This window comes from Saccharolobus shibatae B12, assembly GCF_019175345.1.
In the GTDB taxonomy this organism is placed as follows: Archaea; Thermoproteota; Thermoprotei_A; order Sulfolobales; family Sulfolobaceae; genus Saccharolobus; species Saccharolobus shibatae.
In genome coordinates this window covers 1691624-1749294 of sequence record NZ_CP077717.1, presented here as the reverse complement: position 1 = coordinate 1749294, position 57671 = coordinate 1691624, and the positions used below count along the sequence as shown (strand labels likewise).

53 protein-coding genes and 6 pseudogenes (1 of these 59 cut by a window edge) are annotated in these 57671 nt (G+C 35.2%); 28 read left to right on the top strand and 31 right to left on the bottom strand.

The window, feature by feature from the left end; all coding sequences use genetic code 11:
- Nucleotides 1–860: the 3' portion of an NAD(P)/FAD-dependent oxidoreductase gene (locus J5U23_RS09235; RefSeq protein WP_218265991.1), read on the top strand. It extends 163 nt beyond the left edge of the window; 860 of the gene's 1023 nt are visible here — the last part of the coding sequence; its start codon lies beyond the left edge, outside the window; it ends in the stop codon at nucleotides 858–860.
- A 543-nt stretch (nucleotides 861–1403) separates the two neighbouring features.
- On the opposite strand, the pseudogene J5U23_RS09230 reads toward J5U23_RS09235, so the two are convergent.
- Nucleotides 1404–2102: pseudogene (locus J5U23_RS09230) on the bottom strand (IS1/IS1595 family N-terminal zinc-binding domain-containing protein).
- Nucleotides 2103–2346: 244 nt separating this feature from the next.
- Between J5U23_RS09230 and J5U23_RS09225 the strand changes: the two are divergent.
- Nucleotides 2347–2604 carry a hypothetical protein gene (locus J5U23_RS09225; protein ID WP_218257904.1) on the top strand — a complete coding sequence of 86 codons (258 nt, stop codon included), beginning with the start codon at nucleotides 2347–2349 and terminating at the stop codon, nucleotides 2602–2604.
- A complete protein-coding gene (locus J5U23_RS09220; RefSeq protein ID WP_218265990.1) occupies nucleotides 2571–3113 on the top strand; it encodes a DUF6036 family nucleotidyltransferase in 543 nt (180 codons plus the stop codon). Before J5U23_RS09225 ends, J5U23_RS09220 begins: the two co-directional genes overlap by 34 nt.
- A 570-nt stretch (nucleotides 3114–3683) precedes the next feature.
- On the opposite strand, the gene J5U23_RS09215 is transcribed toward J5U23_RS09220, so the two are convergent.
- Nucleotides 3684–4202 (bottom strand): PaREP1 family protein, encoded by a 519-nt coding sequence (locus J5U23_RS09215; RefSeq protein ID WP_218265989.1) that lies wholly within the window; start codon nucleotides 4200–4202, stop codon nucleotides 3684–3686.
- Between the two features lie 259 nt (nucleotides 4203–4461).
- On the opposite strand from J5U23_RS09215, the pseudogene J5U23_RS09210 reads away from it, so the two are divergent.
- Both J5U23_RS09210 and J5U23_RS09205 read left to right on the top strand, forming a co-directional pair.
- Nucleotides 4462–4754: pseudogene (locus tag J5U23_RS09210) on the top strand (recombinase family protein); the annotation flags it as partial.
- An 8-nt stretch (nucleotides 4755–4762) separates the two neighbouring features.
- Nucleotides 4763–4934, top strand: a pseudogene (locus J5U23_RS09205) (IS6 family transposase); the annotation flags it as partial.
- Between the two features lie 238 nt (nucleotides 4935–5172).
- Here the strand turns inward: J5U23_RS09205 and J5U23_RS09200 are convergent.
- Nucleotides 5173–5310, bottom strand: coding sequence for a hypothetical protein (locus tag J5U23_RS09200; protein WP_218257901.1), 138 nt, complete (start codon nucleotides 5308–5310; stop codon nucleotides 5173–5175).
- Nucleotides 5311–5395: 85 nt separating this feature from the next.
- Between J5U23_RS09200 and J5U23_RS09195 the strand changes: the two genes are divergently transcribed.
- Both J5U23_RS09195 and J5U23_RS16155 read left to right on the top strand, forming a co-directional pair.
- Nucleotides 5396–5734, top strand: coding sequence for a hypothetical protein (locus tag J5U23_RS09195; RefSeq protein WP_244988769.1), 339 nt, complete (start codon nucleotides 5396–5398; stop codon nucleotides 5732–5734).
- A gap of 227 nt (nucleotides 5735–5961) precedes the next feature.
- Nucleotides 5962–6122 (top strand): annotated as a pseudogene (locus J5U23_RS16155) (RNA-guided endonuclease TnpB family protein); the annotation flags it as partial.
- 117 nt (nucleotides 6123–6239) lie between these two features.
- On the opposite strand, the gene J5U23_RS09190 reads toward J5U23_RS16155, so the two are convergent.
- Together J5U23_RS09190 and J5U23_RS09185 are read right to left on the bottom strand one after the other, a co-directional pair.
- Complete coding sequence (locus J5U23_RS09190) at nucleotides 6240–7571, bottom strand: APC family permease (RefSeq protein WP_218265988.1); 1332 nt, start codon at nucleotides 7569–7571, stop codon at nucleotides 6240–6242.
- Nucleotides 7572–7677: 106 nt separating this feature from the next.
- Nucleotides 7678–8253, bottom strand: a complete 576-nt coding sequence (locus J5U23_RS09185) for an XdhC family protein (protein ID WP_218265987.1) — start codon at nucleotides 8251–8253, stop codon at nucleotides 7678–7680.
- Nucleotides 8254–8722: 469 nt separating this feature from the next.
- Here J5U23_RS09185 and J5U23_RS09180 point away from each other — a divergent pair, with 469 nt between their 5' ends.
- Complete coding sequence (locus J5U23_RS09180) at nucleotides 8723–9466, top strand: ParA family protein (RefSeq protein WP_218265986.1); 744 nt, start codon at nucleotides 8723–8725, stop codon at nucleotides 9464–9466.
- Nucleotides 9467–9692: 226 nt separating this feature from the next.
- On the opposite strand, the gene J5U23_RS09175 is transcribed toward J5U23_RS09180, so the two are convergent.
- The 6 genes from J5U23_RS09175 to J5U23_RS09150 all read right to left on the bottom strand — a co-directional run bounded on the left by J5U23_RS09175 (nucleotide 9693) and on the right by J5U23_RS09150 (nucleotide 15969).
- Complete coding sequence (locus J5U23_RS09175; RefSeq protein WP_218265985.1) at nucleotides 9693–11771, bottom strand: COG1361 family protein; 2079 nt, start codon at nucleotides 11769–11771, stop codon at nucleotides 9693–9695.
- A 10-nt stretch (nucleotides 11772–11781) separates the two neighbouring features.
- On the bottom strand, nucleotides 11782–12228 hold the full coding sequence (locus tag J5U23_RS09170; protein ID WP_218265984.1) for a hypothetical protein: 447 nt from the start codon (nucleotides 12226–12228) through the stop codon (nucleotides 11782–11784).
- Nucleotides 12229–12236: 8 nt separating this feature from the next.
- The gene (locus tag J5U23_RS09165) at nucleotides 12237–13481 is read right to left on the bottom strand and encodes a glycosyltransferase family 2 protein (RefSeq protein WP_218265983.1); all 1245 of its coding nucleotides are present in this window, start codon (nucleotides 13479–13481) and stop codon (nucleotides 12237–12239) included.
- A gap of 704 nt (nucleotides 13482–14185) precedes the next feature.
- Nucleotides 14186–14602: a hypothetical protein gene (locus tag J5U23_RS09160; protein WP_218265982.1), complete on the bottom strand. Its 417-nt coding sequence runs from the start codon at nucleotides 14600–14602 to the stop codon at nucleotides 14186–14188.
- Nucleotides 14583–15449, bottom strand: coding sequence for an SPFH domain-containing protein (locus J5U23_RS09155; protein ID WP_218265981.1), 867 nt, complete (start codon nucleotides 15447–15449; stop codon nucleotides 14583–14585). The genes J5U23_RS09160 and J5U23_RS09155 overlap by 20 nt, the downstream gene beginning before the upstream one ends.
- A 43-nt stretch (nucleotides 15450–15492) precedes the next feature.
- Nucleotides 15493–15969 (bottom strand): hypothetical protein, encoded by a 477-nt coding sequence (locus J5U23_RS09150; protein WP_218260574.1) that lies wholly within the window; start codon nucleotides 15967–15969, stop codon nucleotides 15493–15495.
- Between the two features lie 96 nt (nucleotides 15970–16065).
- Between J5U23_RS09150 and J5U23_RS09145 the strand changes: the two genes are divergently transcribed.
- From J5U23_RS09145 to J5U23_RS09135, 3 genes are read left to right on the top strand one after another with little or no spacing between them, the layout of a single operon-like run.
- Nucleotides 16066–17190: an MFS transporter gene (locus J5U23_RS09145; protein WP_218265980.1), complete on the top strand. Its 1125-nt coding sequence runs from the start codon at nucleotides 16066–16068 to the stop codon at nucleotides 17188–17190.
- A 23-nt stretch (nucleotides 17191–17213) separates the two neighbouring features.
- A complete protein-coding gene (locus J5U23_RS09140) occupies nucleotides 17214–17624 on the top strand; it encodes a hypothetical protein (RefSeq protein WP_218265979.1) in 411 nt (136 codons plus the stop codon).
- The gene (locus J5U23_RS09135) at nucleotides 17621–18160 is read left to right on the top strand and encodes a hypothetical protein (protein ID WP_218265978.1); all 540 of its coding nucleotides are present in this window, start codon (nucleotides 17621–17623) and stop codon (nucleotides 18158–18160) included. Before J5U23_RS09140 ends, J5U23_RS09135 begins: the two co-directional genes overlap by 4 nt.
- Here the strand turns inward: J5U23_RS09135 and J5U23_RS09130 are convergent.
- The 3 genes from J5U23_RS09130 to cpsA form a co-directional block, all read right to left on the bottom strand.
- A complete protein-coding gene (locus tag J5U23_RS09130; RefSeq protein WP_218265977.1) occupies nucleotides 18143–18871 on the bottom strand; it encodes a glycosyltransferase in 729 nt (242 codons plus the stop codon). The two genes, J5U23_RS09135 and J5U23_RS09130, sit on opposite strands and share 18 nt — an antisense overlap.
- A gap of 134 nt (nucleotides 18872–19005) precedes the next feature.
- Nucleotides 19006–19479, bottom strand: coding sequence for a hypothetical protein (locus J5U23_RS09125; RefSeq protein ID WP_218260256.1), 474 nt, complete (start codon nucleotides 19477–19479; stop codon nucleotides 19006–19008).
- Nucleotides 19480–19508: 29 nt separating this feature from the next.
- Nucleotides 19509–20690 (bottom strand): carboxypeptidase CpsA, encoded by a 1182-nt coding sequence (gene cpsA / locus J5U23_RS09120; RefSeq protein WP_218265976.1) that lies wholly within the window; start codon nucleotides 20688–20690, stop codon nucleotides 19509–19511.
- 83 nt (nucleotides 20691–20773) lie between these two features.
- Between cpsA and J5U23_RS09115 the strand changes: the two genes are divergently transcribed.
- Both J5U23_RS09115 and J5U23_RS09110 read left to right on the top strand, forming a co-directional pair.
- Nucleotides 20774–21778 (top strand): GH12 family glycosyl hydrolase domain-containing protein, encoded by a 1005-nt coding sequence (locus J5U23_RS09115; protein WP_218260255.1) that lies wholly within the window; start codon nucleotides 20774–20776, stop codon nucleotides 21776–21778.
- A 58-nt stretch (nucleotides 21779–21836) separates the two neighbouring features.
- Nucleotides 21837–23825: a GH116 family glycosyl hydrolase gene (locus tag J5U23_RS09110; RefSeq protein ID WP_218265975.1), complete on the top strand. Its 1989-nt coding sequence runs from the start codon at nucleotides 21837–21839 to the stop codon at nucleotides 23823–23825.
- Between the two features lie 551 nt (nucleotides 23826–24376).
- Here the strand turns inward: J5U23_RS09110 and J5U23_RS09105 are convergent.
- From J5U23_RS09105 to J5U23_RS09095, 3 genes are read right to left on the bottom strand one after another with little or no spacing between them, the layout of a single operon-like run.
- Entirely contained in the window at nucleotides 24377–24763 is a 387-nt protein-coding gene (locus tag J5U23_RS09105; protein ID WP_218265974.1) for a cupin domain-containing protein, read from the bottom strand.
- 30 nt (nucleotides 24764–24793) lie between these two features.
- A complete protein-coding gene (locus tag J5U23_RS09100) occupies nucleotides 24794–25177 on the bottom strand; it encodes a hypothetical protein (protein WP_218257880.1) in 384 nt (127 codons plus the stop codon).
- Nucleotides 25161–25718, bottom strand: a complete 558-nt coding sequence (locus tag J5U23_RS09095; RefSeq protein ID WP_218265973.1) for a hypothetical protein — start codon at nucleotides 25716–25718, stop codon at nucleotides 25161–25163. Before J5U23_RS09095 ends, J5U23_RS09100 begins: the two co-directional genes overlap by 17 nt.
- A 306-nt stretch (nucleotides 25719–26024) precedes the next feature.
- Here J5U23_RS09095 and J5U23_RS16095 point away from each other — a divergent pair.
- Nucleotides 26025–26159 (top strand): annotated as a pseudogene (locus J5U23_RS16095) (IS200/IS605 family accessory protein TnpB-related protein); the annotation flags it as partial.
- 576 nt (nucleotides 26160–26735) lie between these two features.
- Here the strand turns inward: J5U23_RS16095 and J5U23_RS09090 are convergent.
- Entirely contained in the window at nucleotides 26736–27422 is a 687-nt protein-coding gene (locus J5U23_RS09090; RefSeq protein WP_218265972.1) for an MBL fold metallo-hydrolase, read from the bottom strand.
- Nucleotides 27422–28606: a radical SAM/SPASM domain-containing protein gene (locus tag J5U23_RS09085; protein WP_218265971.1), complete on the bottom strand. Its 1185-nt coding sequence runs from the start codon at nucleotides 28604–28606 to the stop codon at nucleotides 27422–27424. The genes J5U23_RS09090 and J5U23_RS09085 overlap by 1 nt, the downstream gene beginning before the upstream one ends.
- A 502-nt stretch (nucleotides 28607–29108) precedes the next feature.
- Between J5U23_RS09085 and J5U23_RS09080 the strand changes: the two genes are divergently transcribed.
- Together J5U23_RS09080 and J5U23_RS09075 are read left to right on the top strand one after the other, a co-directional pair.
- Nucleotides 29109–30479, top strand: coding sequence for a dihydrolipoyl dehydrogenase (locus J5U23_RS09080; RefSeq protein WP_218265970.1), 1371 nt, complete (start codon nucleotides 29109–29111; stop codon nucleotides 30477–30479).
- A 119-nt stretch (nucleotides 30480–30598) separates the two neighbouring features.
- On the top strand, nucleotides 30599–31177 hold the full coding sequence (locus tag J5U23_RS09075; protein ID WP_218265969.1) for an alpha/beta hydrolase family protein: 579 nt from the start codon (nucleotides 30599–30601) through the stop codon (nucleotides 31175–31177).
- Nucleotides 31178–31182: 5 nt separating this feature from the next.
- Here J5U23_RS09075 and J5U23_RS09070 read toward each other — a convergent pair whose 3' ends face one another.
- Nucleotides 31183–32448 carry an ATP-binding protein gene (locus J5U23_RS09070; RefSeq protein WP_218267526.1) on the bottom strand — a complete coding sequence of 422 codons (1266 nt, stop codon included), beginning with the start codon at nucleotides 32446–32448 and terminating at the stop codon, nucleotides 31183–31185.
- A 469-nt stretch (nucleotides 32449–32917) separates the two neighbouring features.
- On the opposite strand from J5U23_RS09070, the pseudogene J5U23_RS15850 reads away from it, so the two are divergent.
- Nucleotides 32918–33957 (top strand): annotated as a pseudogene (locus J5U23_RS15850) (ISH3 family transposase).
- A 53-nt stretch (nucleotides 33958–34010) separates the two neighbouring features.
- Here J5U23_RS15850 and J5U23_RS09055 read toward each other — a convergent pair.
- Nucleotides 34011–34184 carry a hypothetical protein gene (locus J5U23_RS09055; protein ID WP_218265966.1) on the bottom strand — a complete coding sequence of 58 codons (174 nt, stop codon included), beginning with the start codon at nucleotides 34182–34184 and terminating at the stop codon, nucleotides 34011–34013.
- Nucleotides 34185–34977: 793 nt separating this feature from the next.
- Here J5U23_RS09055 and J5U23_RS09050 point away from each other — a divergent pair.
- The 4 genes from J5U23_RS09050 to J5U23_RS09035 all read left to right on the top strand — a co-directional run bounded on the left by J5U23_RS09050 (nucleotide 34978) and on the right by J5U23_RS09035 (nucleotide 38669).
- Entirely contained in the window at nucleotides 34978–35577 is a 600-nt protein-coding gene (locus J5U23_RS09050) for a Holliday junction resolvase-like protein (protein ID WP_218265965.1), read from the top strand.
- Between the two features lie 330 nt (nucleotides 35578–35907).
- The gene (locus tag J5U23_RS09045) at nucleotides 35908–36048 is read left to right on the top strand and encodes a hypothetical protein (RefSeq protein WP_218265964.1); all 141 of its coding nucleotides are present in this window, start codon (nucleotides 35908–35910) and stop codon (nucleotides 36046–36048) included.
- Between the two features lie 61 nt (nucleotides 36049–36109).
- The gene (locus J5U23_RS09040) at nucleotides 36110–37183 is read left to right on the top strand and encodes a hypothetical protein (RefSeq protein ID WP_218267525.1); all 1074 of its coding nucleotides are present in this window, start codon (nucleotides 36110–36112) and stop codon (nucleotides 37181–37183) included.
- 427 nt (nucleotides 37184–37610) lie between these two features.
- A complete protein-coding gene (locus J5U23_RS09035; RefSeq protein ID WP_218265963.1) occupies nucleotides 37611–38669 on the top strand; it encodes a hypothetical protein in 1059 nt (352 codons plus the stop codon).
- 398 nt (nucleotides 38670–39067) lie between these two features.
- Here J5U23_RS09035 and csa3 read toward each other — a convergent pair whose 3' ends face one another.
- The 3 genes from csa3 to J5U23_RS09020 form a co-directional block, all read right to left on the bottom strand.
- A complete protein-coding gene (gene csa3, locus J5U23_RS09030) occupies nucleotides 39068–39715 on the bottom strand; it encodes a CRISPR-associated CARF protein Csa3 (protein ID WP_218265962.1) in 648 nt (215 codons plus the stop codon).
- Between the two features lie 616 nt (nucleotides 39716–40331).
- Nucleotides 40332–40703 (bottom strand): type VII toxin-antitoxin system HepT family RNase toxin, encoded by a 372-nt coding sequence (gene hepT, locus J5U23_RS09025; protein ID WP_244988857.1) that lies wholly within the window; start codon nucleotides 40701–40703, stop codon nucleotides 40332–40334.
- Complete coding sequence (locus J5U23_RS09020; RefSeq protein WP_218257849.1) at nucleotides 40700–41107, bottom strand: nucleotidyltransferase domain-containing protein; 408 nt, start codon at nucleotides 41105–41107, stop codon at nucleotides 40700–40702. Before J5U23_RS09020 ends, hepT begins: the two co-directional genes overlap by 4 nt.
- A gap of 281 nt (nucleotides 41108–41388) precedes the next feature.
- On the opposite strand from J5U23_RS09020, the gene J5U23_RS09015 reads away from it, so the two are divergent.
- From J5U23_RS09015 to J5U23_RS09000, 4 genes are all read left to right on the top strand, one after another.
- Nucleotides 41389–41862, top strand: a complete 474-nt coding sequence (locus J5U23_RS09015; RefSeq protein ID WP_218265961.1) for a PaREP1 family protein — start codon at nucleotides 41389–41391, stop codon at nucleotides 41860–41862.
- A gap of 299 nt (nucleotides 41863–42161) precedes the next feature.
- Nucleotides 42162–42818: an IS6 family transposase gene (locus tag J5U23_RS09010; RefSeq protein ID WP_218267523.1), complete on the top strand. Its 657-nt coding sequence runs from the start codon at nucleotides 42162–42164 to the stop codon at nucleotides 42816–42818.
- Nucleotides 42819–43372: 554 nt separating this feature from the next.
- On the top strand, nucleotides 43373–43831 hold the full coding sequence (locus tag J5U23_RS09005) for a molybdopterin-dependent oxidoreductase (protein ID WP_218265960.1): 459 nt from the start codon (nucleotides 43373–43375) through the stop codon (nucleotides 43829–43831).
- A complete protein-coding gene (locus tag J5U23_RS09000; RefSeq protein WP_218265959.1) occupies nucleotides 43824–44672 on the top strand; it encodes a DNA-3-methyladenine glycosylase family protein in 849 nt (282 codons plus the stop codon). The genes J5U23_RS09005 and J5U23_RS09000 overlap by 8 nt, the downstream gene beginning before the upstream one ends.
- Nucleotides 44673–45637: 965 nt before the next feature.
- On the opposite strand, the gene J5U23_RS08995 is transcribed toward J5U23_RS09000, so the two are convergent.
- Nucleotides 45638–46603 (bottom strand): VOC family protein, encoded by a 966-nt coding sequence (locus J5U23_RS08995; RefSeq protein WP_218265958.1) that lies wholly within the window; start codon nucleotides 46601–46603, stop codon nucleotides 45638–45640.
- Nucleotides 46604–46742: 139 nt separating this feature from the next.
- The gene (locus J5U23_RS08990; RefSeq protein ID WP_218267522.1) at nucleotides 46743–47690 is read right to left on the bottom strand and encodes a fumarylacetoacetate hydrolase family protein; all 948 of its coding nucleotides are present in this window, start codon (nucleotides 47688–47690) and stop codon (nucleotides 46743–46745) included.
- A gap of 611 nt (nucleotides 47691–48301) precedes the next feature.
- On the opposite strand from J5U23_RS08990, the gene J5U23_RS08985 reads away from it, so the two are divergent.
- On the top strand, nucleotides 48302–48895 hold the full coding sequence (locus J5U23_RS08985) for a 2-keto-4-pentenoate hydratase (protein WP_218265957.1): 594 nt from the start codon (nucleotides 48302–48304) through the stop codon (nucleotides 48893–48895).
- 9 nt (nucleotides 48896–48904) lie between these two features.
- Nucleotides 48905–49939, top strand: coding sequence for a zinc-binding dehydrogenase (locus J5U23_RS08980; protein WP_218265956.1), 1035 nt, complete (start codon nucleotides 48905–48907; stop codon nucleotides 49937–49939).
- A gap of 271 nt (nucleotides 49940–50210) precedes the next feature.
- Here the strand turns inward: J5U23_RS08980 and J5U23_RS08975 are convergent, their stop codons facing one another.
- From J5U23_RS08975 to J5U23_RS08960, 4 genes are all read right to left on the bottom strand, one after another.
- Nucleotides 50211–52427 (bottom strand): xanthine dehydrogenase family protein molybdopterin-binding subunit, encoded by a 2217-nt coding sequence (locus J5U23_RS08975; RefSeq protein WP_218265955.1) that lies wholly within the window; start codon nucleotides 52425–52427, stop codon nucleotides 50211–50213.
- On the bottom strand, nucleotides 52424–52909 hold the full coding sequence (locus tag J5U23_RS08970; RefSeq protein ID WP_218265954.1) for a (2Fe-2S)-binding protein: 486 nt from the start codon (nucleotides 52907–52909) through the stop codon (nucleotides 52424–52426). The genes J5U23_RS08975 and J5U23_RS08970 overlap by 4 nt, the downstream gene beginning before the upstream one ends.
- 10 nt (nucleotides 52910–52919) lie before the next feature.
- Nucleotides 52920–53783: an FAD binding domain-containing protein gene (locus tag J5U23_RS08965; protein ID WP_218265953.1), complete on the bottom strand. Its 864-nt coding sequence runs from the start codon at nucleotides 53781–53783 to the stop codon at nucleotides 52920–52922.
- 168 nt (nucleotides 53784–53951) lie between these two features.
- The gene (locus J5U23_RS08960) at nucleotides 53952–56378 is read right to left on the bottom strand and encodes a xanthine dehydrogenase family protein molybdopterin-binding subunit (RefSeq protein ID WP_218265952.1); all 2427 of its coding nucleotides are present in this window, start codon (nucleotides 56376–56378) and stop codon (nucleotides 53952–53954) included.
- Between the two features lie 490 nt (nucleotides 56379–56868).
- On the opposite strand from J5U23_RS08960, the gene J5U23_RS08955 reads away from it, so the two are divergent.
- Nucleotides 56869–57090: an LSM domain-containing protein gene (locus tag J5U23_RS08955; RefSeq protein WP_218265951.1), complete on the top strand. Its 222-nt coding sequence runs from the start codon at nucleotides 56869–56871 to the stop codon at nucleotides 57088–57090.
- Between the two features lie 36 nt (nucleotides 57091–57126).
- Here J5U23_RS08955 and J5U23_RS08950 read toward each other — a convergent pair whose 3' ends face one another.
- Nucleotides 57127–57630, bottom strand: a complete 504-nt coding sequence (locus J5U23_RS08950) for a (2Fe-2S)-binding protein (protein WP_218265950.1) — start codon at nucleotides 57628–57630, stop codon at nucleotides 57127–57129.
- Nucleotides 57631–57671: the final 41 nt, after the last annotated feature.

Genomic DNA, 57671 nt, shown 5'->3' with positions numbered 1-57671 from the left:
ATGTCCTAGCAGAAGTTGTAAACGTGAACTTTAGGGAAAAGAAGGTGATCACGGATATGGGGGATATAAGTTACGACAAGTTGATAATAGCTTTAGGATATTCTCAAGACCTGTCCAAGATTAAGGGAGCCAAAGACCACGTGATGAAGTTAGAAACATTTAATGATGCTTTGAAGATTCGTGAGGAGATAGTTAAAGCGAAGAGTCTAATCGCAATTGGTGGAGGAGATTTAGGGGTTGAGGTCATTGGTTCCACAGTGGAGTTGTTGAGTAGGTTCAAGAGGATGAAAAAGGAGAGGATTATGCTGATAAATAGGGGACATAGAATATTACCCCACATGCCCGAACAGATCTCCTTGAGAGCAGAGAGGATTTTAAGCCAGTTGGGGGTTGAATTGGTTCTAAACGCTTCTGTAGAGGAGATTAGGGGTAAGACTGTTATAACTGATAAGGGAGAGTTCTCGGCTGACCACGTGTTCTACGCTGGGGGTATAAAGGGGTCTGATTTTCTGGAGAAACTCAAGCTTAGTCTTAAGAACGGTAAAATGGAGGTAAATGAGGATTTGTCGTCTGTCGATTATAAGGACGTTTACGGAGCTGGGGCATGTGCATCTACTTTCTATCCCTCTAACGCTGACGTATCAATGCAGTCTGGAATACATGCAATAACTAATGCCATTGAGGGTAGAGATGATAAGTTTAAACCTAGAGCTTTGGCTGATGTAGTCGATATTGACAGTAACTTCATGGGAGTCTTCTTGGGATCTCCAATTGTGGGTTTTCCAGCTAAGCTTTTGAAGACCATAGCCTTTGTTAACGTTTATTATAAGATAAATAGGGTGAATTTGTTAACTAGGTAATATGCATTTTCTTATTATTATTAATAACAAATGGCGATAGTAGAGGATGACGAAGTTCTTCTTAAGAAAAGAGCTGATGTACTTAAGTGAGATTTAACTTTTCCCTTTCTGACGTGAATAATAAGGTAAAAGATTTATACAATTGTATATTAGTATAACTAAATGTTAAGGACTGTGAGTGTATACGAGCAGGATAATTCTGGATTGTTAGAATAATAGTTATTTTATGAATTGAACTCTATAAAATTTATTCTTAATCTTCTATTTGTTCTAATGGACGATAATCTCTGTTGACGAATCCAGAAGCCTTATCAATAGAAGTCAGAGGGTCATTTGTCCTATCATTAGTCGTAATTTCTAATGAGAGGGAAATACGAGGAAAAGTATAGAAGGATGGCATTAGAAGTATTTAAGAAACAGAAAGTATTTAACTACTCGGACTGTGGACCAAAACAGAGTAAAAGGGAGCCAAATACCAAGGATCCTCTCTTTTCCTTTTTGAAAGATAACATAAAAATGGCGAGTGTCGAGATAGTGTTGTTATTAACCTACAAATTCTGGAATTAATTTTCTCTCCCACAAGACTATTGCTAGAGAACACTTCATCATCTCCAAACTCCTCAGTCTTTGTAGACCTCTTAACGAGTTTATCCCTCAACGTGGAGTGTAAAGACTCATTAGGATTAACAAACTTGACCACAGTATGATTCCTTAAGGAGAAGTAGACCTTGTAATCATCACTAAGCCACCCTCTGGAGTATATGTAAAATTTCCTTGAAGGACTTCTCATCCCTATCCCCAACTGAGAATAGAACGTAAAGGCCGAGGAAAGTGTAAACGAAACAAGTAAAAACCCACTTGTAAAACGCCTTAAAGAAGTAAGTCTACATGTTATCAACAACCATAGCAACAACCATACCCGTAACCAAATCCTTAGCCTTCCTCCACAAGCTTCTTGTGTCTCTGCCTACCTTAACGCTTAATCCAGGTGAAAACAGTACCCAAGGGAACACTCAAAGTCCTAGCAATAGCCCTCATATTCATACCATTAGCATATAACCTCAAAGCCTCCTCTCTAAGCTTTCTAGAGTGATGGTGGTAAGAAGCATCAGCAAGGAAATACTTACCACAATCTCTACACAAATACTTCTGCCTACCAGCAGACTTGCCAGACTTAACAACGTGATGACTACCACAAGAGGAACACGCTAAGTCTTGCCTAATTACAGGTTTCATACCTATAAGTAACACTCGTAATATAAATAGGTTAATGATTATACTATCTCCACACTCGTAAAGGACTTAGTAAAGGTTATTTACGATAACTAGTACTCTACAACTTATCTCCTTTTTAATTGAAAACTACTTAATTTTAATTGATTTATTTTTAACGAAAAACCTAGATTAAATAAGAAAAAGAAATAGAGTGTTTCTGTAGTGGTATCTACTTAAAAATTTATTTTATTGTTAGAAAGTATCCTTTAAGATGGATAAGAAAATTTACGATGAAATAATTAAGCCTTTTGGTTCTTATGAGAGATTTAAGAAGAGAGTAGATGATATAAAAGCTGAGACAGAAATCAGAAAAAGAACGGGCAAAACGTCTGAAGAGATTTTTTTAGAGCTTTATGAAATATGGGAAAAGGAGTACCTTAAGGCATTTAACGGTGATGTAAATAAAGCAAGGGAACATTTAATGAAGGTGAGAGAATGGAGAAGATCTCTGAGGCCCTACAAAGGTTAGTAAAAGCGTTAGAAAAAGCCAATTGCAGATATGTAATAGTAGGAGGTTTAATTGCAATTCATTATGGAAGGAATAGAATAACTCAAGATATTGATGTAGTAGTAGATACTGATAAAGTGGAACTACTTATCTCAGCGTTAAAGGATAAAGGTTTTGAATTTTCAGAGCGTGAATTATTAGAAGCTTTTAAAGAGAGGAGTAGAGTTACGTTATTTTTTCCAGGAAATATCTTTTTTCACATCGACTTAAAATTTGCTAAGGATGAACTTGATTACGAAGTCCTTAATGGAAGGATTAGGGGAGAGCTTTTAGGAATCCCTTGTTGGATTGAGAGTGTTGAAGATATCGTAGTTGCTAAACTTATCTATGGTAGCAGTCAAGATGAAGAGGATGTTATTGCGATACTGTTAAATTACGGCTTAAGCGAAGGGCTAAAAGAAAAGGCTAAGAAGTTCGGGGTTTATGATAAATTATGCGGAATTGCAGAAATTATAGGGTTAGCATGTTAACAGTATGAAATTGTTTTATCATTAAACTATAAATCTCCTTCCTACATATAGTCCTTTTCATAATAGGCACTACATGCTCCGTCTCTAATAAACCTAAGTTTTCAACCGTGGGTGTTGTAAAGGAGTAAAATGAATAGTTTTAACTTAAGATGTTGAAGTGAACTAGATAACTGATTAATAAGAGATATTTTATTTTATATTAATTGTTTTTTGTCACTAAAATTGATTGTCAAGTTAGATAAAAATTCTGAAAATCAATTATATATTTACGCTGTTATCTCAATTAATTTCATTATATTGATATTAACTAGCAAAATTTTAACTATAAGTAATTACATAGTAGGATAATTCAAAGTTTCATTAAGCTTCCATTTGTCTTACTATGGTGGAATTTCAACTATTAAATTTGAATTAAATAACATTAATATGAAGAGCAAGTAAAAACATATTATAATGAGATTGCAGTTCAAACAATAAAGAATAGTTTTACTACACTCTATTATTTATGCATTAAACTCCATAAATTTAATAAGGAAAATTACAATTCATAATGAATTCTTGATGACCCCATTAAGAACTCATTTCTTTTTCTGCAATTTTATAATGTTGTTCGATTTCACTATCCCAGTAATCCTTAAATAATTCCCTTACACTGGTAAGAATATCTTTGGCTAACTGGAGAATATCTCTTATCGCCTCTTCTCTGTCTGAGTAGTCACTTGCTCCTTTATATAACCCATTATAAGCATATCTATGTAGTTCAAGAGCAGTAGAAGTTAAATGATTCACTTTATATCCTAATTCTTCAAGCCTTTGTGAAATTCCTTTTAATCCCGTAGTTGGAGCAAGAAATCCGGTCTTATAATACCACTCTTTTTCTTTCTCATTTCTAGGCATTTTTTCTAAGTTCATGACTGTTAAAGCACTCATTAATGCCTTCCATGAAAGGAAAATCTTATTTGCAGAGTTCCTACTAAATCCTTCTTTAAGGAGTTTTAAACCTAAGGCTAGTTCATCTAAGCTTTCAATTACCCTGATTTTTATATAAGCATTTCTGTGCTTCTCAATTGTCGGTATTTTTGTCTCCATAGTATTATATGATACTTGAGAGATTAAAAAGAACGATAACTGAGTTATCTACAGTGGAATAAGCTATGTGATAAAAATCATATTACTGATTACTAGTACAGTATGCTAAAAGCTTACACACTAAAACACTCACGATATTATCTTCATATTTTATCCAAGGCCGTTGTCAACAGTTTTCGATAGACCGCAAAGTTTGTATTATTTTATAATAAAGTCTTATACAATGATAAGACCTAAAGAAGTATGCTAACGTCTAGGAATATTCTGTGAAACACTCTGAGAATATGTTAAGAAAAGGTTACATTAAACCCGTAATCCTATAGACCGGCAAATGGAGATTCAGAGAGAAGGACGTAGAAAAGCTGATGGGTATTGTTAGGAACACAATATTATATGCTAGGGTATCATCAAACACACAAAAGGATGATTTAACAAGCAAAGTACTTACAAGAACAAGTTAAGGACTACAACCAAGTAATAACAGACGTAGGTTCTGGACTGAATATGAAAAGAAAAGGATTCCTCAAACTATTAAGAATTATATTAAACAATGGAAGATAATATTCAACGAGAGGGATTATGCTGAACAAGGATTCAAAAGCCTAAAACATAGACTAGCATTAATGGACTACTACTCCCCATGGAATTCTAGCAAGTTCACACTAATTAGGTGGTTATCGACGTTCTTCCTAATAACCTACTCTCACCCCAACGTACATGTTAGACAAATAGTTGATAATAGATTAAAATATTTCAAATGAACGAAATTGCTATCCACTCTCAGAAAAGGGAAGAAAACAAGTTTTAACCCATTAGACAAGTTGTAAATTGCAGCGTATGACAAAAAGGAAAATACACCCCAGGCTAAAATTACGAAAATCGGTACTCCTAGGAGATGTGGAGGGAAATTATAAGCATAATTGCCAAATGATATTCCCGTTGCTGGCCAATTTTCTCAAATGTAAATCCACTAGATTAAGGGGAATCTTCTTCTTACTGCTGGTAAGATTAATGACGTTACAGTTGCTACGAAGAAGACGATTAGAATTCCATCAAACATAATTCCAAGGCAAAGAATTATGAAGGCAATAAGATAGTATTTGTCCACATATCACTCTTTACGTTACCGTCAATAAGTTTTAGCAAGAGATTAGGTATGTCAAATTTAAATCTCTAATTACGCTAATGAAACGATGCTGTTAATAATTTACTTGATTGGGGTTATGGTAATAATACATTTAATAGGGGCAACAATATCTTTTTTAGAAAAGACCTTTCCTAAGAAGATAGGAAACGTGATAGCAGTTTACGAGGCGGTCTTTTACGTTGTTGTTTTATTTTATCTAAGAGGAGTGGCGTTACCTTTACTCCTCGTTACGTATTTTTACCTTTTGATACATGTAGTGGGAGGTGTACTTTACGTTAGAAACGTTTTGGGAAAGATCTATTCAAATCCTAATGGGCTTTTCTATTACGGAATTTACGAGTTAGTGGAAATGCTCTACTTGATTGTGTTACTGTTAATCATGTGACTTAGTCGAACCGGGAAAATATTCACGGAATGAGCCATAGAGGATAATTTTTATAAAAATAAGGGGTTCAAAGGGGACGGAAAACCTCACCTTTTAAGGTGACGATGGATAGTCATATACCTAAGAGAAATCCAGACGCCGTGGCCAGCAGTTTTCAATAAAACATGAAGTTTATATACTTTATATGTAAAGAATTTCTTAAAAAGCTTGCTACTTGATGTGGATGGGCTTCCCGAAATGTAACAAGATATTATGCAAGATGTGCAAGCTTCCCCCACATCCGTAGTACACCACGGGTGTGGGTTGGGGTTATCCCGCTAAAGGGTGGAGAAGAATAAACGGGGCAATGCTCCGTGACTTTGGTGAAGTTCAAGATCTGAGGATTTGATACAAATTCATGAAAATTTAATGAAGTCCAAACCCCTTTTTATGTAAAGATCTTTAGAGGAATTCGACATAATTAAGCTAACATCTTCTTTAAAGGATAAGCTTGAATATAATGAATTTAACCCTTAGAACCCTCTTCCTCACCCGATTCTCTACTTATTTCCAACGCCTCAGCGTAAATGAAACCTAAAATTATCCAACCAAAGAACAGATATACTATGTATTTGTTAAACGTTGGCAAAGAGTATAGAAAGACTGATATACTGACCAATGATGCGAAAATCCCGATAAATATTTCATGAAGATGCTTCAATGCTCTCTTCGATGCAATCCTAATTAGTGAGGAATTGGCAGAGATGTGAACAAACAAGTTGTTTAAACCAGCTAACGCTCCAAGTATTGTGAAAGTGTTGTATAATCCAAAGGTGTAACTCATTGCAGTTAACGCAGTTATGAAGACTAATCCCACAAGTAGCTCAGAGTATTTCACCTTAGAGAGACCACTTGGCATTATCCTATCCTCAGCCATTGCCTTCAACGTTCGGGAATCAGCTAAAATATACGTCATTCCTCCTAACGTCCCATCGCTTAACGCGATGAGAGCTATTATGAATGTACCTATTAAGCCAAATCTAAACAGTAAGTAGTCTATTAAGTTTCCAGTGAAGTTCATGGCTGCCAAGGAGTAAAAGAAAAACGTTGCTAAACCTCCACCAAATAATAACACTGAAATTGCAGCTTTACCTATGGTTTTAGGATTGGTTTCTCCACCTAGGGGAGCTATTGAGCCGTAACCTGTTGGTATTCCCAATCCGAAAACTACAGCTGATATTAAGGTAGGTGTTATTGAACTCGGTATTGGATTGTAAAAATTCCATTTAGAATCGTAAAGAAATAGTAGGGAAAGTAGGGAAATTATTAAGATTTCTACTATTGACGCTCCAATAGCGTACTTAGCTGACACTTGTACTCCAGCAAGTACTATTGACGTCGCAATTATTCCTATAATTAATGCGTAAAACCACTGATCATAAAATATTGAAGGCAGTATTGTAGAGGGTACGTACGTTGAAATAATAGTATAAAGTACGTAAGCTCCACCTGTGAGTAATGTCCCACCATAGGCCAATCCGTAAAGTAAATAGTTCCAACCCGTATTCAACCCTAACCTAGAGGTTAAGGAGTAAAACGCGTATGTATAATATCCCCCACCCCTCTTAAATCTCCCTGATAAAGAGTAAATGACTACACCGTTAAATAGAACTACGAGAGTTGCGACTAGCATTGCAAATGGCGCTTGTGTTCCTACTTTTCCTATTATGACAGTACCGAAGGTTAGTAAGGAGATAAAGGGTGCTTGTCCACCAAAGGAGATGAAGAATATGTCCTTAAATGATAGCTTTTTATTCCCCTTATTCAGCTCCTCTTCTTTGTTGATCTCTTCCTTCATACACTAAAAGATAGTGATACATTCAAATAAACGTTTGCTTATACTGCCATAGAGGAAGAATTATCTAGAATTAAAGTTAATCTTCTTCTAATACAATTTTAACCTCTCATAATTTCTCTAAAAGCTTTTCAAACCCCTTAACTTCTCTAAGAGGTAATCCCATACTACCTCTTGTCACAGCTAAGACTTCAGCGACAATTGATAGAGCGATCTCTTTCTCGCTCTTAGCACCAATATCTAAACCGGCTGGAATTCTCAATTTCTTTAATTTCTCTTTATCAATTCCAGCTTGGATAAGCCTCTTCAATATTACCTCAGCTCTCTTTAAGCTCATAATTACAGCAATCTCCTTAGCTCCACCATAAATTGACTTCATAATAGCCCAAGTATCGTAAACGTGCCTAGTTGCAACTATTACGTAATTGTCCTTTACAACGTCATCTGGAATTTGGAAAGTAGTACCTTTTATCACCTCATCAGCTTCATAATAACTTTCCTCGGCAAATGGGTCAACCACTAAAACATGGAAGCCCAAATCCTTTAAATACCTTGCTATAAATGGGGCGACGTTAATTCCCTTCCCAGTGCACTTACTGGCATCAACCCTTACGGTATCCCTATCGCAAAATATTGGTTCCTCCATTTCCGCTTCTCTACTCGAGGCAAATACGACGACTTTCATAAATTAACATACTAACTAAACACTTATATGTATTCATTAAAAGCTAGAAAAGTAGTTTCAAGGAAAATGAGTAGCAACTCCTACTAGTAGGGCAATGCTTAGATTTTCCATAATAAAAATATCTATGGAAAGTCATTAATGAATTGTGGAACGCTTTAACAAAAATCACTTTTATTTCGTATTTATCTACTCATTGTTAAATCCAGAGTTGGACTTCAATGACTTTTAAACTAAGGGGAAAGTTTGTTCTTTTCTAGGTTATATAAAAAAGTAGTTTGCTCATTTGTTAACACGAGCTATCATTCCATCTTAAGAAAGTTTTTAGATTTTGAATAAAGGAGTGTTTATGTATTAGTCATCCAAACTTTACAAGAACTAGAAAATCTAGACAGAAAAAATTTCAACAAGTATGAAAGAAAAATCACTATTATGAGTAAATTTTATTTTCTCATTTTGTGACTTCTCTATAATGAAGATTAGAATTGGTATTATAGGTTTAAAAGGTGGTGTCGGGAAAACAACGATTGCGTTAAATACTGCACTATATCTTTCAAAAAAATATAAGGTTTTATATATTGATAAGGATCTGCTTTCCATGGGGTCTTTAATTTTAGGCTTTAACGGTATTGGTTTTCATAAGGCAATAGTGGAAGGTTTAGGCAAGGAACAATATGAGTATAAGGTTAACGATAACTTAACGTTATTTAAGTTATATAGTGATCCAGTAAATGAGAAAGAGCTACATCATAAGGTTAAAGACATTGGTGAAAAGGCTGAAAAAGCTTACGTTGATCTTGTATCGAAAGGCTATGATATCATCATAGTAGATTACGGTAGAATTTTCATGACTAACGATCCATTGGTATATGATGAATATGAAATGTTTAAGAGAAATTTCCCCAACTATCTCATAGCTGCAGTAGGAATAACTGACGCTATTAGGAATGATATTACAGATGTTGTAAAATATTTTCTAGACACAATAAATAGAACTAAATCCAAACCCCTCGCTTTCGTAATTAACATGGTACCTCAAATAGGTGACATTCAGAAAGAAATTGACCAAATAGTTAAAGAAATTAGTCAAGATGTAAAGTGTGATATACTTACTATTCCCTTTGACGAGAAGTTGGTACAATATAGCAATATGGGAGAAGCGGAAGAAATGCAGAAAGTAGGGAAGTTAATAGAGAGGATTTTATCCCAAGGGTAATAGAGATTTTTACAATCTAGTTTAAAAGTATTTATGCCTAAGAGGCTTATTTCTTGAATGTTTAATATTATTGAAGATAAGTTATTTATTTAGATACTTACTTATAGGATACGTGAAAACAATATAAAAATTATTTAGTTATGATTCTACATTCTCCATTAAAAAACGTTTATCGAATATATAGGAAAAAACTTCTAAACGTATATATAAAAAGAAAGAGCATACTTTACTCTTTAGTCGTATTTTTCCTGACTGCAGGGACAATAGATATTAATATAATAATTAATATGAACGCTATTACAATGGCGGGTATTCCGTATACTTGGTATAACGTATATTTTCCAACGTAGTTGGCTAGGTATTTGACTACAGTCTGCCCTGGTGATAGTTTGACGTAGTTTAGTGGTATTGTGATGTTTTTGATGTATGTCTGGTTATTATGGTAGTAGAACATCGATATCTGGAATACGGTATTCTTTGTGACGTGTACTGTAAAAGGTATTGCTATTGTTTCGTTTGGTAGTATTTGTGAGATTATGTAGAATGGTGGTGTTATTGCTGTTCCGTTGGGTTTTATTAGGATGTATATGTTGTTGGCGTATTGGTCTCCTGTGTTTTGTATGTATAGTATTAGTGTTGCTGTGTATGTTCCGGTTGTTGATCTAGTTATGTTGATGAATTGGTATGTCACATTCAGCCTAACTGCTACAGGTGACACTGCTTTAGCATAATTTAGTGGTATTGTGATGTTTTTGATGTATGTCTGGTTATTATGGTAGTAGAACATCGATATCTGAACCAGTGCGTTATTTGTTGCGCGTAAAGAGAATGGGATGGCTATTGTTTCGTTTGGTAGTATTTGTGAGATTATGTAGAATGGTGGTGTTATTGCTGTTCCGTTGGGTTTTATTAGGATGTATATGTTGTTGGCGTATTGGTCTCCTGTGTTTTGTATGTATAGTATTAGTGTTGCTGTGTATGTTCCGGTTGTTGATCTAGTTATGTTGATGAATTGGTATGTCAAATTCAACTTGACGAATGGGACTTCGTAAACTTTCTGCGAGTAAGAAAAGATCCTATTATCAGCATAAAAGGCAATGTAAACAAAGTTAGGTTTTATAGTTGCAGGATACAAGATATCCCCTTTAGGAGATAATTTTAGTATCTTTACAGTGTCTTGTCCAAACTGAACCGTTATGTTATTTAGCGTGACGTTATCACGATTAGATACATTGATATTACCGTTATTCCACGTTACACTTATTGGGTACTCTATAGGGAAATAGTAGCTACCTAAACTTACGTTATCAAAACCTAATGGTGTGTAGAAGAAAACATAAAGTTTGAGCGAAACGTTTGAATTAGCGTAGAAGGATAAAGTGAAATTCATTGCACTATTTGAAGGTAAGTAGGGAATGGTTAACTTCTTCATAGTATTGTTATATTTGGCAATTAAGGTGAGGTTACTTATTGAAAGGCTCTCCTTGTTTACTATCGAGATATTAAAGTTATTATAACCCGGGTAAACTACTCTAGTAGGAGCTTGAACATTTGCGTATAGCGTTGGTATTGAAGTATTTACGTTAGTTTCTAAAACGAATTGCTTGACATAATAGAGGTTATAAGGTGTTAAAAATCGTATGGTTAATGGAATATTTAAATGATAGATCAGACTATTTTCAAATGGAACGAATAGCTTCACTGAGATGTCCTTACTCTCGTTAACGTAAGACAAACTAACGTTTTTCATAAAGTATGGGGATGAGATAGAGCCATTGTAAAGCGGAGATTGTGTATTGATTCTGAAGATAACGTCTTGGAAGCCTTGTATTAAGCTTGAATTTAACAGTTTAATACTAAAGTTATACGTACCATAATAGGGCAAAGTAAGTGAAGTATTATAAGATACGTTACCTCCACTTTCAGTGATTAACATCAACATCACTGGGAAATTTAATTTATTAGGTAAACTTGTATTAACTATGCTAACGTTAAACTGTATGTTATATTGTTGAACCTGAGAGGATAAGGGCAAAATATCTTCTATATAATGTCCTTCACTAGCATTCAAAACTCCTTCAGGTAAAAATATCTTCGCAATTAGGGCATAAGCGTTTACCTTAGTAGAGTTTAAGAAAGTAATTAAGTTTAAATTTATCGTTGTAAGGTTATCCAATGTGGGAATTGTCTTCCAATTGGCTGTAATGAAGTATGAAAAAGGTGGTGATGTAGATGAGGAATTTATGACTCCAGATAATACTAACGGGAAGAGTATTAGAAGGATTAAGACTATTGATTTATACATTTTGCATCACTTACTCCTCAAAATCCTTCAATATCCATCCTTGATATCCATGTATTTCTAGTTCTTTACAAGCTGATACAGACTTCACTTCGCCCTTAGTAATAGAAACATTAGGAATAATCTTACTTTCACATAGATTTAATACTTTATTGAGATCAAGCTGTGACATCTCACTAACTAGAAGGATGATTTTTACATCCTTTCTCCTCAGTTCCTTTATCTTTTTAATATTCTCCTTATGGGAGTTAAGATATGTTAGTGTTTGTTCTTCGTATATAAAGATCAATCTTATTTCCTTCTCTAGATCCAAATAGAACGGACTGAGAATTCCGTTAATTTCAACATTTCTCCTAGCACTAATAACTTTTTGATCTAACTTTTTTACCATTTCCATTAAATAGTCATTAATTAAATCGTCTTCTCTTAACTCATTTTTTGAAACTAAAATTTTATCCATTTTTTCACCTAACCTAAATAGCTACTTCCCCTCCATTCTGAAACACCGTAATGGGTGATAGCTGCATATATGAACATGGGGAATATTACAAATAAACCGAGAATACCTAGTGTAATAATGTCAAGAAAAGACATTTTATCAGGGAGCTTAAGGTTCAAGATTACAAAGGATATTTTCATGCTTAAATAAAGACCAATAATAAATATAAGTAGTGAATATAATATTATAGGTATGTTAAATCCATAATAAGCTAAATAACTCCAAGACCACGCAGTGGGATTTCCGGGAACTAAGAGTGTATCTATTAATGCCAAAGCGAATGAGAATGGAGCAAATAGATACGTTAACATGTGAAATCTATATTTCCCTGGCATTTTGAAAAATAAGCCACTCCTCATTTCCTTTATTAGATAAAGATAGCCGCTTCTAGCCCATCTCAACTGTTGGTTGAGGAATTTTAAAAACGTAAGTTGAGCTGCTGATTTGGCTACTGCCGTAGCTTGATAGACCGTCTTATAACCATTCATATTTGCGTAATAAGTCAGCGCTTTATCGTCTGCGACAATTAGTCTTCTCTTTCCGTAGGTATCATGATTGAAGTTCCTTATAATCTCCAGTAGATAGCTTCTTCTGTAAGCAGCAATCTTTCCATCAATTACATTTAACGTGCCATTTAGTGCTCTAACAACAATATCCCTACTATACTCTATTATTTGTCCAAATAAGTAGGGAATTCTGCCATCAGTTCTGAATAACATTGGTCTTCCTTGAACTCCAGCCACCTTAGGGTCTGCAAAGGGTTTAATGATTTCATTTATAGTATTATCCTCCATTATCGTATCGCTATCCAACTGAACTATTATATCTCCAATTGCGTTTAGCCAACCTATGACTAATGCCCCGCGTTTACCAACCCTCTTACTGAGGCTTATGACCTTAGCACCGTACTTTTTGGCTATATCAACTACTTCCTTTCTCTTATCATCGTGGACTACTATTATCTCGTCTGGATTGTTTTTTGCAACTGACTTAATGCATCTTTCGAAAATCTCGAGACTCTCACCGTATTCTGGAATTACTGCAGTTACTTTTGCCTTATCTCTAGTTAAACCAGTGGAATAGGGTCTATAACTTCTAGAGAAATAGCGTAATAAAAATTGTCTAAATAAGAAGAATATCGCAAAGTTCACTGGAAAATATATGAAGACGCCGTATTCGAGCATATACAGCACGTTCTCTAATTCGTATAACATATTCTCCACTTTTATCAACACCCAAATCTTATAAATCCTTGGGTTTTTTTCATCTAAATTAGATATATAATAACTAAGAATTATGTATACTCCGCAACTTAGAAAAATAAAAATATTTAAATAAATAGTATTTATTCTCAATTAGAAAAGTTAACTACACGACGTCCTTATTAGCATATAAGATTTCTATTTATTTACCATGTACCAGTCATCTCCATGAAAGAAATTGGTCATTAGGAAAGCTAATCAATTTATAGTACTACTTATGAAGAATGATATAGAACTGTGAAAGTTGTTATCATTACTAGTAATAACATATTATTAGTATATATATATGATAAAGCTGAAAATATTTTAGTTATATGGGAAAATTAAGGCAAATTTTATAAAGATAGATCAATTATTAAAAAAAGGTTATTGCGTAAAGCAAGAAATGACATTTTAGTTTAAAGATTTACAAAAGATATAAACATATTGTAAACTATTAAATTTTCTGATGGCTGATATGAAATATCAATATTTTTATGGTAGTGTCAATAGCTATACTTAATTATAAATAAGGAAAATAATTGTATCATTTTCTTGATACCCTATCACGATATTAGCTACCAAATATTTTATAAAAGTATAGTATAACGATGCTTGTTTCTAAATATTAACCAACAAGGCGAAGGATTGTTTGTTCTAATAAGAAAAACTCATATTCATATAATGGTACTTATAGATCCTGCAAATGCACCGTTTAGCAAATTATACGCTATCGTTAATCCTAAGTACGCTTGAGGATAAGATACTTGAAAGGCATATGGCAATAAGGAAAAGACCAAATAAGATAATGCCGTTATTAACCCTATTTTTCTAACTTGAATCAAAGATGATTTTCCAAGAACTGTCCTTGCAGGAAAGACAAATGCAACCAATATTACCAATATTAAAATCTGTACTATTCCTTCTGCAGGAGAGTGGATTATTGCCTCAATTGGTGAAATATCAAAGGGACTTGGAGGATAGAATGCCTTAACTATTAATGATACTATTGCCATAATTATAGTTAAGATAAAAGAATAACCAATTGATGTCGCAATATTATAACCTAAAATTCTACTGTTGTGTTCCACCACTCTGTTGTTGCCCCCTTCTACCTATACCTACTCTTATTAGGCCGTCTGGTAGATTAACTATTGTTGATAGGTTTGGATAATACGGCACTCCGATTGCCATATTGACTGCTGCTGCGTTCTGCTGTTCAGCTAATATTCTAGCCAAACCCATTCGAACTGCATCCATTAATGGTATTCCCATATCTCTTAATTGTATTATTCTTCTCAACTCTGGATCTTGAGGCAGAAGTCTGGTTATTCTTACAGATATTAGATCTACGCCTATTTCTGCTAAGAATTGCTTTAACGCTGCCGTAACTGCAGTGGAAATTTCAGAGAATTTCTTGAAAACATCAGTTAGATTTACCCTATTAAGTACCGAACTAACTTCTTGATCTACAATTGGTGAAATATAATGAGCTAGGTCTGCATCTTTGAAATATAGGGAACCGAACTGGACATTAGTCACTAAGGCTGCAGGGTTTTGAACTCTAAAGTATATTGCCGTCTCATACTCCAAGGGTACTAAATCGTCTGTCTGACTAACACCCGCTACTCTAACCTCATGTCTAGTAGTTGAAACGTAATAAACTACGGTATCATATGGCAATGTGTTATACCTAAACTTAGATAGAAAAGCTGAAACCGGATTTCCTGGAGTTTGAATATTATGACTACCTGGAGGTAAATCCGCAACAATTTGACCTTGTATTAAAACTATTGCTCTCTCTGTGGGTTGTACTATTATAAGTGATTTCGAAGTAATTGCCTCCTTCGGATATTTGAAAATTATAGCATCAGCTGTCATAAAACTTGATCCATCTTCTTTTTCTGTCGAAATAACTTGACCTCTAATAGTTAAAGACATATATTAAAATTATTCTAGTATTGGTATTTAAATTTTTTCGTAACTATTTTCTAAGTTCCGGAGGATAAAATAATTTCATCCTATCATAAAATATTGCTCTTAGGTCATTAAGTAATGGTTCGAACTCTTCAATTCTATTATTCTTAGCAAGCTCCACCAATTGTGAAGCTATATCAATCATCTTCATATCGTGATTAACGATTTGATCCAGTTCCTCAGTCGTAACTTTCCACCTGGCGTAAATATCCGCACCTCCACCTTGACTCGACATTATATTGTTTATTAGCTCCCTGATTTTAGAGATCAAGAACTCCATTACCTTAAGTTGGGGTGAGAACGGATCAGTTGAAGCAATGAAACTTTCTTTTTCAGAGATTACCCTTATCGTTTGTTCTAACCTATCAACCACTGCTCTCCTAACTAGGAAATCGTCTTGTCTAATTAGATCTTTTGCTTTATACCCCCTATAACCTGGTAAAAGTAATTGTAACTGCTCAATGGGGGTTAACTCTCTCGGCATAATTGAATATACGCCTAGGAGATTATAAAATTATTTTATCCTAAAAATATTTTAGAACGATAATCATAAAAGCGAGATTTTACCCATTGTCATTTTGTGTTAAGAAATATAATAGTGAGTTGGATAGGAACTTTTCTTCAGTTGTTTTTAAGACTCAGTTGGGGAGTTATATCATTACCAATTGCCCTACTTTTCCACCTAAACTCCATACAGATAGGGCTAGTTGCAACAGCTTTTTACGTGGGTTACGTTGTCTCCTCAATACCTTGGGGTTTGATTATAGACAGAATAGGCCCAAGCAGTGCTGTGGAGTACGCATCGATTCTCTTAGTGGGGATGAACCTATTACTCTTTCTCTTCCTTACAAGTTACGCTATTCTACTTATAGCCTACCTCATAGAAGGACTAATAACAGCTGCCATATTTCCGTCAGCCATGAAAATAGTTGCAGTTAGTTATTCCAACAGCTCAAAGTTCACATTTTACGTGGCTTTAGTGGAAAGCGCAGGACCAATAACTATCATCACCTTGGGTGTAATAGCAAGTTTTCTGTTGCATTTATGGAGATTTATTTACCTAATCATGGCCATAAGTTTTGGACTAATTGCAATTTTCACCTATTTCAATAGGATAAGTGTCAATAGGACTGAAATCAAGAGGTCATTTAAGATAATCCTTGATAGAAAGATAACAATGGCAACACTAGTTAGATTAGGGGAGCTGTGGTCCACGTGGGGTACAACAACGTGGATTTTCCCAATGCTAGTACTTTATAGGGGGATCTCTCCAACTCTATCAGCCCTATTTCTTCTTCTTTTCGGAGTTGGTCAGCTAGTAGGGATTTTAAGTGTGGAAAGGTTAGTGGAAAGATTTGGCGATAGTAACGTTATCTTAATAAATCTAATAGGATTCATCTTACTGACGTTTTCAATAATTTTCTCAAATAACATCGATATATTACCCGAGGCCTTCTTATTGGGGATTTTCTCGTTCTCATATAGACCTCCTACTGATTCTCTAATAATGAGAATAGCTGGACAATCTAGTGCGGGGACTTCAATAGGTTACGCCAACGCCGTATCCCAAGTTGGGACGATGATCGCTCCATCATTTGTAGGTTTGGCACTGTATTTAACCCATAGCTTCTCTATTTCAATGTTGGCCTTGGACGTTGGGTGTATAATATCTATCATATCACTTTTATCCTTGAAACATTTATAGTAGTCTTCATATAATATTAAAACGTGGATTTAGGTAAAATCATAGGTTTAATAGTGTTCATTTCAGTACTAATCGTTCAGTTTGCCATCATCAATAACTTCAACGGTTTACTTCAAACGACATTGAACCAAATCAACTCCACTATACTCATATTATTCACTTCACAACCAAAAATAGGCCTAGTTATTTCCAATAACCAGTTAATCTTAACTTTTAACAATACTCTCAACTTCCCAATAACCTTACTAAACGTAACCGGGAAGTACACTTACTTATCAAAACCGGTAACAATTAACCCTAATGAAGTAAAGAACATAAGTGTAGTTATTACTAATTTGGAAATGTTTGAGAGAACAGTTCAAGATAATTTATATAACTTAACGATAGTGATGAAGATGTTCAATACAACCTTTTCGCAAAGTGAAATGATATGATAGTTAGAAAAAGAACTTTAATATTGGTCATAAGCATGTTACTAAATGTACTAGTAGCGTTATTACCGGGTTATTGGTGGTATTATTCCGCTGGAGGAATGGTAGTAATTAAGGATAGCCTCTTCTCATTCTACTTAGAATTTCTAGGTAAAGAATTGGAAATAGGTATAATAATAAACTATATTTTGTTTGCGTTTAGATTCTATGTGATAAGTGTTTCTCTTTATTACATTTATCTCGCCTTGAAAAAGGACGTAATCAATAACTACCTATTAATAACTTGGATAAGCTATCTCTACTTGTTGGATCCCTTGATATTTTACTTATTATTTAACTACGTAGTGGGTTATGTTACTCCAACCAAATATCCCTTGTTTATAATAGGGAGTCAGAACATGAGCATGTCGTACAAAAACGTTATGATAACAATCCTAGTCGAAAGTTACCCCACGATTTATTACTGGATAGCCCTTTTTGCAGGTACCTTTAACTTGATTTCAAGAATAATAACTGGTAGGCTATCTAAGCTTTCGTAAAATGTAGTCTTGTGCCTTAAGATACGTATTCGTATATAGGATTTTTCTAAAGGGAGAATAATATACTCTCAATTTTATCAAGGAGAGGAACATCATAACTATAACTTTTATTAACTTTTTAGATATCTTACTATCGCTCTCGTCATGAATGTAATTTATTTCAATTTCCTTAACTTTATAATGTCTACGCTTAAATGCGTAAATTAAGTTAACATCGAACAAAAGATCATTAATTATCAACTCATCTAATATATTTGAAACCTTTTCCCTATTTACTAATTTAACACCAGCTTGGAAGTCTGAAAATTTCACTAGCGATGGAAAGAATATCTTCGTAATTATTATAAATGCCTTGTGTAGGAACCTCCTCTTTAACGGCATACCAACAATTTTCCTCTTAGGTATGACTAAATCAGCGTCAGTATTTAATATTTTATCTAATTCCTCCTCTGTAATTGGAAAATCGGCATCTAATAACAAAACTCTCTGGAAATTGCTTTCATTGATTCCTTTCTTTAGCGCCCCCCCTTTACCAAGTCTGCTCTCACTTTTTATGAGTTTTGCAGAAAATTTCTTAACCACCTCTGGCGTGTTATCATGTCCATCAAATACTACAACTACTTCAGCATTAGGTAGTGTTGATGATATCTTCTCCAACGTCTTACCAATTCTCTTTTCCTCATTGAATGCCGGTATGATAATTGAGATCAATTTATCCAGTAATTGTAAGTTAGAAATAAAAGGATTTTGTGTGAAGGTCTATAATACTTATATAAGGTATTTCATAAGTAAAATAGACGAAAATAGACTTGATAATATTAATATGAATAGTTGCATCTTCTCTTCTATATAAATTTGCACGAGATCTCAAACTCCTCCATAACATCTTGTACGACTTCGTGAAACTCTGAGTTAATTAACTCGCATAGGAAAGACGAATAGCTAAGAACCTCCTCTAAACTTACCACTTTCATTTCCAGTAGTGGTTTTAACGTAACATACCAAGATAACGCCCTTACGACCTTATTGCTATCTTTTAGCATTTCAAGGAAACGTTCTTTTCTTTTGATAACCTCCTCCAAAGTTAATATTCCCCTCTCTACGAACTCCGGAACACTATTCCACGCCCTATATCTGGTCCCAGTATCGTGAAATGATAAAAGTTCCAATAGGAACTCCTTGTCATTTATATTTAAAATAACGTAATTCCAAGCTTCGTGTTTTATATCCTTATCCTTGTCTGATAAGAGTCTCCTTATTAAATCTAAGGGTAAGTTTGAGGAATTCCTCAAAATATTTAGAACCTTTTCCTTGTCCATTTCCAATAATCACTTAATTATTGAATCCTTTATTTGTTGCTGAACTTTATTGCCAATAATGCGTGGGCTAAAGCACCTAGCTTCAACACATCCTCATCTACGCAGAACTTAGAGCTATGGTTGGGATATATGCAACCTTTCTTCTCATTTCTAGTTCCTAAGAAGAAATACGTACCTGGAGCTTTCTGTAGGAACCTAGAGAAATCCTCAGCTCCTAGAACTGGCTCAGTCTCAACAACTGTGGATATTGAAGATAGAATTTTCATCACCTCATCAGTCACTTCTGGGTTATTTACTGTAATTGGATAGACGTCCTCCATGAATTTGACCTCACAAGTTGCACCATAAATTCCGCATATTGATGATACTATTCTCCTCATGTAATCCTTAGCCTTACTTCTAACATTCTCGTCTAGACTTCTAATCGTTCCCTGCATTTCAGCGTCATCTGGTATTATATTATCCTTTGTCCCAGAATGTATTGTAGTTATGGATATGACGAAGGGTTGAACTGGGTCGATTTGCCTAGCCGTTATACCGTAAATTGCGTTAGCTATTTGTAAGGATATGAAAATTGGGTCTATAGTCTCATGAGGAGCAGAACCGTGACCGCCTTTTCCGTGAACTATAATCTTGAATGCGTCTGGTGTAGCCATTATTGGACCTTTTCTAGTTGCGAAGACTCCTGACGGATAACTACTCGATATATGTATACCAAATACGTAATCTACACCGTTCATAACTCCAGCCTCTATCATCGGTTTCGCTCCTCCTAATCCTCCATCCTCCTCTGCAGGCTGAAATATTAACCTAATTTCTCCACTGATTAAATCTTTATTTTTAACCAAGAGATAAGCTCCACCTAAGAGCATTGCTACGTGAGTGTCATGACCACACGCGTGCATTACCCCTTTAACCTTGGACTTGAACTCTACGTCACTAGTCTCCTCTACTGGGAGGGCATCCATATCCGCTCTTAAGGCAACTGTCTTCCCAGGTTTATTTCCCCTAATCCTACCAACTACTGCAGTGGGTAATCCAACGCCCTCCTCTACTTCTATTCCCAATTTCCTTAACGTTTCTGCCACTAGTTTAGAGGTACTATACTCTTTATAGGAAAGTTCAGGGTTCTCATGAATTTTCCTCCTAATTTGAATTATCCAATCCTCTATTTCCTTCACGTCATTCTTCAACTTCTCGACTAAATCCATAAGAGATATAGTGAGGTAAGAATAAAAAGCTAATTTGCTAATAAAAGTTAACCGTAAACCTTTTCACTTTACCTAGGTGATATATTATAATGAATAAATTATATATCATTATAGTTCCAATAATTGTAATAATAGTTGTGGGCACAATTGGTGGAGCTATTTACCTACACCATCAGTCACCTAATGTCAAAACATCATCGATTACTTTCACCACTAACGAAACCACAACTTCAATGAGCATAACAACCAATACCGTACCTACGACAGTAACGTCAACTGTATCCTCTATTCCTCAGCTAATCTATGTTACATCCTCTGCTAGTTCACCAACTCCAGTTTATCTAAATAACTCAACTGTACCGTTATTTTATCTTGAAGTGAACATGTGGAATGCTAAAACTTGGAATGGCAACTATACCATGGTTTTTAACTCACTTACTCGTACGCTCTCTGTTAGTTTCAACTTAACCCAAGTTAATCCATTACAGTGGACTAATGGCTATCCGGAAATTTACGTGGGCAGAAAACCCTGGGATACTTCATATGCAGGTAACATATTCCCAATGAGGATAGGCAATATGACACCGTTTATGGTATCGTTTTACATAAACTTAACTAAGCTAGACCCGTCAATAAATTTCGATATTGCGTCTGACGCTTGGATAGTTAGGCCTCAAATAGCATTTAGTCCCGGAACTGCTCCAGGTAATGGAGATATTGAGATAATGGTCTGGTTATTTAGTCAGAATTTACAGCCTGCTGGGCAACAAGTTGGAGAAGTAGTAATCCCAATATATATTAATCACACTCTTGTCAACGCTACTTTTCAAGTGTGGGAGATGAAGAGCGTCCCGTGGGGAGGTTGGGAGTACATAGCATTTAGACCAGATGGCTGGAAAGTCACAAATGGGTACGTCGCATATGAGCCCAACTTGTTCATCAAAGCGTTAACTAATTTCACAAGCTACAACATTACAAACTATTACTTAACGGATTGGGAGTTCGGTACGGAATGGGGAACAATGACTTCCAATGGTACAGCCTACTTCTCATGGACAATATCGAATTTCTCTGAAACTCTCCTCTAACAATTTTTAACAACTAAAAACTCTAAACCTTTTTACCTTATTATTCAAATAACAAGACATGGTTAAATACACCGACAAGGATAGGATAGTGGCTGGAGTTCCACTGGGAGGAATTGGCACTGGAAAACTGGAAATCGACAACAAGGTGAGAATAGTCAACGTTACGATAAGGAATAATTGGGGTAATCCCATTAAGCTTTTAAGAGGATTTCACGTATTCATAAAACCTAAAGACAAGAGGGGATTCCTTTTCCAAAAGGACGGTGGAATATATAAGGTAAGTGAGTTTCCAGGGGAAATTCTTTATGAAGGAAAATATCCAATTGTCAAAGTAATGGGAAAGATTAATGAAGTTGAAGTGGAATTGGAAGCGTTTTCGCCAATAATCGCCAATGACTTGAAGAACTCATCCTTACCTGCAATAGGAATTAGTTTAAAAGTTAAGGGTATTAAGGAAGGAAAGGTAGCAATATCCTTCCCAAACATCGTTGGTAGTGTGAGTATTGGGAGGGTAAATGAAAGTATAAAGAATGGCGTTATTCATAAGAACTTAAAGGCAAACGATTACGATCCGGCAAAGGGAAATACTACGTTAATATCAAACAACGTGAGTGATATTATAACGCAATATAACCTTAAGAGGAAACCAAGCGAGACGATGAACTTTTGGCTATCACAATACGAAAACGAGGAGCCTTGGGTTAAATTGGATAGGGGAGAGGAAATTGAGGACAATCCTCACGAGGTAACTGGTCATAGGGATGATCCGGCAAGTATTATAATATCAGAAGGGGAGGAAATGAGATATGTGTTTGCGTGGTATTTTAATGGTAAACACGTCTTTTACCCCTATGGGCATTACTATGAGAACTTCTTTAAGGATTCCTCAGAAATTGCGAAATATTTCTTGGACAACTTTGATCACTTGAGAAAGGACATATTTCACAATATTGTAAATGTGAAGGAGGAGTGGTTAAGGGATGCAATAATAAATGGTTCATATATTCTATCCTCCAATACTTGGTTAGATGAGAAGGGTAGATTTGCAATTTATGAAGCACCGCAGAATTGCCCATATTTAGGTACAATTGGTACCTGTTATGAGTTTGGCTCCCTACCAGTGATTTTAATGTTCCCAGAGTTGGAGAAGTCGTTTTTGAAAATATTGATTAGTTACGTAAGGAATGATGGTTATGTCCCCCACGATTTGGGTTTTCACTCCTTGGATTCTCCCATTGATGGTACTACTTCTCCACCAAAGTGGAAGGACATGAATCCGAACTTAGTACTATTGGTTTATAGGTACTTTAAGTTCACTAACGATATCGACTTTTTGAAAGAGGTTTACCCAACCATAGTTAAGGTTATGGATTGGGAGTTAAGACAGTGTAGAGACGGCTTGCCCTTCATGGAAGGAGAAATGGATAACGCATTTGACGCTACCATAATTAGGGGCCATGATAGTTACACCTCTTCACTTTTCATAGCCTCTTTGATTGCGATGAGGGAGATAGCAAGGTTAGTTGGTCATAGTAATTATGTTACCTTCATTGAGGAGAAGTTAAGTATTGCTAGAGAAGCTTTTAGGAAAATGTTCAACGGTAAGTATTTCAAGGCATGGGACGGTGTTGATAAAGTCTCATTTCTCGCCCAAGTATATGGGGAGTGGTTTACAACCATATTGGGATTGGAGGATATTGTGGATGAGAATATGGTTAAAAGCGCTTTGGAAAGTATCGTAAGGCTTAACGGTAATGCGTCACCCTATTGCGTTCCTAACCTAGTTGATGAAAGTGGTAAGATAGTTAATTTAAGCGTCCAAACCCACTCCTCTTGGCCTAGACTAGTATTTGCCATTTGTTGGTTGGCTTATAAGAAGGGTGTTATTAACGATTTGAGTTTTTGCAAGAAGGAGTGGGATAACCTAGTGAGGAACGGTATGGTATGGGATCAGCCATCGAGGATTAATGGATATACTGGGAAGCCTGAAATTAACTATCTAGATCACTACATAGGTAGTCCTAGTGTTTGGAGCTTTTTATTCTAATATCGGGCTTTAAACGTAAAATCCTAGGGTTAGATAGTTTTTAAAAAAGATTATGTCTAAAATCATAATATTTTATATTAAAACTGTTAATGCCTGTTATTTATCTTGAAATTGGTCTAAATGTTGAGATAAGTATTCATAGGAATTATTGAGTACAACGATTTTCCAATAAATGCTACCGGATAACTGATTTGATGCTAACTGTATAACCCAGTTGGGCATATTCTTAGCATTTAGAATAATATACTTAGTGGGGTAACGCTAGTGGCAAATTGACTATAGAAAACTACAAGATGTGGTTATTGAAAGATCGTCTACACTAACCTTACTTCCACTAGGAGTGATAAGTGTTGTCCCGAATGAAATTTTAATGCAAATTTGGGGCGATGAGCCTATCACTAATAATATGTAACCCAGATAGTCATAAACATCTTTTACGTAGAGATATTCTTTCTACCCTAGGTAGTAGAGGAATTTATGTTAACTGAGAGGTTTTAGAAATAAAAAAGGGTAAAACTTGATAAAGACTTACTTTAACTCAAATTAACCCTCTACTTCTTATTACAATCCTCATTTAACGTGATTATACTCATGTCATCTGGATAATCAATTATACAGAAGAACTCCAATTGATCACTCTCATTAATAATTGCGTGTTTCACGTTAGAGTTTATAAAAATGTAGTCACCCTCCTTTAACTCGTAAACTTTATCGCTCACGCAAACCTTACATTTCCCCTTAGTTACAACAACAGTCTCTTGGTACTTGTGAATATGCATTGGTATAATTCCATCCTTCAATAGTGTGAACTTTCTCACAGCGTAGTTAGAACCATTTTCTTTAGTAACTAACCATTGAATGAACGCGTTTTTGGAACCATTGACTGACACCCTATCCATTTTTATTTCCCTGATATTTGAAACAAAATAGTCAACCATAAGTGAAAATAAAGATTGTAATTAAAAAATCTAGCGATGTCTCATAAAACAATACAAGTAACCTATAAGCATTGAAGTTAAAGCTAAGGAAAACTCAAATCCGTAAAGCATTACTTTTGTGAACCACTCGTAATCTGTTAACAAGTAACTCAAACCACCAAATCCAGCTATTCCAATTGACACTAAATTGCCTACGCCAATGAATTTAGGGAATAGTAAACCAGTCCTATTAGCTAAAACGTAAAGGTAAACTCCGAAACCTCCAGTGATCCCAGCAAAAATAATGTGAAGTATCAATACGCCGGTTGAGAAAGTATCTTGAACAGTATCATACATTGCCCTAACTAGCCCAAATGAGAATGCCAAAAACATTATGACGATGCTGAAAATTGAATATTTATAGATCTCTCGCATATTCACCAACCTTAATCACCTCAAACGATTTTCCAATTTCACTCATCTTTATTCTTAAAGATATGGATGACCCGAGAAGATAATATTGAATGTCCTCTAATAGCTCATACCAAGCAATGTTGGGAATATCGCTCCTTATTTTAACGTCCAATTCACGAGCGATCTTCTTCAGCGATGGAACGCAAGAAGAAGTTGAAACAGAACATCTATCACATTGATATGAACTATCGTAGTAGTTGAAATATATCAACTGTTTATCATTAGTGATATACATTATCCCCTCCTTCAAACTTATCCCTTTACTATTTACTGTAAAGGGAACTACAGCCTTAAAGCCGAGTGCATTATCTATTAGTAATCCCATCCTCCTTAGCCTATCAACGATAAAATAGAAATAACTCTTACTTATCTCCCCGTCCCTCTTATCACTGCTTAAAACCCTTAAGTAATCTTTTACCTTGCTGAAACTATCATCCCTAAGTAATATAATATCATCTGAAATTATTGGCCTTGTAACATTGTTGATTATAAGGAGACACATATACAGTACTAATCTTCTTTTTCCAATAAATACTTAACCATCTTAAACTACTCTAAATGCTATTTAACACTGTTAAAGTCTTTTAATTAAATAAAAAAGCTTAAATTTTTCTAATATTGATATTCATCGCATGGACAGCACGTTAAAGACTTTAGCATTTTTGCATGGCTTTTAATTACTTTTTTAATCATTTCTCAATATCGTCTTTATATTATGATTATGTTTATATAGTATTACCTCAATATTATATGTTAATGAGCTCCCTACTGATGACGGGCTCTGCTCACGAGGTTTTGGGAGTGATAAAAGGTGGATGGGAGGGTAATGATGTTTCTCTCGACTAGCCCCAATGAGTTAAGGGTGACTGTGTATGATCCCTTAAGAAGTGTGCCCGTGGAATTAGAAATAATTAAAGGTAATCATAAGTTACGCCATGGGTAAACACTTTAGCCAAATACGGTTAATTGCAGTTGACAATTGAGTTAATAATGGTTGAACTTTTTGCTTAAACCTTTTACCCTTAACGATAGTGGGTAGTGTAGTTTTAGCAGTTATAATGAATTTCTTTGTGAACGATTTGAGGAAAAAACTAAATCCTAGAAAAAAGTTCTATAATCTTTTTGAGGTGAAATAGAAATTGACAGGTCTTTCTCCTAAAGCTCATAAGCTATATCACGAATTTGGATTAAACTTTCTTTTTGAAAAGTGCAAGTATTAATATTAGCAGTTGTTCTACTTTAACGTAGCTTAAAGATTTTCAGCAAACCTAGTGCGTTAACTAAACATATCTCAATTAATCTGAGGAGTTTATCCTCATATTTTTAATTAACTAAACACTAAACTAAAAACTTTATCGGTAGTGCCGGGAATTTTGTATTGCCGAGGAAAATTAGAACAACTGCTATAATATATTAATTATCTTAGATGGATATAAACTCAATGAGAGGATAGACATCGAATAACCCGATAATTGTTAAAAAATCTTATTGACAAAATTGCTTTGATCTTTATCCTTAACTAAAAATTCCTAATTACGATATCACCGTGAAATGGTATTAGTACAGTATAGGGAAGCGATACTAAATAATTGAACGACTTCACCGCCAATTCGTAATTCCAAGAGAATATTCTAAGGGGTGGTGATAACGTATTTCTAACGTTCCTAATAGCATCACCAACTATCAAATACTTACCGTCAAATAAGGCGATATGCCCCTTTGTATGTCCTGGGACGTGTATAACCTTAAACCCTCCCAAATACTCACCACCTTTTAATGCAACATCAACCTTAACGGATTCATAATGTAAGTTGTTAATCCTATCCATGGTCTTCTTAAAGACTGAGAAAGGAATGCCTAATTCATCACTATATATGATGTTGTATTTTGGAGGATTTTCCAAATTCTCCAACTCATCCACATGGGCGTAAATTTTAGCATCACTTATTCTCTTTATTGCCATGGCGTTCCCAGCGTGATCGTGGTGCCAATGCGTTATTACAATATCCGAAATATCCTCCAAGGAATAACCCCATGTCTTAAGATAGGACTCAATCTGATCGAGATATCCCGGTAAACCAGTGTCAATCATCATTAATCCCCCACAAGGACCATACTCAATAACGGATATATTGTGATTAAGTATTGTACCGAAAAATTCAAGTTCTAACAACTCCATTATCCTAACCTTACCGATCTTAACCATTAACCCATCACCCAACGTATTAACCTAACGATCTTTTCGTACGCCTCTCTCTTACAATCATCCCCATTAATAGTTGCTAGGAACTTACAACCACCCATGCATAAGGGCAAAAACGGACACGATTTACACTTATTCTCAATTTTAACCTTCCACCACAACGACTTATTAGTTACTTTTACACTCCCGTCCTCTTCCAACTTACCCTTAACGTAAAGCGGATTTCCAGTGAAAGCCCAGCAAGGATAAATGTTTCCCTCTGGGTCAACAACGATATCTTCATTTGAGTAAGCTACACATAACCCTAACCTAAACACGTCCTCTGGTACCTCAAATCCATACTTCCTAGTAATCTCCCAGAACTTGACCAAAACTTCTCCCTCAGCCTTACTGGAAATTGTGAAATCCCACCACTCGTTTCTGAACATGTTTGAATGAACCAAATGCGGGTCTAATCTCACTTTATTTATTCCCTCCCTTTTCAACTCATCTAATAGCTCCTCTATTTCGTTCAAGTTCTTAACATCAATGTTTATCCTTAGCACGACCTTTACCATATCTTGTACCTCCTTTAGATTCTTCATTATTACGTCAAACGAACCCTTACCTCCTATGAAGAACCTTCTCTTATCGTGAACCTCTTTTGGCCCATCCAACGTTATTTGTGCGTGTGTTAACCCTAGTGGAATAAGTCTTTCCGCTATTTTCCTAGTTAAAAGAGAACCGTTAGTCACTACACTAAAGGAGTACTTCAGGTCAGACAATTCCCTAGAGATCTCCTCTATTTTCCTAAGCTGTAAGAGCGGTTCTCCACCAAAGTATGTTACCCTTACCTTCCTACCTCTCTCGTTCTTCCTAATGTAGTTTACGAAACCCCTTGTAACCTTGTCCGATACCGAAACGTTTTTTCTAAACCCTTTTTGGAAACAGTAGATACAATCGAAATTACAATTATAAGTTAGTACGAGAGTGGGTTCCATAATGGGTTTCCTTAAAAACTTTTCAATTTCCTCATCTAACTCCTCATCTATAGCGGAAAAACCTTCCTCTATTATATCCTTTAAATGTTCTGGCACAACTCCTTTCCTTAACTTCTCAATCTCCCATGAATCTAGCCTAATCGCGTATCCAGTAAGAGTGTTAAAAAGAATATTGTCAATAAAAAGGTTGAACTTAGAGAGGGTCATGGGGAGATAACCTCAGTCTCCCCAGCTTGGAGAATATCCACATCTACCATATTTCCTCTCTATTACAACTACTTTTTTGGCTTGAAGGGTTGCCTCCATTTTTCCACCCGCTAGGCTAGATATGATTAATTACATTTAAACTTAATATTGAAAAGAGAGCCATTTGCACAATTTAACAGTATTTAGCCAGTATTATGAAGTACCAATTAAAAAGGTAAAATATTCGACAATAATAATGGTAAAGTCGATGAAGTTTAACGTAATACTTAAAATAGAAATAGAATCTAATAATTTTTCTCGTGATATAATGAATAAGTAAATGTAATTGTGTAAAATATTGACTAAGCGTATATTTATCTATGCTAGAATGCATATATTCCAGTGTCATACAACTTTTTCCTACGTAAAGAATAAGTATTTAATCTCATCATAGTTTGAATGTTATTAGATACTGTTAAACAAGAAAAAATAATAAATACTTTGACAACTAATAATTATAATTATGAAATATGATGTAGTTGTTATAGGAGCCGGAGGAGCCGGATATCATGGGGCCTTCAGGCTTGCAAAGGCAAAATACAACGTATTAATGGCTGATCCCAAAGGTGAATTAGGAGGGAATTGCCTGTTTAGTGGATGTGTACCCTCTAAGACAGTTAGAGAAGTGATACAAACAGCCTGGAGACTTACAAACATGGCTAACGTAAAGATTCCCCTGGATTTTTCAGCTGTTCAAGATCGCAAAGATTACGTTCAAGAGTTGAGGTTCAAACAGCATAAGAAGAACATGTCCCAATACGAAACCCTAACCTTCTATAAGGGCTACGTTAAGATTAAGGATCCAACTCACGTGATAGTTAAAACGGATGATGGAAAGGAAATTGAGGCTGATACTAGTTATATGATAATAGCCAGTGGTGCTGAAACCGCTAAACCGAGGTTCCCTGGCGTTGAATACTGTTTAACAAGCGACGATATATTTGGGTATAAAACGTCATTTAGAAAGCTACCCCAAGACATGGTGATCATAGGGGCTGGGTATATAGGGCTCGAAATTGCGTCAATGTTTAGATTAATGGGCGTACAAACTCACATTATAGAAATGCTAGATAGAGCCTTAATAACGCTTGAGGATCAAGATATCGTCAATACTTTGCTATCAATACTTAAACTTGACATAAAGTTCAACTCTCCCGTAACTGAAGTTAAGAAGATTAAGGATGACGAATACGAAGTAATTTACTCTACCAAGGACGGTTCCAAAAAGGGCGTTTTCACAAACTCAGTAGTCTTAGCTGCTGGGAGAAGACCGGTTATCCCAGAAGGGGCAAGGGAAATAGGACTTTCAATAAACAAGACTGGGATAGTTGTTGACGAGACAATGAAGACTAACATTCCAAATATTTTCGCAACAGGAGATGCAAATGGTTTAGCCCCATATTATCACGCGGCGGTGAGAATGAGTATAGCTGCAGCAAGCAACATAATGGCTAATGGAATGCCAGTGGATTATGTGGACGTTAAGAGCATACCAGTAACGATATACACGATTCCTTCACTATCCTATGTTGGAATATTACCTAGTAAGGCTAGAAGAATGGGTATTGAAATAGTTGAGGCGGAATACAACATGGAAGAGGATGTGGCAGCGCAAATCTACGGACAGAGAGAGGGCGTACTTAAGCTAATATTTGAAAGGGGAAGTATGAGGTTAATCGGAGCTTGGATGATTGGAGTCCACTCTCAATACTTAATTAACGAATTGGGATTGGCAGTAGCTTATGGACTAAACGCTAAACAGCTTGCTAATTTCGCTGAGCAACATCCATCTACGAACGAGATTATATCTTATACGGCTAGGAAAGTCATATAATTACCTAATTTTTTCCTTTTAATCTTTTAACGTTAATAAGTTCCTATTTAATAAAAACGACTACTACCTTTAGCAAATCATTCCGCCAAATATAAAAGATACTCAGGTGAAATTCATGAATGATGAAAAGCCTAGTACTCCACGGCAAGAACTCCTCACCAGACAAAGTGGAATGGTTGGCGAAACCACTTAGGAAGTTTGGGGAAGTGATTGTACCAGAATTCGAGATTGAGGTGAAAGAAGGTGTGGAAAAGGCTTTAACTTACGATTTCGATTGCATAGCTGGCCATTCTAGGGGAGGATTAATTGCGTTAATTACCGCAGCGTTAAAGGGGAAGTGTGTAATTGCAGTCTCAGCACCTTCAGATAGGAGAAAACAAAGGGAATACCTATCGAAGTTCCCTCCTGGGACAATACAGTATAACATCTATCAGGACTTGCTCAAGATGCCGGAATACGAGTTTGACTACTCATCCCTCAAATATGCTGACAAGTTGAAAAAGGTACTTTTAATACACGGTGAAAAAGACGAAATAGTTTTGAAAGAGCATTCAGTTACGCTATGTGAAATGATAAAGAACCACGATGGTGATTGTGAGCTATACATCGTTCCAGAAATGAAGCATACACCATTAGGACAGCAGTATCACGTTATATGGAACACCATAGAGAATTGGATAAAAAGGAAAGTATTGTAAAGACATTACGTTAACTCGTAAAAGAACTTATCAGAGGAGATTAAATAGAGGAAAATTGAGACTGGCAAAGTTAATTGCTCATCACTTTTCTTAAACTCATCAATAGTTAAAACGTAGTCCACGTTGTTATATCTATTCCTCTCTTTCTCTCTCCACTTAACCTCAACTTTTACATTACCAACAGAGAAGTCAACCTCCTTACCGCTCTTGAAGTGCAAATAACCAACCTCTTTGTATTCCCTTGCCAAATGCTCACCAACAATTCCCTCAACGATCAAAGGCATCTCATCATCATCAATGTCTTTTCCAACACTATAAATCTTCATTACCCTAAAGAAGAAGGGGTCTATGAAATACACCTTCTTCAAACTCCTATAATTAGTCTTTCCCCCTCCCTCTATCTTCCTAAAAGTCCTTATAATGAACAACTTCTCCAAAACGTCTAAGTAATCGCCAATAGTAGTGTGGGAAACGTTAACGTCTTTGGCAATAGTGTTTTCAGAAATCCTACTTCCGTAGCTCTCAATTATTTTCCTAATAATTACCTTAAACACACTCTCCTTCCTCTCAGTCTTTAAAAACTCTGAAAGTATTGCGTCCTTATAAGCCTCATAAAGCGATAATGGGTTTTCGGAAAATGAAGTTGCGAAGAAACCCCCTCGCCTAACGTATTCCAATAAAGCCTTGTTTAACTCTGAAATATATGGTAAAAGCTTCAAAGCGTTTTCGTAAAGTTCATCCTTCTCGTCAACTTTCACGTGATCTTGTATTAATTTTTTATAAAAGATGTTGAAATAAACTCTAAAATTTAAGGGGTAAAACACGTACTTCTTTATGGATCTCCCCGGTAGCATCTCTTTCCTCAAATTTATAGAGGAAGAACCAGTGACGTAAACCAATGAGTTATTAAAGTAACCAGCATTGAACAAGTGTAGCAAAGCTGTATTCCAATCGCTCACTGAAGTTATTTCATCTAAAAATATGTACGCACTTTTCTCCCTATTGACTAACGTTCTGTACTCGTTAACTAAACCTATTAACTCCTCCTTCCTGGAAAACGCGTCACAAGAGAAGAAGAGAATTGACCTAGGGTCTTCTCTCTCAAGCAAGGTCTTTATGGTAGTTTTTAGGAAAGTAGTTTTACCCACTTGCCTAGGTCCTAATATTAAAGCACTCTCATCGATTGGTGGTACTATAACCTTAGCCCTTTTCACGTGTTCATCTTCAAGTATCCTATTCTTATCAACCCACCAAGGGTTTTGAAAGCTCATCTGTGAAATGTATGACACAGTAATAGTTGGTGTCAAGATTTAAATAAATTTTGACAGTATACTATCAACTTTTCCGAAGAAGTTGATAGAAAAAAGCAAGATTCAAGGAAAATCAAATGTTTCACTTAGCACTTTGCGTAAAATCCTAGGGTTGGATAATTTTTAACAAAATTATGTTCAAGATCATGATGTTTTTACATTAAAACAGTTAGTATATACTATTTACCTTGAAATAAGTCTAAATGTTAATATAAGTATTCATTAGGAATTATCAAGTGTAACGATTTTCCAATAAATGCTATTCACTCTTTAACAATAGCCCTCTCAATTGCCTCCCTTATGTCCTCTAATTCAGTATGAGAATCTCTTTTCTCTCGTAAAAAATGAGATGAATGAAATTCAGAAAAGAGTCAGAAGAACGCTAATTTTTTGTAGAAAAGATTGTATAAGCGAGGGCGGACCTAAACATATGACCCACAACCACACGAACAAACGGGCGAAGTCCAATAGAGACCTCGCCAGTTCTACCCTCAAGTCAATCTACTCAATCCTCCCTATAATACTTTTCCCCAAAGAACTCCTCAAGGCTTTACTTAAGGCCAGGGGAACCTACTTGAGCAGACTGGGAAACGAGGGGAGAAGGGTATTTAACCGTATTGACGTTGAGGACGTGAGAACGGCCTTAAAGAAATTGGGAAAGAAGGTATTGAGGGACACGAGGGATAGAAGAGTATAGACTTTCACGCCATACCCCAGTATCATGAGGATAAACGTTTGTTGAGTAGGATAAAGCCGACTAAGGGGACCAGTTGGGGACTCGTCCAAGCAGTACTCTACCTCTTAGGGAGGAAGAGCGTCTTTCTGGATGTAATATCCATAACCGTGAAGAAAATAGTTGAGGACTTCAAGAAGGTAATGGAGGTTCTCAAGGAGGAGTTGGATGAAGCTGGTCTCAAGCTCGTCATGGTCTTCGACGATAGGGATTTTGTGAATGATGTAGTGAGGATCCTTTTGGATATGGGTTTGGACTTCGTCATAGCTGCCAAGGCTCAGATGTACAGGGAGTATGAGAGGAGGTTGAACTCCGTGGATGTCAAGTATGGTGGAGTGAGGTACGTTGGATTTCTGGGAGTGAAGCATAAGTCTGGAGCTTATCTCATTATACTGAAGAAGGAGGACGATAGTGTTTTGGCTTTTCTGGTGATGGGGGAGAGGGATGTTTACGGTGCTATAGTCTTGGCTGAGATGTATAGGGAGAGATGGGGTGTTGAGAATGCTTTCCTTGGAGGAGTTTCGGGTTAGGAGTAGGATTTGTGATGTGGGGAAGGAGTTGGTTCTCGTTCTTCTTTGCTACTTTCTCTTGAATGTTTGGTTTTTGGTTCTTGGAGGAGGGTGAGGTTGTGGGAGTTCTAGTCTCTTTTGGATCTTCCGGTTCTTGAGGGACGGGAGGAAGTTGTTGTAATCGCCTTTCCTCAAGCTGAGGTGTTGTTTTTCTTTAACCTCAGCTAGCACTATGTTCCCCTTCTTGATCGCGTGAAATTAATTCTATATTTTTAACCTTCTTAACACGTGATTGTTTTATTAGCAGTAAATATTACAATATATATATTTGAATAATACCGATCTGGCTCAATTTGACCAATATTATCGTTTATCTCAGAAAAATGATGCTCCCATACTGAAATATGATGATAATTCCCAGTGTAATCCATACTTAATGCATACCTTTTATTCACCTAATCTCGTTTATTTCAATTCTAGTTTAAATTTTTAGATAATGGAGAAAAGAGGGGAATGTACGTTAGAACTCTTGGTGATTACACTTTATTGATAAAAGCAGCGATGGATGGCATGAAAATAAAAGTTTTATCTCATCAGCCATCTAAAATACAACCCTTTCATAATTGTTGGCATATATTCATTATCTATCTTTTCATATGACACTAAAAACTACTGGTGTAGTTTTCACTTCTACGCTAATAAACATCTGATTAACAATACGAATTAAATATAGCAACTCTGTAGTGCTAAAGAAATATCATATTGCTTTTTCTAATATTTTTCACATGACGTGAAATTAGCGTTAGCTTCTTTTTGTTATATATGATTAGAAGACTCTTCATATGTTTTATTGAGTAATCCCCTTTTACATCCATAAATCTACACTATTTATTTTCGTAGATTGAAGGCCTATAAACGATCCTATACTGCCATGACAAAGCATATGCTGTCAAACTAAACAGAGGTAGTTTTTAATCGATCTTATAAAAGCTGATAAATGATGTAAGCCAAACCCTAATGACGAGATAGATAAAAAACCTTGAAATTAAAGTGATCAGATCTTCTAACTACCGAAATTACTAATGTTGATAAAAACCCTCAAATCAAAACGAGGACAAACCCATTCAAATGGAGTAGTGAAGAAGTATGGAGTCCTCAAACCCTATAACTTGAAGAGGCGCTTTCATATTCATCCCTTAATGAGATCATTAAAAAGATTTAAAACCCTCTATAGATAGAGATAATAATATGGTGTCAGTTCTTGACATTCTCCTCATATTCGTTCTAATAATGATTATAGTATATTATGCTAGGAAAGTGTCCAAACTGAACAAACAAATTGTCGATTTGAAAACAAAAGCACAGGAGATGGGACAACAAACCTTCAACCAATGGGTACAACAATACTCCCAACAGTTGCGACAGCAAATGGAGGAGGCAATTAAAAAAGAATATGATGCTAAACTCGAGCAATGGAAACAACAAAACGAGGATACTATAAGAAAGGACGCAATCCAGAGGTCAATCAACACTTTACTGGGTAGGATTGGCGAGGAATTCGCACCATTACTTATCGCAGAGAGATATAACGTAAACCCTAAGGACTTCCGACACCTAGGTACACCAGTGGACTACATAGCGTTTAAAGGTTTATCGGATGACCAAAATATTGATCCAGAAATAATATTCTTCGAAATAAAAAGTGGAAAAAGCACTTCACTTACGGAGAGGGAGAGGAAAGTAAGGGATGCAATAAAGAACTTGAAAGTCAGATATGAGGTGATAAGCCTACACGACATCATTAGCGAAGTCCAAAGAAAACTAAACGAGGAAATAAACAACAAGTAGTTTTAGCCATCTTGGTAAATTGTAGACAAGAAAGGAAACTTAAAAGAGAGATCATGAAAATTAGCCCAATTCCTAGATCGGTTGGAAAACGCTTAATACTGAGTGTGATGAAATGAACCTATAACACCATGAAGTTTTGTCAAATAAAATTATCATAATACCCCCCTACTATCCTTTCGACTATCTCGAAAAGTTTTCAATTAGAACTGGTGATTCACTGTAAACTTTTATTGTTTAGTTTTTAATTAACTTTCACCACTTTTGTATTTTAATTTCCCATAGAATAGTTACGTTTATGAGTATTATGGCAATTCGTGATCATGAGGAAAAATGAAAGTAAGCATGTACACGTTAGCCTCAAGTCAAGTAGTAAGGTATTCAATAATAATAGCAGCAGCTTCCCTACCATTAATCCTAGCAGCACTACATGTAACACATGCTGGGATATCAAAAGCACCAGGTACTTATTAGGCATGTTAAACTCTTTTTAGAATTTTGAAGATACTATTTTTATGTGTTCTCACTACTTATTATGTTGAGTATGATTGATTCCACTGTTGTACAAAAGCTTGCGAGATTATTGCATTATGTTCAGAGGTTTGGTGACCATAATTATGAGTTATTGAGTGAGTTAACTGGGATAGAAAACGTTGGGAATGTCTTATCTAATCTTAAAGTGTTGGTTATTCCGTCTCCCAAATTTCATTCTTTAGGATTATCACTCTTTCATACTACTATCAAACTGTCAAAGGATTCTAAACTTCAACCCTTAGACTTCTATTACCTACTTGACGGTATGATAATGGCCTCATTAAAGGACGTTTTAACCAGTGATACGATAGTTCTGGATGTTGTTTTTCCTAGGGGTAGGTGGGATTTTGTTCAAATTTTAGAGATGATGAACGAGAGGGGGTTAATTGGTAATTATAAGACTTACTTGGAGTATAAGAAAGAGGTTTACCCAGTTGATTACTCAACGTTCAATTTTGAGACTTTGACTTTCGAAAGGGCTATACTGGATAAGCCTAGGGAGCCTTTCCAATTACTTGATCTGACTGATGGTTTTAAACCAGACTGGATTGACCTTTATACACTGGGTAAGAAACAAGAAGACCCTCTAATGAATTGGGACGAGATCGCTAAGTCTTTGGATATTTCAACAGATGAAGTGGTAGATCATTATTTTAATCACGTTGTTGGTAAGGGTTTGGTTGATGCGTTTTACACTTATTTAGGTAAGACTGACTTTAGAATGTCGTTGATCGTAAACGATACTAATGAGGAGATTGCTAGGGAATTGAGTAGGATTGTTACGCTTTTAAGAATATCTTATTTACATAACGATAAGATTTATGCGTTTATTGTTGGGCAAAATCACATGTTAGTTTCAATTTTGGATTTCATCAACTCTTTATCTTCTAAATACAACTTCGCTTACGAAGTTTACGTTCACCCCTTATCCCCACCCATGAGATATGTAATATCCTCATCGATACCTTACGAACACTTCACAAAAGATAACAAGTGGTCAATAACTTTACGCGAATTAAAGGACAACTTCGAGAAAGAGTTGAACAGAATATTAAGTGAAAGATCTAAGCTGTAAATTCCTCAGAAGAATAGTCCTCGATTCAAAGGCAGTATATAAACACTTGAACCTTATGGTAAGTAAAGAGCTACTCGGCATTTAGTTGTAAAGATAGATTTGAAAGTAAGTTGTTGTCATCTATAAACGATATTAATTACTTCTAATTTCCTCTAGAAAAAAAGAGCAATGAAAATGCCATGGAACATCAGTAAACTACTAAAAATGTTTTTGCTTATCAAGCTAATAAAATGAACTTCTCTTTCCACAAGAGTCTCAAGAGAAGAGCTTCCTTTTAACGAGAAGTCTTCTATTACCCATAACGATATTAATGTCCAACCAACGCCTTTTTATAATCAGAACTTTCTACACATAAAAAGAGTGATATTGAACACTTTTAACATTTTGAACAATTACTTTTTATGTATAAACTACATCTATTATATCTATGACTGATTCAACAAAATTGGCAAAACTTTTATATTACGTTCAGAGGTTTGGTGATCACAATTACGAGTTATTGAGTGAATTAACTGGGGTAGAAAACGTGAAGGATGTACTTTCAAAGCTTAAGGTACTAGTAGCTCCAACACCGAGGTTTTCCTCCCTAGGCTTATCACTCTTTCACACCATCATTAAATTGAAGGATTTCAGCCTTGGAACTAAAGATTTCTACTATTTACTTGATGGTTTGATAATGGCGTCATTAAGAGATGCTTTGAGGAACAATACTATAATTCTAGACATTGTATATCTTAAGGGTAGGTGGGATTTTGTTCAAATTTTGGAGTTGATGAACGAGAGGCAACTAGTTAGTGACTATAAGACTTACTTGGAGTATAAGAGGGAGGTTTACCCAGTTGATTACTCAACGTTTAATTTCGATACTTTAACCTTTGAAAAGGTCATATTGGATAAGCCTAGAGAACCGTTTCAGTTACCTGATCTGACAGATGATTTTAAACCAGACTGGATTGACCTTTATACACTGGGAAAGAAACAAGCGGATCCTTTGAGGTCATGGGATGAGATCGCTAAGTCTTTGGATATTTCAACAGATGAAGTGGTAGATCATTATTTTAATCACGTTGTTGGTAAGGGTTTGGTTGACGCATTCTTCACTTATTTAGGCAATCTAGATTTCAGAATGACGCTAGTCGTAAATGACATTAACGAGGATATTGTTAGGGAGTTGAGTAGGATTGTGACGCTTTTAAGAGTATCTTATTTGCACAACGACAAGATTTACGCGATTATTGTAGGTCAAAGGCATATGTTATATCCAATAATAGAATTCGTGAACTCCTTAGCTTTTCAGTACAAATTCATTCATGAAATCTATCTTCACCCATTATCACCGCCTCACAAGTACGTATTAGCAGCTTCCATACCTTATGAGCACTTCACAAAGGATAATGAGTGGTCAATAACTTTACATAAGTTAAAGGAGACCTTCGAAGAGGGATTTACCAAAATAGTGAGTAGAACAAGATCTGATAAGAAGTAGCTATTTTCATCTGTTTAAGTAAGGTATTTTAAAATGCAATTTATCAAGAGATAATTACCATTAGTTTGATATAACAGTCAACTTAATTTATAGAAATGTGGGAATTGTTGACTAGATTGTGATAATATGCTAACTGATTTTCATCATAATAGTAGGGTCTCTTTGAAAGATTTTTACACAAGTTATAATAATGAGAGGGATGTGGAATCATGAAGGATGAATAAGGTTAAGGAGTGCAAATTACACGGCAAGTAGAATAGTGATACAATTGAGCTTCTTCGTGGTAAAAAGTGATAGCCACTCTTCTTAGTTAAAAGCATAAAGAGATATCTAACACAATAATGCCGATACTTACGATAACAAGAAGTGAAAAAGAAAAAGTCATATAATTATATCATCTAAATGAAAGTCAAAGCAATCCTACCCAAAACGGTTTTCTTACAAGTTTTAGGCCTAGTCTTTGTACACTCCAAAAATCCATCCTCTTCCATCTCGCTAACATGTTTTGATATAGTCGATAAAGTTTTTTGAAGCCTATCAGCCATTATACTAATCTCAATGGAGTTCTCGAACTTAAACAGTTTCAAGATTTCAGCCTCACTATCAGTTAGCCTTCTAGGAATTTCCACCGGCAATTCGTACTTTTTGGACATATCCTCTGTATAACTGAAAACCCTAACGTTTAGCCCAAATCTTTTAGCTAACATTGCGTAATAGTACAAGACGAAGTTAATTATTCTCATACCACCAATCAAGTAAAACTCCATATTATTTTTAGCAGATAGCTCATTGGCAACTTCATAGAGGATTTCGGCGAAGTCCCTACTAACGTCAACGTACTTCCACTTATACTTCACGTTTATAATATCTAAAAACTTCTTAACATCATTTAACGCATTATCCGCTTGCTTCCTCCTAAAGTCGTCAATGTTAAACACTCCAATAAGCACAACTTCATCAATGTTATCCCTTCCCCTTTCCGTTATACTCCTAACTATGTACTCTGAGGTAAAGCCTAAGCCAAATACTAGTGTACTCCCTTCCACAGTCATATTATTCCATAACAAGTTATAAATTTGACGTAACGTGAAAAATTAAGGAATAGTGTTTGGGTCATGAGATTATCCAAGTTAAATAAAACGGCAACTCATGAGATTAGTAAGAAATCGTAGTGAGATAACATTATGTCGAATGGAATTAAACGCTAATGTATTACTTGAGTTAGTTAATACTTAATATCTGTTGTATTTATGTTGTAGTTTCTAAGGAATCTGCTATAACAAGGTTTGTTTAGCTATATTTTTTGATAAGTTTTTGTGAAACTGTATAGTTATATTTATTAATGTAAACCATATTATTCTTTATAATTACATTTAATATATTATTCTAAGATATTAGATATTATAATGCAATAATTTTTTAATTTTGCCCAAATTAGTGATGCTCCTATATATTTTATATATGTAGGTAAAGTAAACCTCCACGGTAAGTTATTAAGTACAAAATATTCTGCATTCCATCTCTTGTGATTTCTAACGAATTTTTTATTATTTCGTCCTTGGTGTAAAATCCTCTTAATTGTGATCAAGTGTAGGTCCTTAGCCCTTACCTATCTTTAAGATTAGGGACCAAGTTAGCGTTAAGGATCTATATCCCTTTTCTTTAACTCCTCGATAATTTTAACGCTAGTCTATAAACTTTCTCGAATTCCTTCCCGACTATTATCCTTTTAACTATTTCTAAGTTAACTGACACATATTCGTGGATCGCAATATTCCTAAAGCTTACTACACGTCTATAGAACTCGAACTCTTCTTCATTTATTATCCCTTCCTCCATTAACTTTCTACCCGACTCTATATAACCTTCTGCCTTAAGTCCAAGTTCTGAACATCCTCTTTGCACAATGTCTATTAAAGCTTGTGCTTGGGACTGGAGTAAGTATATCCCAGCGTAAAAGCTCCTCCAATCATCTAACGTTAATTCCTCTAACTTCTTAGTGTATTCACTTAGTGTTTCAAGTAACGATTTTATAACTCCAATAACCTCCTCACCGCCCTTATTTGAGTTTCATGTAAATTTAGTTTTTCATAGTCTATCATAAAGTCTAGGCAGATGTTCCTCATCCTTAACCACTGTCTTGCGTAAAAATCCTTATTATCGTAAAATACTACTTTGCCTTTATTCAGTATTTCAAGGATTAATACACAAGGCAAATTCTCGAAGAAATTTAAAGGTACTACGTCAATCATATCCTCCTTAACTTTTAAATATCTTGAGAGCACATAAATTAGATCGGATAAATACTCCAGTTTAAATTCTGAGAAGTATACTGCCAGATCCCAGTCCCCTTTGATAACCTTTCCAGTAACCCTTGAACCGAAAAGTATTGCGAATTTAACGTTATAATGCGTCCAAGGGAAGTTTTTGAAGTCCACAAGATAAATTACTTTGGCTCACCTTTTATTTTTATGGGAGGTATTGTGGAGTATTTAGGAATGATTTAGTATTTTTATAATAGTTACAAAAGGAGTAAAAAGGACTAGCTTTAACTTAGGATGTTGAAAATGAGCTAGACCCCTTAGTATTCATTAAGAATAAAGACTATATTAATGAATCCTGGAAATTTCGATAAAAAGTTACCATTATTTTAACTACTAACTTTCCTTAGAGTACATAAGTAGATAAAACTTTATTTTTAAAAGATTATTCTTACTGCATGCAAGAATTGCCGAAGCCCTGGTTTGATATTATAGGCTATAAGAGAACTAGAATAGAAGAAGCATCCTTTGAATCTAAAATAGCTGAGGAATTCCTCAAGGAAGTACTTTTACGTAATGCTGCGGGTAAGGCATTCCAAGCATGGAAAGCTTTGTTAGGTGCTATGCTAGTGGATAAAAGAGAAGTATTATTAAAAAAATATCCGGGTAAAAAGAAATTAAGAGGGAGGAAAGTTGTGGAATTTGCAGATTGGCTAATAGCTACAATCCCAACTTCTTATATGGAAGAACTGTCTCTCCTCCTTGGAAAAGATATCAACCTAGTTACTAAATTGGCCTTAGCAGTTCATGAGTATAAGTATAATGGTATCGATAGGGATACTATACTAAGCCCGTTTAGAACCGATGAGATTGCAAAAGAGAACATACTAAATTTGATAGAAGAGATAAAATCTAGATTGCAAAAATTATAAAGTTTTATTATTGAATTTAATAGAAAATGCCGGAATTTAGATATAGTGTCGTCATTAATATATGAATTTATTAAAAGGGAAGTCTCTGGAAATAATAGGTACAAAATAACGTTTTGTATGCCTTTTAAGAGTGTGGACAACAATTTTGTTAATTCAAAATAAATTATATGAACTGCTCGTGTTCTATTAATAGAATGCGACGTAATACCTTTTTAGGGTGAGCACGGGAGTATTAATTGGGTGATACTACGGGAACTAGGTGGAAAGTTCCCGTGCTCACCCAATTAATATTAGTTTTAATGGAGTATATTAATCTTAAGCCTAGGTTTTACTCTAGTGAGGTAATAGCCTCGGCTTTGGCTAGTTACCTCTCGGGTTTGTCTTCTTGGAGGACTTCTTTGCCTCATTCTACCTTGTTGTACTACTTGAGGAGGTTGAGCTGCATTAAGTACGTAGTGCCAATTAGTGGTTTTTATGCGGTAGACGAGACTAAAATTATGGTAATTAAGGGGCAGTATTATTACGTGTGGATTGTGAGGTACGTAAAGACGGGTGCAATACCTTTCTTCATGGTGACGAGCTCGAGGAGTGGAGTGCACGTACTGATAGTCTTGACGAGTGTGAAGAATGCGGAAAAGGAGGCTGAGAAAGTGCTCAAAACGAGGATAGACAAGGTAATCTACCTACACGATGGGGTAACAATCTATAATGCATTCACTTGGCTAAACGTGGAGCACAAGAGGGTAACGTTCAACGAGAGGGACTACGCAGAACAAGGATTCAGGAGCTTAAAACACAGGATATCCTCAATGGATTTTCACTTCCCGTGGAACACTAATAGGTTAACGCTCACGAGGTGGTTATCAGTGTTCTTCCTAGCTTATAACGCGCTTTACGCTCCAGTATATTTGCCAGATAGGGGAGTGATAATAAATGTAAATATTCCAAATGAATGAAATTGTTGTCCACACTCTGTTTGTTGATAGATAACTTTAACTTCTCAAGTGCTAATTGTTTATTGAGGGACTCCAACCCCATAAAAGGCGGCGAGGGAGTCGCCACAAAGGGGCAATGGAGCCCCTCACTTTAAGCTTGTTCTTCCTCTTACCAATCATTGATAGTGCCGAACATAGTATATTACCTATTGTGAATGAACGTGATTTTCTCCCTTTATTGCATATTAATTTGATGTTTTCCTATATGATTATAGAAATAATCGTTTTTTATTTCTTCTATGACATTTTTTATCTTACACAGAAATTGTATTATCTTTAATAAAATTGATAAAACCTCACTGGACAAAGTTTTAGAAGATCTAGTGTCTCAATTGAAAAGTTTGAAATTCGCATTTAGATAAAGATAAAAAAGTTTGATAATTTTTAATATTAATTGTTAGTAAGTTTCTTAACAGTTAAAATTTTTCTAAATGTTCCTTCTTCATTTAAACGAGAAGATTGAACTAATAATTTAGGTTAAGTATTTAAATATTATGACGCTACTGTAGTTAATTATGGATGACTTTGTACTTAAGATTTACGGCTTAGTAGAAAAGAATCTTAATCTCACACTTAGCGATATTAGGGCTTTACCGAAAGTGGGTTTAACGTTTGATTTCAAATGTGTCGAGGGATGGGAAATTAAAGACACACAATGGCAGGGTGTTAGAGTTAGGAATTTACTTTTACTGGCCAGACCGTTAAATAATGCTAAATACGCGATTTTCAGAGCAGGGGATTATACTATAACCTTAAGTTTAGAGAAGCTTATGGAAGATAATGTAGTTTTAGCTTACGAATATATGGGGAAACCATTGTCAAAGGAAAAGGGAGGACCAATAAGGTTAGTATTTCCCTCCCAATACTGCTATGAAAGTGTTAAATGGTTAAGGGAGATAGAGCTAACTGATGTTTATAAGGAAGGAACCGAGAAGAAGATAGCCTTATCCAGAATTGGGAAAAGCGATGCGTAGTATAGAGATAGAGGATATAGTGCCTCCTTTCAATTTAATTTATACTGCTTGGCTTTTGAAGAGGGTGAAGAATAACAAGGTAGATGAGATATTGCCCGATAAATCTTACGTTAGGGTATTCAACAAGAATGTAATAGTTAAAGTAAAGCAAATTAAGGGAGTCCACGATCCTAAGCTCAGAGTTGAGATTTTAGGTAATGAAAAAGTTGACGAGGAAAATACAATTAGGACTTTGAGGAGGGTTTTAGGGTTAGACGTCGATCTAACGAATTTTTATAATAAGATTTTGAGTAATCAGTATTTTTCTAACTTAGCTAGAAAATTCATTGGTGCAAAACCGGTAGTTTTTCCGACCCTTTTAGAGACGATTATCAATGCAATTTCCTGTCAACAGATATCACTTAACGTCTGTTTAACTTTAGTTAATAAACTAGCTGAAAAATACGGAGGAAAGGTCATGCTAGATGATATGCAAATTAACGCCTTTCCAACTATTGAAGATTTGATTGAGACTAAACCTGAAGATCTCAGAAAGATAGGTTATAGTTCCAGAAAAGTTGAGTATATATTGAATGCTGTAAATGCCTTAAAGAATAATGACAGTTTCGAATCAATTAAGGATTTAAAGGGATTAGGAAAATGGTCGATAAACTACATACTGTTAAGAGGATTAGGAAGGATTGATGTAATTCCGACTGGAGATGTCGGATTCAGAAATAAGGCTAAGAGATTTTTAGGAGTAGATAACGTTGAAGAGATACTTTCTCCTGTTAAAGAATATTCGGGGATGATTTATTACTATTTACTTTTAGAAAATCTTTCTGAAAATAAATTTTTATGATACTTTTCTTAGTAGGAGTGAAAAGAATATAACTTTAACCAATACAAAATATAGAAGAATGTCTGAATTAGTATAAATAGTTAGTGAATTAAACTTGATAAAAGTTAATAATAGATAACGTAACGATTGTAGATAAAATTTTTTCATGCCATCCTCTTCCTTGGGTACGTCATGAGACTTATCAACTCAATAGTTAGTATAATTACGAAAATATAGGTTAAGGGGGCGAAAAGCTTCACCATTTATGGAGATGGATAGTCCCCTTATATCTAAATACCCCTTTGTCGAGATATCCTTTAGTAGTGCTAATGACGCTCTTCCCCAGCTCGATTAAGGGCTTAGTGGGACTGTGGGAGGAGCAACTACCATTCCTCTTCTCTCTTTCATGGGATCCAGAGGCATTCTATGACGGATCTCCACATTTAGGTGGGGGAGTTCTGATACCCCCCTACTGCTCCTCAAATGAGAGATGTAAACCCGAATCAATGAGGGGAACGATGAGCCCTCTGGGAGGGAACCCTCTGACTCTTCCAGTGCGGTGAGACGTCAGGAGTTAAAACTAGATGGCAAAACTTCTCCTCCATTGAGATAAGAGCATATTCAAGGCTGTAATAGGTATTAATTCAACACTTTAATTCCTTAAAACTCGATTGGGTTTAAGTCGGGAGTGGACTTTATTGGAAAAATCCTTGCACTTTTAGGTTACGTTAAAAATATTTTAAAAGATTGCTTTACTTCCTAAAAATTTCTTAATAATAATGGCTAAAAATATATAGTTTAATGAAAATCACTTATATATTTCATACAAAATATTATGACTATTTAAGGTAAGGAATATATTTGAAAATACTATCTGGAGAATAGGGATGCAAGAAGAGCAAGGTAACGCTGAGCTGAGAAGAAAAAAGTTAAATAATGCAAAAATTACGTAAATTTCAAGGAAGTATTAGTAGTTGTTATGTATTCTATCGCTTGTAGTGACTCTCGGTTTTTATTTCTCCGGTAAATATATCTTCAACTGGCATAACATCATTAAGTACAGAGAATGGGAATGGTCCCCAGAAGTCGCCTTCAGCACTTAGCAAACTTATGGGATACTCTAAGGGAGGTAGTTTATCTGGGTCTAAAATGAAATAATCTTGAGAAGATAGTTCTATTCTATTTCCATCTAAATCTCTGAAATAGGCTGTAATTGTTGAAGCTGCTCTATGCTTAAATACTCCAGTCTCAACACATTTCTTTAACCCTTTAGAACCCAAAATATCGGCAGCCCTTATTATATCATCAACGTTTTGCACGGAGTAATTAATATGACTTAATGCTGGAACGTTCTTATCGTATTTACCAATTGCAATCTCGTGGGAGTGTCCAAATTTCGTAAGAAACGCTATCACCCGCTTACCTTCGTTATCTATATATCCTTCGGTTTCATAAAAACCAAATACATTATGATAGAATTCATATTCCTTATCAATGTTATTAACCATTACAACTGCATGATCTATTTTGACTGGTCTTGCACCTCTTTGAATTGAAAATTGTAGACGTTGAATTCTGGGGTCCGCCACATATTCCATGTTATAATATAATACTATGGGTATTCCAGCAAGTGATTCGAAAATTATTGCATCTTCTACTGCCTCTTCTTTAAACTTCCTAACCTTTAGATTATATTTCTCAATTAGCTCTTTAGCTTTATCTAGTTCCTCAGCTCTTCTAACCCTAAAACCTAAATAACTTAAGCCGGGAGAACTAGCTCGTTTTAGTACTAGGCTATGATGTTGACCTTCCTCAATGCCCCTTAAATATGCATATTCACCTTTAGTTTCTGTTTCTATGAATCCTAATAGATCCCTATAGAAATACAAAGCTCTCTCTAAATTAGTAACTCTTATACATGCGTGGGAAAGTCTTAAAACATCTATTAACATATCTTCTACACCACATAGAAAGTAAGCTTTAGCGCTTATTTAAGTTTTTTCCTAACATTTAAGTTAAGTGTATATTTTAGTTTAATTCTATTTTTATTTTTTTTATGGCTATTATGATAATCACGATAATAATAAAAAATTATATCCATTTTTCTTCGACTAAGTAATTTCTTAATACACCTATATTACTAATCTCAGCTTCCATTACATCTCCGGGTTTAAGGTATTTTCCAGTAGCTAACGCTACTCCGGGAGGAGTACCAGTGGATATTACATCTCCAGGCTTTAACGTTATTCCATTTGATAAATACTCTATTACTTGGTCTATTTTGAATATCATGTCCTCTGCATAACCTTCTTGCCTAACCTCTCCGTTTACCCTTAAGGTTAATTTTAATGAGTATGGATTGGGTATTTCATCCTTTGTGACAATCCAAGGACCCATTGGAGCCCCAGTATCCATACCTTTACCGTGAACCCATCTCTGTCCGTAAGGGTCAGAAACTTTAGGCCAACCTGGAGGAAGTTGCCTATCTCTAAAACTTACATCATTAAGGATTGTATAACCAAAAACGTAGTTGTAGGCTTCTGATGACTTTATATACTTACACTTTTTACCAATTATTACTGCTAACTCAACTTCATGGTCAACTTTAGTTGAGGACTTGGGTATTAAAACAGCTTGATTATGCCCAATAAGTGCGTTAGTGAATTTAGTAAATATATATGGTTCATCAGGAGGCTTGGCACCAGCCTCACTTCCATGTGCTCTATAATTAACAGCCAACAAAAAGATTTTCTCTGGATTTGGAACGGGTGGATAATATGTAATATTATTAGGATCGAAAAATATTTTTCTACTATCATCTTGTTCGTTCTTATTTATTTTATTAATTAAATTATTTACTAAATTTATAGCTTCTTCTCCACCCTCTATTAAAGCTTTCATGTCAAAAAACCAGTTGGGTGGTTCAGCGCTATATATAACTCTATAGGCATTAACTAAGTCAACTATTTTACCATTTAAGTATACGCCAACTCTCTTACTCTCATTTGGAGTAGGAGAGAAAAATAGCAGTTTTACCATTATGGGTCTAATAAGTAGCTTAATTAAACATAGTAATAAACTTTTCTTGAAGCTCATCTTTTCATCATATTATTAGAGCTCTAACTTGATTATTACACTTTAATATTCTAAGGTTTTTCTTCTTTCTCTCTTGGCAGTCTTAAATTCACTTAATAGCGAAGAGATGTGAGGGGTAAAGCTTTAGGAATGGTAGCTCACATTATGAATGATAGGGGTTGCACTCAAACAGTCATCTTGCTCGATAGCTAATCGTGAAATTATTGGAATAGCGTAAAAATTCCCCTTTAAAGACATTTATATAACTAGAAATAAAGGGGAAAATGTTACTTATCAAACGTTCAATTGCAAGATCCCTTGTATGGAGTGCCCTAACCTTAACTTAATTAATACTTCTTTACCTAAGTTTAAATCTTAAGCCTATACTGCTTTGAAGGAAAACTTAGCAAAGCTTAATTGAAGGAGTACAGTATATTAGAGGTAATCTGATATAAGTTTACAAACAGATATCAAATAGGATGTCTACATGAAAGCACCTCCCAACGATTAGATGAAAATCTTTTTAAAAGACTTTTCGAAAATCTTTTTAATAACTTTTTATTTATTAGATATTGATGAATAAAGCGGAACTCTTATTTAATGCCTATAGGAATAGGAGTGAGATAATACCATTTCCATTAGCTGAGAGTGAAGCTAAAGAGGTTGGAAAAGAGTTTGCAAAAATGCTTGTAAATAGTGAAGGTTTAGGTGGTTATAAAATAGCTAAAAGTGGAATAGGGGTGTTGACAAAACCCATGATTACAACAAGCAGTGATATTGAACTATGGTTTAAAAGTCACAAATTAGAGGTAGAGATAATAGCGTTAGTCTGTAATGGTACAGTAGAAAAGACATTTCTCGGATTAGAACTGCCAGCAACGAGATTTACAACTTGGGAACTTCCTTCATATTACGCAATAGCTGATAACGTTCATGCTGCTAGATTATATGTAGGCCCAGAAATAGATCCACCATATGGTTCCTTTAAACTTTATATAAATGATGCATTAGTTGGTGAGGGAGAGCCTAAGTATAAGCTAGAAGAGAGAGTAAGAAAGGATATGGAAGGATATGTTTCATTAGGAGTGTTCATAGGTCCAATTAGCATCTATAAGGGAGATAGGGTAAGAGTTGAGGGGAAGAAAGAGATTAACGTAAAGTTCGTTTAGTGATGAATTATGAAAGCAGCGTTTATCCGTAAATATGGTGGGCCAGATGTTATAGAATTTAATGATATTGAAGATCCTCAAATAGATGATAACAGTATCTTGGTGAGAGTTAAAGCTGCTTCAGTTAACAGTTTAGATGCAGTAGTTAGAGTAGGTGGATATAAGCAGTTTGTGAAAAAATTCCCTCATATTTTGGGAGTTGACTTCTCGGGTATTGTAGAAAAAGTAGGCGAAAAAGTTAATACTGTTACAGAAGGTCAAAAAGTTATAGGTTTCCCAATACTTCATGATAATTCATGTGAATACTGTAAAGAAGGTTATGAAAATCTTTGCAAATCGTTCGGTGTAATAGGAAGGGATATTAACGGATCCTATGCGGAGTTAATTTCAATTCCTAAGGAAAATGTCATGCCATTTGATTGGGATTACATACAAGCTTCAACGATACAATTATCTTTATTAACTGCATGGCATGCCCTAACTAAAAGAGTTCAGCTGAAAGAAGGAATGAACGTATTTATTTGGGGTGGAAGTGGGGGAGTTGGTACGTTTGCCATTCAAATAGCTAAACTATTTAAGTCTAATGTCATAACTACCACAAGCGAGGAGTGGAAAGCTAAAAAACTTAAAGAGATTGGAGCTGATTTAGTGATAAATTATAAGGAACAAGACGTTTTAAACGAAGTCATGGATTATACAAATGGAAGGGGGGTTGATGTGGTCTTTGATTCGTTAGGGCCAGATACGTTAAATACATCAATTAAAATCACAAGAAAAGGAGGAGATATTATAGTCTTAGGTGTTGGTATAAAGGAGAGTGATTTAACTCCTATAAATTTAAGGAATCTATACATTAAGTATATAAGAGTTCATGGAACTGTTATAGGGACTAAAAAAGATCTAAAACAAGTTACCAATTTAGTTAAAGAAGGTAAAATAAAACCTGTGATAGATTCCGTCTTTAACCTTAAAGATGTTAGTGTAGCTCATAAAAAATTAGAAAAGGGGGAGAGAGTAGGTAAAATAGTTTTAACAATAAGTTAATTGTTATATTTAATTTTTGCTACAAGTATTAATAATAATATATATCAATATTATAAGAAATTATTACTTAATTTATCTATATTATTACTACTCTGACATTTTCCCATGATATCTTTTATTAGATTTCGTAACTCTTTTTAGTCTAAAAGTGTTAGAAAGTCTGATAATGCCAATAGGTTACAAATCCTTCTTCGATGAAGCTGACTCGCAATATTTAATGTCTAGATTTAATATTCTATGCAGAGAGAGGATTCTCTATTAGAAAAATAGTTTATACCTTAGTGAAGACACTTTCGTCTAATTTAGCTAATAATGTTTCTCTCGAAAATGGTAATTCAGTAAGCCTTATTGTAGTGGCATTAAATATAGCATTACCTATACATGCTGGTACTGGGACAATAGATACTTCTCCGAGAGACTTAGGTCCATAAGGATCTTCGGTTTCAACAAATATTACTCTAATATTGGGTATCTTATCTATGGTAGGTAGCCTATACGTCATAAAATTGCCATTTAACAAGCTTCCGTCGTAGTCAGAGAATATCAGCTTCTCATTTAAAGCCATGCCTATTCCCATTACAATTCCCCCTTTAACTTGATTTTCTGCAGTTAGATAATTAACTATTTCTCCAGAATCATGCACTGCTAAATAGTCAATAACGTTGATCTCTCCAGTTTCAGTGTCAATTTCTACTTCACAGAAGTGGGCAGCAAATGATAGTCTCTCCATATTTTTATCCAATTCTTGATTAATTCTTACAAATGTTTCCAAATAATCAGTTTTAGTTTTAGTCAATAGATCTCCAATATCGATTTCAATTGAACTATCTAAGGAAACTACTTTCCCATTCACTATTTCCAAATGTTTTTTCTCTATTCCAGTAAATTGTGATGCTAGATTTAGAATCTTTTCTCTAAGTTCTAGTGATGCCTCTTTTACTGCGTTTCCTGTGAAAGAAGTAGTTCTACTTCCAGACTCCCCAATTGAATATGGGGTATTCTCAGTATCTCCCCATATTATATCTATATTCTCTATTGGAACGCCTAAATAACGAGATACTATCATTGCCATAGTAGTCTTAGCTCCAGTACCTATATCAACTACTCCTACAAATAGTTCAACTCTTCCATCAGGCTTAAGTCTTATTTTAGCCTCGCCATATCCAACTCTTGCATGCCACGCAGCCATAGCCATACCTACTCCTCTAACTATTTCTCCCTTTTTTGGCTTTTCTGGTTTTTTCCATCTGTTATACCAGTTAAATTCCTTAGCACCTCTTAGTAAACACTCTCTTAAACCATTTGACGTTAAATTTGAACTATTATGAACTTTAGTTACAGCGTTTTTTAATCTTAAATCTAGAGGATTAACTCCTAGTTTATATGCTATCTCGTCGATAAGGGATTCAGTAGCAAAACACGATTGAGGGCCGGGAGGTGCTCTCATATGTCCTGTGGGTGGTGTATTAGTGTAAACCGCATATATTTCAGAATACCATGATCTCGTAGAATAATAACTCTCAGGACCTTCTACAAACTTACCTATTGCTCTAGTATAGGCTCCAACATCCGCGTATGCCTTAATTCTAAAACTTAATATAGTTCCGTCCTTTTTAACTGCAGCTTCTAAAGTCTGATCTGTTCCCCATCTTCCGTGAACTAAGGAGAATTCGTCTTCTCTACTAAATTCAATTAGCACTGGTCTTCCGGTTCTTTTAGCTAAGATTGCTGCGATTAAATCGTAATTCATATCGCTGGCTTTATTTCCGAATCCTCCTCCCTTGTAGTATGTTATAACTCTAACGTTTTCAATAGGTATTCCTAAATCTTTAGCTAGTCCCTCTCTACAACCGAATATACTTTGAGTAGCAGCAACTACGGTGAGTCTATTACCTTCCCACCAAGCTAATGATGCAGCAGGTTCTAATTGTGCATTAGCTACTCTCGATGTTTTGAAATTACCTTTAAATATTAAATCAGCCTCTGCGAAATCCTTTTCTATATCGCCATATGAAATTACAAGTGGTCCTTTTACATTTCCATCTTCCCATATTTTAGGTGCATCAGGTTTCATTGCGTCTTCTATTTTAAAAATCGCTGGATATTCCTCGTATTCTACTTTCACAGTTTCAGCTGCAATTTTAGCTGAAAATTTTGTCTCTGCAGCTACTGCACCAATAATATCTCCTAAGTATCTTACATGATCAGTGAAGACTCTCCTCCTATGAAATTTCTCTCCTGCATTCCATATTGTATTATCATCGAAGCAAGTTACAATATCTTTTACACCTTCTATTTTCTTAGCTTCATTTACATCTATCGACTTAACTTTACCGTGTGGAATCTTACTCTTTATCACTGCACCATAAAGTACATCTTTAACATTCCAATCGGCAACGTATTTAGCTATCCCAGTAACCTTATAAATTGCATCAATCCTTGGATGTGATTTTAATATCTCTTTTCTAGCTTCAGTTATTGTTATCATGTTTTCTCCCTGACTTTTTGCGTAGCATATTTAACTGCTTGAAGTATATTATTATATGCACCACATCTACATATATTTCCAGATAATGTCTCTTTTATATCTTCTTCTATGATTTCACCTTTCATATTTAAAATTAAAGATTTAGCTGAAATTATTTGGCCCGGAGTACAGAAACCGCACTGTAATGCATCGAACTTTATGAAAGCCTCTTGTAATAGATCAAGATTGTTTTCGGAACCTAATCCTTCTAAAGTAACTACATCTGAACCGTCAACCTCTACAGCTAGCATAGTACATGAGCATATTGCCCTATTATTAACAAGTACGGCACAAGCTCCGCATATTGTTTCGTCACATCCTCTTTTTGGACTCGTTAAATGAAATACGTCTCTTAATAAGTCCAATAGAGTAAGCCTAGTATCTACGATTGCAGATACCTCCTTGCCATTTAGCTTAAAAACTATTTTTCTAGTCTTACCCAATTTCTCACTCTCATGCCATATTATAGGCTTCGTTTATTGATCTTCTCAAATAAACTTCCATCACCTTTTTAATGTAATTAGAAGAGAATTCTAAGGTGGGGGACGGATTATATATTGATGATGCCAATTTGGAAGCTTTATAAATATTTTCCTCTGTAGCCTCCTTTCCTTTTAAAAATTCCTCAATTTCTTTAGCCCTTACTACAGTATCAGCAACACCACCTAATGCTATTTTAATATCATCGATAGTATTTCCACTTCTTCTTATTAGAGTTGCAGTTATTAAAAGAGGAAAGTCTCCATGCGAGAGACTAAGCTTATTAAATGACCATCCATAGTTTTCTTTTGGAATTTTGAATCTAATTGACTTCAAAACTTCATTTTGTTTTAAATTAGTCGTGAGTGAGCCTAAAAAGAACCTATTAGCATTAACATATCTAACAGCTCCCCTACTAACTATTTCCATTTCGGCGTCTAATAGTACTGATATCACACATAGATCTGCAGCTGGATGACCAAACACAATACTACCTCCAATCGTCCCCCTATTTCTTACTAACTGATGAGCTACTTTCCTCGATGCGTAAGATAGTATTGGTAGATGCTTTTTGATCAGATCAGACTCGGATATTTCTACATATTTAACTAAGGCTCCAATCCTAATCAATTGCCCATCTTCTTCTTTTATGAATGATAGGTCCGATATTTTCTTTAAGTCTATTATACTAGAGACTTTTATCAAATTCATCTTGAGCATGGGTATTAAACTTTGACCACCGGCTAGAAATTTGAAATCCTCCCCAACCGATTCTACAATATCAAATACTTCGGCTAGAGAGTTAGGTGCATAGTAATCAAATGTTTCAAGAATCATAGGAATATTAAGTTAATTATACCTAAAAAATCTTTTTCCTTTCAGTCATGAATTTAGGATTAAAAAGAGAATTTTAACACGTTACCCCATTAGTTCGATAGATACAGAATGATCACTTTAATAAGATATCTCAAAATCAGATTTTTATAGCCTAGTTAAAATTTTCGCTCATTTATTAAATGGTTTAGTCTTACTTAAAGCTTCTTGTATTAGATTATGGATTTTTTCTGGAGTCATTGGTAAACTTCTAACTCTTATTCCTAAAGGTTGTAATGCGTCTTCTACTGCGTTAGGGAGTGCGCATAGCGGTCCAAACGTCTCTCCTTCGCCAATACCTTTAATTCCTAATGATGACCTCGGCGAAGGTGTCTCTGTGTGTGATATTTCTACGTTTGGAATTTCCATTGCTGTGGGTTTCCCATAATCTCCATAACTAGTTGTTAGCAGTTGCCCATTTTCATCGTATTTGAACTCTTCGTAAAGTGCAGCTCCTATTCCGTGGAATAGACCCCCATGAACTTGACCCTCAACTACTAATGGGTTTATTATTTTTCCTATGTCATGAACTATTACGTATTTTAGGATGTTTATTTGCCCAGTGTCAATATCAACCTCTATTGCAGCTATATGGACACTATTTGGGTATGTTAAGTATCCCGTTGGAGAACCATGTCCAGTAACTAATTGATGTAATGCTCCAACTTCATACTGTGCGTTTTGAACGAAAGCTTCCATGGCTTTTTTAGTACTTCCTATCACTGTAACCTCTAAACCTGCCTCAATGTCCGGTAAGAGACCCGGATTTTGGTAAGCCATCTTAGCTAATTCAGCAATACTCACGCTCTTAGAGGTATCGTATTTATGGTATGCTTTTCCATCAGCTAATTCTATTAGATCTGGATCTACGTTTAGCTTTGATGACGCCAGCTTTATTAATCTTTCTCTTAATCTCTTTGCAGCCTCTACTAATACTTCAATATCTGGTCCAGAGAACTTATTTGCATGAGTACCAGAATAAGGTGTCCATGGATTTCTCTCAGAATCGAAGTGTAGCATTACAATGTCACTAGGACTAACGCCCAGAAAATCCGCTAAAATTTGAGTATATGCAGTAGCATGAGATGTTCCCATATCTGGGGATCCAGATTCTACAAATACTTTTCCACTAGGATCCATCTTAACTTTAACTCCTTCTATCTCTCTAGCAGTTGCTGAGGCGCCGTGAACGTAAGAACATATCCCTATTCCTATGTATCTTCCCTTACTTCTCATTTCCTTTTGATATTCTCTCCATTTCTGGTATTCAAATATTTCTAGGGCTTTACGCAATACTTCAGCGTAATTTCCACTATCGTATACTCTTCCACTTGGAGTTACATAAGGGAATTTATCCTTAGGTATGAAATTCTTAAATCTTATTTCTGCTGGATCCATCCCTAGTTCTCTAGCAGTTATATCAATTATTCTCTCTATAATATACACTATGCCCGGCTTTCCTACGCCTCTATTTGGCATTGAGGGGCAAGTATTAGTTAAAACTGTGTCACTAGTCCATTCTATATTTCTTATGTCATAACATCCATTAATTAAAGTAGCATGCATAGACGCATAAGTTCCTGCATATTGTATAGATGCGCCATCATCATTAATATCATGTAACTTGAAGCCTAAGATTTTACCATCCTTTTTCACTGCGACTTCGACATACGCTACTAATCCCGCAGATATACCAGCTGCCATCATATGCTCGGTTCTTGTTTCTACATACTTCACATAAGTCCCAGGAAGTTTCCTTGCCAATAGTGCGGAAATTACCAGTTGCCTCCATGGTCTTGTTTTTATCCCAAAACCACCTCCAATATCTGGGATAATAAGTCTGACTTGAGTAGTTGGTACTTTTAACATTTGGGGTAATACCATCATTGCGTGTCCAGGCATTTGGACATTAGCCCAAAAAGTGTACTTATCACTGTTTTTATCGTATTGAACTACTACAGCAACTGGCTCTAATGGGATTGAACTGTATCTTTGCAAGATCAGTTTTTCCTTAACTATAAGATCGGCTTCCTTAAATGCTTTTTCAACTTCCCCCCACTTAGCTTCGTAATGTGCAACTACATTTGTCCCGTAAGATTCATAGAGGAGCGGAGCATCGGGTTTCATGGCATCTTCTGGGTTTATAACGGGTTTTAACGGCTCATATTTTACCTCTATAGCCTCAATTGCATCTTCTGCAGTAGCCTTATCCACTGCAGCTACTGCAGCTATAGGCTCACCCATATATCGTACTTTATTCACAGCTAATACATATTCTTCCGGTTTAAACTTAGATACAGCATAAGCTGGAATTGGTGTTGTATATTTAAGTGCGTCTTCCCCAGTTACTATTGCCTTAACTCCAGAAATCTTTAATGCCTTGCTCACATCAACTTTTAACAATTTAGCATGAGCATAAGGACTTCTCAGTATAGCGACGTATAAAACTTCGCCGGGGAAATCTAAATCATCTACGTAAACTCCTTTTCCCGTTATAAATCTATAATCTTCCACGGTTTTCATAGGTTTACCTATCCATCTATAGTTTTTATCCTCCATGGCTATTAGATTAGTTTATTATCGTATTAATAAGTTTTCATGAAATTCTTGTATGTTCATAAATCATAAAATAGAGAAGAGAGGTTCAAAGAGGGTTTTGGGATTGTTATCAATCTTTTTTTGAGACAGAAATGCGATATTAAATGATATAGTCTTTTTCCTTCCCACGATTACAAACTTAGGTTTGTTAGAGATGGAGCATATAGAGCCTAGTAAGTGGGAAGAGAATATAACTTTTATCAATGCAAAATATATCTTGTTACTTCCATTATCTAGCTCATTTTCAATATCTTAAATTGAAACTAAGCCCTTTTACTCCTTTGTAACTATTATGAAAGAGACTATAAGAAAATACTATAAGTTCCACGTTAACTTTGACAAAAATTGAAGCAATCTACAAAGCAATTAATTATAAAAAGGCATTAAAATCACATCAACGAAAACGGAAAATTAATTTATCTCTTTAACCATAATTTAAAACTTGAAGAATATGTCTGATGCTAAAATAGTTTTAGAAAATTTATTGGACAAGAGCATTTTAATAATAGTAAGATGGGATATAAGGATAAAGGGTACATTGAAGGGCTTTGATAATCACCTTAATGTTTTATTGACTGACGCTGAGGAGATAATAGATGAAACTAAAAGTAGAAAATTAGGTACTATAGTAATTAGAGGGGATAGTATAACTTATATTTATGCGGTTGAGTAGTTATTTCCTTGCTGTAACCTAGTTATTAGCGTTTGATTAAACTTTAGATTTCTTAGCGGAAATGATCTCAGATGCTCGCTTGATTGCCTTAATTATGTTTAAGTAGCCAGTACACATGCATAGATTGCCAGATATACCTTCTCTTATCTCCTCTTCTGTAGGATTAGGTTTTTCATTTAATAACCAAAACGTCTCTAATATCATACCGGGAGTACAATAACCACACTGCAATGCATGATTTTCCCAAAAGGCTTCTTGAATAGGGTGTAACATATCATCTTTAGCCAAACCTTCTAAAGTTATTATATCTGAGCCATCAGCTTCTATTCCCAGAACTGTACACGATTTTACGCTTTTACCATTCAATATAACAGTACAAGCACCACATTGACTAGTATCACAACCTATATGAACGCTCTTGAAACCCAATTCCCTCAATACCTCTACTAATAATTTTCTAGGGCTGATCTCAACTTCATGAATCTGTCCATTTATTCTTAGTTTAATTACACTCTTTTTATCTGGATCATAAATTTTCATATATATCCCCCCTTTAATTTCTGTAAGGAAGTATTTAAAAA

What these genes read in the sequence shown, in the direction of transcription:
- J5U23_RS09125 (WP_218260256.1), bottom strand. Translation starts at nt 19,479, where the DNA reads ATGGACAAGGAAAAGGTTCTAAATATTTTGAGGAATTCCTCAAACTTA.
- J5U23_RS09165 (WP_218265983.1), bottom strand. Translation starts at nt 13,481, where the DNA reads ATGTTATACGAATTAGAGAACGTGCTGTATATGCTCGAATACGGCGTC.
- J5U23_RS09070 (WP_218267526.1), bottom strand. Translation starts at nt 32,448, where the DNA reads ATGAGCTTTCAAAACCCTTGGTGGGTTGATAAGAATAGGATACTTGAA.
- J5U23_RS09090 (WP_218265972.1), bottom strand. Translation starts at nt 27,422, where the DNA reads ATGGTTAAGATCGGTAAGGTTAGGATAATGGAGTTGTTAGAACTTGAA.
- J5U23_RS09195 (WP_244988769.1), top strand. Translation starts at nt 5,396, where the DNA reads ATGCTGTTAATAATTTACTTGATTGGGGTTATGGTAATAATACATTTA.
- J5U23_RS09135 (WP_218265978.1), top strand. Translation starts at nt 17,621, where the DNA reads ATGATAGTTAGAAAAAGAACTTTAATATTGGTCATAAGCATGTTACTA.
- J5U23_RS09075 (WP_218265969.1), top strand. Translation starts at nt 30,599, where the DNA reads ATGATGAAAAGCCTAGTACTCCACGGCAAGAACTCCTCACCAGACAAA.
- cpsA (WP_218265976.1), bottom strand. Translation starts at nt 20,690, where the DNA reads ATGGATTTAGTCGAGAAGTTGAAGAATGACGTGAAGGAAATAGAGGAT.
- J5U23_RS09045 (WP_218265964.1), top strand. Translation starts at nt 35,908, where the DNA reads ATGAAAGTAAGCATGTACACGTTAGCCTCAAGTCAAGTAGTAAGGTAT.
- J5U23_RS09015 (WP_218265961.1), top strand. Translation starts at nt 41,389, where the DNA reads ATGCAAGAATTGCCGAAGCCCTGGTTTGATATTATAGGCTATAAGAGA.
- J5U23_RS08975 (WP_218265955.1), bottom strand. Translation starts at nt 52,427, where the DNA reads ATGATAACAATAACTGAAGCTAGAAAAGAGATATTAAAATCACATCCA.
- J5U23_RS09220 (WP_218265990.1), top strand. Translation starts at nt 2,571, where the DNA reads ATGGAGAAGATCTCTGAGGCCCTACAAAGGTTAGTAAAAGCGTTAGAA.
- J5U23_RS08990 (WP_218267522.1), bottom strand. Translation starts at nt 47,690, where the DNA reads ATGGTAAAACTGCTATTTTTCTCTCCTACTCCAAATGAGAGTAAGAGA.
- J5U23_RS09175 (WP_218265985.1), bottom strand. Translation starts at nt 11,771, where the DNA reads ATGTATAAATCAATAGTCTTAATCCTTCTAATACTCTTCCCGTTAGTA.
- J5U23_RS08960 (WP_218265952.1), bottom strand. Translation starts at nt 56,378, where the DNA reads ATGGAGGATAAAAACTATAGATGGATAGGTAAACCTATGAAAACCGTG.
- J5U23_RS09100 (WP_218257880.1), bottom strand. Translation starts at nt 25,177, where the DNA reads ATGCGAGAGATCTATAAATATTCAATTTTCAGCATCGTCATAATGTTT.
- J5U23_RS09150 (WP_218260574.1), bottom strand. Translation starts at nt 15,969, where the DNA reads ATGCCGAGAGAGTTAACCCCCATTGAGCAGTTACAATTACTTTTACCA.
- J5U23_RS08950 (WP_218265950.1), bottom strand. Translation starts at nt 57,630, where the DNA reads ATGAAAATTTATGATCCAGATAAAAAGAGTGTAATTAAACTAAGAATA.
- J5U23_RS09040 (WP_218267525.1), top strand. Translation starts at nt 36,110, where the DNA reads ATGTTGAGTATGATTGATTCCACTGTTGTACAAAAGCTTGCGAGATTA.
- J5U23_RS09085 (WP_218265971.1), bottom strand. Translation starts at nt 28,606, where the DNA reads ATGACCCTCTCTAAGTTCAACCTTTTTATTGACAATATTCTTTTTAAC.
- J5U23_RS09000 (WP_218265959.1), top strand. Translation starts at nt 43,824, where the DNA reads ATGCGTAGTATAGAGATAGAGGATATAGTGCCTCCTTTCAATTTAATT.
- J5U23_RS09050 (WP_218265965.1), top strand. Translation starts at nt 34,978, where the DNA reads ATGGTGTCAGTTCTTGACATTCTCCTCATATTCGTTCTAATAATGATT.
- J5U23_RS08985 (WP_218265957.1), top strand. Translation starts at nt 48,302, where the DNA reads ATGAATAAAGCGGAACTCTTATTTAATGCCTATAGGAATAGGAGTGAG.
- J5U23_RS09190 (WP_218265988.1), bottom strand. Translation starts at nt 7,571, where the DNA reads ATGAAGGAAGAGATCAACAAAGAAGAGGAGCTGAATAAGGGGAATAAA.
- J5U23_RS09215 (WP_218265989.1), bottom strand. Translation starts at nt 4,202, where the DNA reads ATGGAGACAAAAATACCGACAATTGAGAAGCACAGAAATGCTTATATA.
- J5U23_RS08955 (WP_218265951.1), top strand. Translation starts at nt 56,869, where the DNA reads ATGTCTGATGCTAAAATAGTTTTAGAAAATTTATTGGACAAGAGCATT.
- J5U23_RS09185 (WP_218265987.1), bottom strand. Translation starts at nt 8,253, where the DNA reads ATGAAAGTCGTCGTATTTGCCTCGAGTAGAGAAGCGGAAATGGAGGAA.
- J5U23_RS09035 (WP_218265963.1), top strand. Translation starts at nt 37,611, where the DNA reads ATGACTGATTCAACAAAATTGGCAAAACTTTTATATTACGTTCAGAGG.
- J5U23_RS08995 (WP_218265958.1), bottom strand. Translation starts at nt 46,603, where the DNA reads ATGTTAATAGATGTTTTAAGACTTTCCCACGCATGTATAAGAGTTACT.
- J5U23_RS09180 (WP_218265986.1), top strand. Translation starts at nt 8,723, where the DNA reads ATGAAGATTAGAATTGGTATTATAGGTTTAAAAGGTGGTGTCGGGAAA.
- J5U23_RS09080 (WP_218265970.1), top strand. Translation starts at nt 29,109, where the DNA reads ATGAAATATGATGTAGTTGTTATAGGAGCCGGAGGAGCCGGATATCAT.
- J5U23_RS09010 (WP_218267523.1), top strand. Translation starts at nt 42,162, where the DNA reads ATGGAGTATATTAATCTTAAGCCTAGGTTTTACTCTAGTGAGGTAATA.
- J5U23_RS09155 (WP_218265981.1), bottom strand. Translation starts at nt 15,449, where the DNA reads ATGTCTTTAACTATTAGAGGTCAAGTTATTTCGACAGAAAAAGAAGAT.
- J5U23_RS08965 (WP_218265953.1), bottom strand. Translation starts at nt 53,783, where the DNA reads ATGATTCTTGAAACATTTGATTACTATGCACCTAACTCTCTAGCCGAA.
- J5U23_RS09170 (WP_218265984.1), bottom strand. Translation starts at nt 12,228, where the DNA reads ATGGATAAAATTTTAGTTTCAAAAAATGAGTTAAGAGAAGACGATTTA.
- J5U23_RS09105 (WP_218265974.1), bottom strand. Translation starts at nt 24,763, where the DNA reads ATGGTTGACTATTTTGTTTCAAATATCAGGGAAATAAAAATGGATAGG.
- J5U23_RS08980 (WP_218265956.1), top strand. Translation starts at nt 48,905, where the DNA reads ATGAAAGCAGCGTTTATCCGTAAATATGGTGGGCCAGATGTTATAGAA.
- J5U23_RS09095 (WP_218265973.1), bottom strand. Translation starts at nt 25,718, where the DNA reads ATGTGTCTCCTTATAATCAACAATGTTACAAGGCCAATAATTTCAGAT.
- J5U23_RS09110 (WP_218265975.1), top strand. Translation starts at nt 21,837, where the DNA reads ATGGTTAAATACACCGACAAGGATAGGATAGTGGCTGGAGTTCCACTG.
- J5U23_RS09225 (WP_218257904.1), top strand. Translation starts at nt 2,347, where the DNA reads ATGGATAAGAAAATTTACGATGAAATAATTAAGCCTTTTGGTTCTTAT.
- J5U23_RS09005 (WP_218265960.1), top strand. Translation starts at nt 43,373, where the DNA reads ATGGATGACTTTGTACTTAAGATTTACGGCTTAGTAGAAAAGAATCTT.